This window comes from Neotamlana nanhaiensis (genome assembly GCF_000943555.1).
Classification (GTDB): domain Bacteria; phylum Bacteroidota; class Bacteroidia; order Flavobacteriales; family Flavobacteriaceae; genus Neotamlana; species Neotamlana nanhaiensis.
In genome coordinates this window covers 1-57,671 of record NZ_JTDV01000011.1, presented here as the reverse complement: position 1 = coordinate 57,671, position 57,671 = coordinate 1, and the positions used below count along the sequence as shown (strand labels likewise).

The 57,671-nt window shown below is 34.4% G+C and carries 51 protein-coding genes and 1 tRNA gene; 20 read left to right on the top strand and 32 right to left on the bottom strand.

Features of this window, described 5'->3' with window-relative positions; translation table 11 throughout:
• Positions 1-85 precede the first annotated feature (85 nt).
• Together PK35_RS12540 and PK35_RS12535 are read left to right on the top strand one after the other, a co-directional pair.
• Positions 86-457 carry a hypothetical protein gene (locus tag PK35_RS12540; RefSeq protein ID WP_044626909.1) on the top strand — a complete coding sequence of 124 codons (372 nt, stop codon included), beginning with the start codon at positions 86-88 and terminating at the stop codon, positions 455-457.
• 104 nt (positions 458-561) lie between these two features.
• Complete coding sequence (locus PK35_RS12535; RefSeq protein WP_044626908.1) at positions 562-2,223, top strand: SulP family inorganic anion transporter; 1,662 nt, start codon at positions 562-564, stop codon at positions 2,221-2,223.
• A gap of 6 nt (positions 2,224-2,229) precedes the next feature.
• On the opposite strand, the gene PK35_RS12530 is transcribed toward PK35_RS12535, so the two are convergent.
• The 3 genes from PK35_RS12530 to PK35_RS12520 form a co-directional block, all read right to left on the bottom strand.
• The gene (locus tag PK35_RS12530; RefSeq protein ID WP_044626907.1) at positions 2,230-2,739 is read right to left on the bottom strand and encodes a DUF6933 domain-containing protein; all 510 of its coding nucleotides are present in this window, start codon (positions 2,737-2,739) and stop codon (positions 2,230-2,232) included.
• A 15-nt stretch (positions 2,740-2,754) separates the two neighbouring features.
• Positions 2,755-3,210 carry a pantetheine-phosphate adenylyltransferase gene (gene coaD, locus PK35_RS12525; protein WP_044626906.1) on the bottom strand — a complete coding sequence of 152 codons (456 nt, stop codon included), beginning with the start codon at positions 3,208-3,210 and terminating at the stop codon, positions 2,755-2,757.
• Positions 3,211-3,281: 71 nt separating this feature from the next.
• Positions 3,282-4,256, bottom strand: coding sequence for a D-alanine--D-alanine ligase (locus tag PK35_RS12520; protein WP_044626905.1), 975 nt, complete (start codon positions 4,254-4,256; stop codon positions 3,282-3,284).
• 139 nt (positions 4,257-4,395) lie between these two features.
• Between PK35_RS12520 and PK35_RS12515 the strand changes: the two genes are divergently transcribed.
• Both PK35_RS12515 and PK35_RS12510 read left to right on the top strand, forming a co-directional pair.
• Positions 4,396-4,953, top strand: a complete 558-nt coding sequence (locus PK35_RS12515; RefSeq protein WP_044626904.1) for a PASTA domain-containing protein — start codon at positions 4,396-4,398, stop codon at positions 4,951-4,953.
• Positions 4,954-4,955: 2 nt separating this feature from the next.
• The gene (locus PK35_RS12510) at positions 4,956-6,005 is read left to right on the top strand and encodes an RluA family pseudouridine synthase (RefSeq protein WP_044626903.1); all 1,050 of its coding nucleotides are present in this window, start codon (positions 4,956-4,958) and stop codon (positions 6,003-6,005) included.
• On the opposite strand, the gene PK35_RS12505 is transcribed toward PK35_RS12510, so the two are convergent.
• From PK35_RS12505 to PK35_RS12465, 9 genes are all read right to left on the bottom strand, one after another.
• Positions 6,002-6,217, bottom strand: a complete 216-nt coding sequence (locus PK35_RS12505) for a hypothetical protein (RefSeq protein WP_238320913.1) — start codon at positions 6,215-6,217, stop codon at positions 6,002-6,004. The two genes, PK35_RS12510 and PK35_RS12505, sit on opposite strands and share 4 nt — an antisense overlap.
• A 62-nt stretch (positions 6,218-6,279) precedes the next feature.
• Positions 6,280-6,909: a peptide deformylase gene (gene def, locus PK35_RS12500; RefSeq protein WP_052825985.1), complete on the bottom strand. Its 630-nt coding sequence runs from the start codon at positions 6,907-6,909 to the stop codon at positions 6,280-6,282.
• A 97-nt stretch (positions 6,910-7,006) separates the two neighbouring features.
• A complete protein-coding gene (rodA, locus tag PK35_RS12495) occupies positions 7,007-8,284 on the bottom strand; it encodes a rod shape-determining protein RodA (protein WP_044626901.1) in 1,278 nt (425 codons plus the stop codon).
• A complete protein-coding gene (mrdA, locus tag PK35_RS12490; protein ID WP_044626900.1) occupies positions 8,284-10,221 on the bottom strand; it encodes a penicillin-binding protein 2 in 1,938 nt (645 codons plus the stop codon). The genes rodA and mrdA overlap by 1 nt, the downstream gene beginning before the upstream one ends.
• Positions 10,218-10,724, bottom strand: coding sequence for a hypothetical protein (locus tag PK35_RS12485; RefSeq protein WP_044626899.1), 507 nt, complete (start codon positions 10,722-10,724; stop codon positions 10,218-10,220). Before PK35_RS12485 ends, mrdA begins: the two co-directional genes overlap by 4 nt.
• Positions 10,717-11,529 (bottom strand): rod shape-determining protein MreC, encoded by an 813-nt coding sequence (gene mreC, locus PK35_RS12480; protein WP_044626898.1) that lies wholly within the window; start codon positions 11,527-11,529, stop codon positions 10,717-10,719. Before mreC ends, PK35_RS12485 begins: the two co-directional genes overlap by 8 nt.
• Before the next feature lie 24 nt (positions 11,530-11,553).
• Positions 11,554-12,582, bottom strand: a complete 1,029-nt coding sequence (locus tag PK35_RS12475; RefSeq protein WP_044626897.1) for a rod shape-determining protein — start codon at positions 12,580-12,582, stop codon at positions 11,554-11,556.
• Positions 12,583-12,741: 159 nt separating this feature from the next.
• On the bottom strand, positions 12,742-14,274 hold the full coding sequence (gene purH, locus PK35_RS12470) for a bifunctional phosphoribosylaminoimidazolecarboxamide formyltransferase/IMP cyclohydrolase (RefSeq protein WP_044626896.1): 1,533 nt from the start codon (positions 14,272-14,274) through the stop codon (positions 12,742-12,744).
• A 208-nt stretch (positions 14,275-14,482) separates the two neighbouring features.
• On the bottom strand, positions 14,483-14,938 hold the full coding sequence (locus PK35_RS12465; protein ID WP_044626895.1) for a GAF domain-containing protein: 456 nt from the start codon (positions 14,936-14,938) through the stop codon (positions 14,483-14,485).
• 114 nt (positions 14,939-15,052) lie between these two features.
• Here PK35_RS12465 and xrtF point away from each other — a divergent pair, with 114 nt between their 5' ends.
• The 4 genes from xrtF to PK35_RS12445 all read left to right on the top strand — a co-directional run bounded on the left by xrtF (position 15,053) and on the right by PK35_RS12445 (position 17,589).
• Entirely contained in the window at positions 15,053-15,604 is a 552-nt protein-coding gene (gene xrtF, locus PK35_RS12460) for an exosortase family protein XrtF (protein WP_044626894.1), read from the top strand.
• Complete coding sequence (locus PK35_RS12455) at positions 15,597-16,025, top strand: exosortase F system-associated membrane protein (protein WP_044626947.1); 429 nt, start codon at positions 15,597-15,599, stop codon at positions 16,023-16,025. Before xrtF ends, PK35_RS12455 begins: the two co-directional genes overlap by 8 nt.
• 41 nt (positions 16,026-16,066) lie before the next feature.
• Positions 16,067-17,116, top strand: coding sequence for a DUF6807 domain-containing protein (locus tag PK35_RS12450; RefSeq protein ID WP_082048582.1), 1,050 nt, complete (start codon positions 16,067-16,069; stop codon positions 17,114-17,116).
• 173 nt (positions 17,117-17,289) lie between these two features.
• Entirely contained in the window at positions 17,290-17,589 is a 300-nt protein-coding gene (locus PK35_RS12445) for an isoamylase early set domain-containing protein (protein ID WP_044626892.1), read from the top strand.
• 146 nt (positions 17,590-17,735) lie between these two features.
• On the opposite strand, the gene PK35_RS12440 is transcribed toward PK35_RS12445, so the two are convergent.
• From PK35_RS12440 to PK35_RS12420, 5 genes are all read right to left on the bottom strand, one after another.
• Positions 17,736-18,560 carry a thymidylate synthase gene (locus PK35_RS12440; protein WP_044626891.1) on the bottom strand — a complete coding sequence of 275 codons (825 nt, stop codon included), beginning with the start codon at positions 18,558-18,560 and terminating at the stop codon, positions 17,736-17,738.
• Positions 18,561-18,712: 152 nt separating this feature from the next.
• Positions 18,713-20,218 carry a NupC/NupG family nucleoside CNT transporter gene (locus PK35_RS12435; protein WP_044626890.1) on the bottom strand — a complete coding sequence of 502 codons (1,506 nt, stop codon included), beginning with the start codon at positions 20,216-20,218 and terminating at the stop codon, positions 18,713-18,715.
• 16 nt (positions 20,219-20,234) lie between these two features.
• Positions 20,235-20,855 (bottom strand): bifunctional nuclease family protein, encoded by a 621-nt coding sequence (locus PK35_RS12430; protein WP_044626889.1) that lies wholly within the window; start codon positions 20,853-20,855, stop codon positions 20,235-20,237.
• 120 nt (positions 20,856-20,975) lie between these two features.
• Positions 20,976-21,935, bottom strand: a complete 960-nt coding sequence (locus tag PK35_RS12425) for an electron transfer flavoprotein subunit alpha/FixB family protein (protein ID WP_044626888.1) — start codon at positions 21,933-21,935, stop codon at positions 20,976-20,978.
• A 104-nt stretch (positions 21,936-22,039) separates the two neighbouring features.
• Positions 22,040-22,786, bottom strand: a complete 747-nt coding sequence (locus PK35_RS12420; protein WP_044626887.1) for an electron transfer flavoprotein subunit beta/FixA family protein — start codon at positions 22,784-22,786, stop codon at positions 22,040-22,042.
• Positions 22,787-22,943: 157 nt separating this feature from the next.
• On the opposite strand from PK35_RS12420, the gene PK35_RS12415 reads away from it, so the two are divergent.
• Together PK35_RS12415 and PK35_RS12410 are read left to right on the top strand one after the other, a co-directional pair.
• A complete protein-coding gene (locus tag PK35_RS12415) occupies positions 22,944-23,921 on the top strand; it encodes a pyruvate dehydrogenase complex E1 component subunit beta (RefSeq protein ID WP_044626886.1) in 978 nt (325 codons plus the stop codon).
• A gap of 64 nt (positions 23,922-23,985) precedes the next feature.
• Positions 23,986-26,493: a DUF5686 and carboxypeptidase-like regulatory domain-containing protein gene (locus PK35_RS12410; protein ID WP_044626885.1), complete on the top strand. Its 2,508-nt coding sequence runs from the start codon at positions 23,986-23,988 to the stop codon at positions 26,491-26,493.
• 2 nt (positions 26,494-26,495) lie between these two features.
• Here PK35_RS12410 and PK35_RS12405 read toward each other — a convergent pair whose 3' ends face one another.
• Together PK35_RS12405 and PK35_RS12400 are read right to left on the bottom strand one after the other, a co-directional pair.
• Positions 26,496-27,125, bottom strand: coding sequence for a YiiX/YebB-like N1pC/P60 family cysteine hydrolase (locus PK35_RS12405; RefSeq protein ID WP_157841069.1), 630 nt, complete (start codon positions 27,123-27,125; stop codon positions 26,496-26,498).
• Between the two features lie 10 nt (positions 27,126-27,135).
• Positions 27,136-29,364 carry a M1 family metallopeptidase gene (locus PK35_RS12400; protein ID WP_044626884.1) on the bottom strand — a complete coding sequence of 743 codons (2,229 nt, stop codon included), beginning with the start codon at positions 29,362-29,364 and terminating at the stop codon, positions 27,136-27,138.
• 210 nt (positions 29,365-29,574) lie between these two features.
• Between PK35_RS12400 and PK35_RS12395 the strand changes: the two genes are divergently transcribed.
• The 3 genes from PK35_RS12395 (at position 29,575) to PK35_RS12385 (ending at position 33,837) form a co-directional block, all read left to right on the top strand.
• Complete coding sequence (locus tag PK35_RS12395; protein WP_044626883.1) at positions 29,575-30,102, top strand: inorganic diphosphatase; 528 nt, start codon at positions 29,575-29,577, stop codon at positions 30,100-30,102.
• Between the two features lie 282 nt (positions 30,103-30,384).
• Complete coding sequence (locus PK35_RS12390; protein WP_044626882.1) at positions 30,385-32,757, top strand: sodium-translocating pyrophosphatase; 2,373 nt, start codon at positions 30,385-30,387, stop codon at positions 32,755-32,757.
• Between the two features lie 81 nt (positions 32,758-32,838).
• Positions 32,839-33,837, top strand: a complete 999-nt coding sequence (locus PK35_RS12385; protein WP_044626881.1) for an App1 family protein — start codon at positions 32,839-32,841, stop codon at positions 33,835-33,837.
• Here PK35_RS12385 and PK35_RS12380 read toward each other — a convergent pair.
• From PK35_RS12380 to PK35_RS12370, 3 genes are read right to left on the bottom strand one after another with little or no spacing between them, the layout of a single operon-like run.
• Positions 33,834-36,365 carry a S9 family peptidase gene (locus PK35_RS12380; protein ID WP_044626880.1) on the bottom strand — a complete coding sequence of 844 codons (2,532 nt, stop codon included), beginning with the start codon at positions 36,363-36,365 and terminating at the stop codon, positions 33,834-33,836. The two genes, PK35_RS12385 and PK35_RS12380, sit on opposite strands and share 4 nt — an antisense overlap.
• 49 nt (positions 36,366-36,414) lie before the next feature.
• A complete protein-coding gene (locus PK35_RS12375; protein ID WP_044626879.1) occupies positions 36,415-37,029 on the bottom strand; it encodes a deoxynucleoside kinase in 615 nt (204 codons plus the stop codon).
• Positions 37,030-37,035: 6 nt separating this feature from the next.
• On the bottom strand, positions 37,036-37,809 hold the full coding sequence (locus tag PK35_RS12370; protein WP_044626878.1) for a hypothetical protein: 774 nt from the start codon (positions 37,807-37,809) through the stop codon (positions 37,036-37,038).
• 161 nt (positions 37,810-37,970) lie between these two features.
• Between PK35_RS12370 and PK35_RS12365 the strand changes: the two genes are divergently transcribed.
• The 3 genes from PK35_RS12365 to PK35_RS12355 all read left to right on the top strand — a co-directional run bounded on the left by PK35_RS12365 (position 37,971) and on the right by PK35_RS12355 (position 41,779).
• Positions 37,971-38,828 carry a GLPGLI family protein gene (locus PK35_RS12365; protein WP_044626877.1) on the top strand — a complete coding sequence of 286 codons (858 nt, stop codon included), beginning with the start codon at positions 37,971-37,973 and terminating at the stop codon, positions 38,826-38,828.
• Positions 38,829-38,857: 29 nt separating this feature from the next.
• Entirely contained in the window at positions 38,858-41,614 is a 2,757-nt protein-coding gene (locus PK35_RS12360) for a TonB-dependent receptor (RefSeq protein ID WP_044626876.1), read from the top strand.
• Positions 41,615-41,697: 83 nt separating this feature from the next.
• Positions 41,698-41,779: transfer RNA gene (locus tag PK35_RS12355), tRNA-Tyr, on the top strand.
• 240 nt (positions 41,780-42,019) lie between these two features.
• Here PK35_RS12355 and PK35_RS12350 read toward each other — a convergent pair.
• The 3 genes from PK35_RS12350 to PK35_RS12340 form a co-directional block, all read right to left on the bottom strand.
• The gene (locus PK35_RS12350) at positions 42,020-44,245 is read right to left on the bottom strand and encodes a hypothetical protein (RefSeq protein ID WP_044626875.1); all 2,226 of its coding nucleotides are present in this window, start codon (positions 44,243-44,245) and stop codon (positions 42,020-42,022) included.
• 97 nt (positions 44,246-44,342) lie between these two features.
• Positions 44,343-44,717, bottom strand: a complete 375-nt coding sequence (locus tag PK35_RS12345; RefSeq protein WP_044626874.1) for a hypothetical protein — start codon at positions 44,715-44,717, stop codon at positions 44,343-44,345.
• A 59-nt stretch (positions 44,718-44,776) separates the two neighbouring features.
• Entirely contained in the window at positions 44,777-46,012 is a 1,236-nt protein-coding gene (locus PK35_RS12340) for a 3-deoxy-D-manno-octulosonic acid transferase (protein ID WP_044626873.1), read from the bottom strand.
• Positions 46,013-46,160: 148 nt separating this feature from the next.
• Between PK35_RS12340 and PK35_RS12335 the strand changes: the two genes are divergently transcribed.
• Positions 46,161-47,288, top strand: a complete 1,128-nt coding sequence (locus tag PK35_RS12335) for a DegT/DnrJ/EryC1/StrS family aminotransferase (RefSeq protein ID WP_044626872.1) — start codon at positions 46,161-46,163, stop codon at positions 47,286-47,288.
• Entirely contained in the window at positions 47,281-48,303 is a 1,023-nt protein-coding gene (galE, locus tag PK35_RS12330) for a UDP-glucose 4-epimerase GalE (protein ID WP_044626871.1), read from the top strand. The genes PK35_RS12335 and galE overlap by 8 nt, the downstream gene beginning before the upstream one ends.
• Positions 48,304-48,341: 38 nt before the next feature.
• Here the strand turns inward: galE and lspA are convergent, their stop codons facing one another.
• The 6 genes from lspA to PK35_RS12300 are packed head-to-tail and all read right to left on the bottom strand — an operon-like array spanning position 48,342 to position 54,263.
• Positions 48,342-48,854: a signal peptidase II gene (lspA, locus tag PK35_RS12325; RefSeq protein ID WP_044626870.1), complete on the bottom strand. Its 513-nt coding sequence runs from the start codon at positions 48,852-48,854 to the stop codon at positions 48,342-48,344.
• Between the two features lie 3 nt (positions 48,855-48,857).
• Positions 48,858-49,751, bottom strand: coding sequence for an ACP S-malonyltransferase (gene fabD, locus PK35_RS12320; RefSeq protein WP_044626869.1), 894 nt, complete (start codon positions 49,749-49,751; stop codon positions 48,858-48,860).
• A gap of 47 nt (positions 49,752-49,798) precedes the next feature.
• Positions 49,799-50,359, bottom strand: a complete 561-nt coding sequence (locus PK35_RS12315; protein WP_044626868.1) for a sugar O-acetyltransferase — start codon at positions 50,357-50,359, stop codon at positions 49,799-49,801.
• An 11-nt stretch (positions 50,360-50,370) separates the two neighbouring features.
• Positions 50,371-51,927: an NAD(P)/FAD-dependent oxidoreductase gene (locus tag PK35_RS12310; protein WP_044626867.1), complete on the bottom strand. Its 1,557-nt coding sequence runs from the start codon at positions 51,925-51,927 to the stop codon at positions 50,371-50,373.
• Positions 51,928-51,960: 33 nt separating this feature from the next.
• Positions 51,961-53,343: an alpha/beta hydrolase family protein gene (locus tag PK35_RS12305; RefSeq protein WP_044626866.1), complete on the bottom strand. Its 1,383-nt coding sequence runs from the start codon at positions 53,341-53,343 to the stop codon at positions 51,961-51,963.
• Between the two features lie 14 nt (positions 53,344-53,357).
• A complete protein-coding gene (locus PK35_RS12300) occupies positions 53,358-54,263 on the bottom strand; it encodes a dihydrofolate reductase (protein WP_044626865.1) in 906 nt (301 codons plus the stop codon).
• Between the two features lie 264 nt (positions 54,264-54,527).
• Between PK35_RS12300 and PK35_RS12295 the strand changes: the two genes are divergently transcribed.
• Together PK35_RS12295 and PK35_RS12290 are read left to right on the top strand one after the other, a co-directional pair.
• Entirely contained in the window at positions 54,528-55,541 is a 1,014-nt protein-coding gene (locus PK35_RS12295) for a DUF4405 domain-containing protein (RefSeq protein ID WP_044626864.1), read from the top strand.
• Positions 55,542-55,798: 257 nt separating this feature from the next.
• Complete coding sequence (locus PK35_RS12290; RefSeq protein ID WP_157841068.1) at positions 55,799-56,143, top strand: T9SS type A sorting domain-containing protein; 345 nt, start codon at positions 55,799-55,801, stop codon at positions 56,141-56,143.
• Between the two features lie 238 nt (positions 56,144-56,381).
• Here PK35_RS12290 and PK35_RS12285 read toward each other — a convergent pair.
• Positions 56,382-57,671: tetratricopeptide repeat protein (locus PK35_RS12285; protein ID WP_082048580.1), on the bottom strand; the 1,290-nt coding region annotated here is incomplete at its 5' end.

Genomic DNA, 57,671 nt, shown 5'->3' with positions numbered 1-57,671 from the left:
AATATTTTGATTAAATTCGTTCGGTTCGATTAGTTTAAAACTAAGCAACAATTAAACTATTTAATATTCTCTCAATTAAATTTTAATGAAGAAAACTTTCAAGCTCTCATTTGGTGTTATTAAAATTTTATACCCTAATTTGGCTGAGGTGATTGTAAATGAAGGCATTATTATGAATGAAATTATGGTAGACGAATACCACGATTTTTTACTAACTAATTTAGAAACACCTTTTAATCTTATTATTAATAAACAAAATTCCTATTCTTATACCTATGGTGCTCAAAAATCTATTGCCGATTTAAAAGAAATTAATGCGATGGCAGTTGTGGTGGCAACCTCGGGAAGTTTACTCTCTACCGAAACGTTAATGGGTGTAAACGAACATAAAAAATGGAATCTTAAAATTTTTAGAACTAGGGAGGAAGCGCTTGAATGGTTGCTTAATTTGAATTAATATTCATTTTTCAAACGTTATAGTTTAAATCTTACTCAATTAACTTTTACTTGGTTTGCACGCCTGCATTTTAAACGTAAATTTGTAGCATCAAACCATGAGTTATGACAAATTTTTTCAGAAAGCAGCGTCCAAATGTTAAAAATGATATTTTAAGTGGTGTTACGGTTTCTTTAGCGATGATTCCAGAGGTTGTTGCCTTTGCTTTTGTAGCGCAAATCGATCCGTTAATGGCGTTATCTGGAGCATTTATTATTGGGTTAATAACTGCTATTTTTGGTGGGCGTCCTGGATTAATTTCAGGTGCAGCAGGAGCTGTGGCCGTTATTTTTGTACATATGATTGCCGAAGGACATACCAAAGGTATGCTCATGGATACACCCATAGAAAACATGGGTTTCTTCTATTTAATGGCCTGTGTTATTCTTATGGGAATCATTCAAATTTTGGCGGGTGTTTTAAAACTAGGGCGTTTTGTACGTTTAATTCCACATCCCGTAATGATGGGGTTTGTTAATGGCTTGTCTATCGTTATTTTTATGGCCCAGGTAAAAATGTTTTCGCATAAAACATTACAAGTATCTGATGCAGGTGTAAAAGAATATGCGAGTCATTATATGCAAGGCACCGAGTTATATACCATGATTGGTCTTGTGCTTTTAACGATGGGAATTATTTGGGGTTTACCAAAACTAACCAAGAAGTTACCTGCCGCCTTAACGGCAATAATTGTAACCTCGTTAGTTGTAGTTGGGTTTAATTTAGATGTATCTACTGTTGGTTCTTACATTATTGAAGGCGGCGGAACAGGTTTAAAAGGTGAATTCCCAACACCAAATATTGAGCTATGGCAGAATTTACCAATTAATTTAGATACGTTAAAGTTTATTGCGTTACCGGCATTTTTAGCCGCTTCGGTTGGACTTATTGAAACGTTAATGACCATGAATTTAGTGGATGAGATTACCGAAACCCGCGGAAACGGAAATCGCGAATGTGTCGCCCAAGGAGCAGGAAATATAGTGTCTGGTTTGTTTGGTGGAACTGGTGGTTGTGGTATGATTGGGCAAACTGTAATTAATATTAACGCAGGAGGCCGTGGCAGATTATCGGGTATTATGATGGCAGTTACGTTACTTTCATTTATTCTTTTTGCAGATAAACTTATCGAAATGGTGCCAATTGCTGCTTTAGTTGGTGTTATGTTTATGATGGTTATTGAAACCTTTGCGTGGTCTAGTTTTAGGATTTTAAAGAAAATACCAATTTCAGATGCTGTAGTTTTAATCACAGTATCTTTAGTTACTGTTTTTGTAGATTTAGCCGTAGCAGTTTTTGTTGGAGTTATTATTTCGGCTTTAGCATTTGCATGGGAAAATGCCAAACGTATTCGAGCACGAAAGCGTATGCGAGAAGATGGTACTAAAGTTTACGAAATTTGGGGGCCATTATTCTTCGGATCAATTCAAGCATTTAACGAAAAGTTTGATGTAAAAAATGATCCTGATAAAGTTGAAATCGATTTTGTTGAATCGCGTGTAAGTGATCATTCAGCTATTGAAGCCATTTTTAATTTAGTTGAAAAATACGAAGCTGCTGGTAAAAAAATTAAGCTGAAGCATTTAAGTGAAGACTGTAAAGTACTACTGTATAAATCAAGTCCAAAATTTAAGGAGGTTATAATAGAAGATGTAGACGATCCTCGCTACCACTTAGCGGCAAACCCAGAGCGTTTCCCTAAACCTTTATCGCATTACGAGTTGTAATCGGTTTTATTGAATGCTAATTAATAGTGCTTTCATCGCTTCTTGAGGCGTTTTCCAATGTAATTGTTTAAACGGTTCTAAGTTTAATTTTTGAGCCATTTCATGAATAACTATATTATTGAACGTGGCGTAATCATATTTTAGGTAGTTCAATTTTCCAATGTAATGATTTAATATTCCTATAAGCCTTCGATTATTATTTGTAGGGTGAAAATGTGTTTTACCAACAAGATCAATAACGGTATCTAAATCTATATCGTAGCCTTCAATAAGAAATTGGTTATACAAATTTTGAATTAACAAAGCATTTAAATTATTTCTGTCTTTGACTAAAAACTTGGGTATAATTACAGTGTAAAACGTTTTAGAATTTACAAAGACAAGACATTTTTTCTTCGCTATACTTAAATAAGAAGCGTACCAATCTCCGAAATCACGCTCGATGTGTAAGCTGTTTTCTGTAATTATGGGTTGTAGAAGTTTTTCTAGCTTTTTACTCGCGAAAATATGTGTCATTAAGAAATGTATAAACTACTTTACTCTTACACTATCAGGAACCAACAATGTGTAATCACCATTATTTCTAATAACATCGCGTACAATGGAAGATGAAATATAAGATGTGCGTGAGGCAGTTAATAAAAACACTGTTTCAATTTCCGAAAGGCTTCGGTTGGTGTGTGCAATGGCTTTTTCAAACTCAAAATCCGCAGGATTACGTAAACCACGTAAAATAAATTCGGCTTCCATTTCTTTACAATAATCAACAGTTAAGCCTTTATATGTGGTGACTTTTATTTTGGGTTCATCTTTAAAAGCCTCTTCAATAAAGCGTTTACGTTCTTCTAAAGAAAACATATATTTTTTATCGGCATTTATGCCAATAGCAACAATAACTTCATCAAAAAGGGTAACACCTCGCGTTATAATATCGTGGTGTCCTAAAGTTAGTGGATCGAAGGATCCTGGGAAAATGGCTCGTTTCATATTTCTGCGAATTTCTAACTTAATAGAAATGTTAGTTTTTCAATGTGTTATTTTTCTAAACTCTAAGTCTCTTATTTAAGCGCTTCTTCAATAGCATTATTAAATAAATCACACATACTTATGCCTGCTGCAGCTGCTTGTTGCGGTAAAATGCTAGCTTTTGTTAATCCAGGAATAGTGTTCATTTCTAGCAAATAAGGCTCATCACCTTTAAAAATATATTCGCTTCGGCTGAAACCTTTCATTTTTAACACTTCATATACTTTTTTGGCAACGGCAGTTACATTGTTCTCCTGTGTTTTTGTTAAGCGTGCAGGCGTTATCTCCTGTGATTTCCCCAAATATTTGGCTTCATAATCAAAGAAATCATTTTCACTAACAATTTCTGTAATAGGTAGTACTTTAGTTTCACCTTTATACGTAATCACGCCAATGGAAACTTCGGTGCCATCTAAAAACGATTCAATTATAATTTCATCATCTTCTTTAAAAGCGAAATCAATAGCATGTTGTAAGTCTTCTTGTTTGTGCACTTTTGTAACACCAAAACTGCTTCCTGCTTTGTTCGCCTTTACAAAACAAGGCAAACCTACTTTGTTTATAATAGCATTTTCATTAACAGTATCGCCAAGATTTAAGTAAAACGATTCGGCTGTTTTTATACCATAAGGTTTTAAAATACTTAAAAAATCACGTTTATTAAAGGTAATTCCGGCTTGGTACATGTTGCAACTAGTATGCGGAATACCTAACAATTCGAAGTAGCCTTGCATGTAGCCATCTTCACCTGGTGCACCATGAATGGCGTTAAAAACACAATCGAAGTTTATCTTGTTATCATCAACAGTAACCGAAAAATCGTGCTTATTTACAGGGTGTTCGTTATCTTCATCATCAACATAAACCCATTTGTCTTTAAAAATGTGAATGCGATAGGCGTTGTACTTTGCGTTATCTAAAACTTCGTAAACTACATTTCCACTTGTTAAAGAAATTTGATATTCACTGGAATATCCACCCATTATTATGGCTATATTTTTTTTCATTTAAGCATTTATAGTTAAGTATTGGTCTAAAACTTATAATAAAACGTATGTAATATTAGTTATAGCTAAAATATCATATAAATTGCAAAAGAAAAAACAGTTCTGTTTTTATATATTTGCCTAACAGAAAATTCTATAAATGAGCCTTGTAAAATTCCTTTTCAGTAAAACTTTTTTAAAGCAAATAGCACTAGCAATACTTGTAATTGTGGTGCTTTGTTTTATTTTATTAAAGTGGTTAAATGTATCTACAAATCACGGTAATTTTGAAACGGTTCCCGATTTAAAAGGAAAATCAATAAGTGTGGCTCAAGTGGAATTAGAAGATAATAATTTGGTGATGCAAATTCAAGATTCGGCCAATTACAATCCAGATTACCCGAAGTTTTCAGTCATTGAGCAAGACCCAATCGCTGGGGCAAAAGTTAAAGAAGATCGTAAAATTTACATCACATTAAATCCGTCAGGATACCGAAAAATAAGAGTTCCAGATGGATTAATCGATAAAACATTCCGACAAGTAAAACCAACACTTGAAGCTTTAGGTTTTAAAATTGGAGACATTAGTTATGTAGATAATTTAGGAAAGGATATGGTTTTAAAATTATCGCATAAAGGAAAACCTTTGGAAGCTGGTGAAAAGCTTGCGAAAACTTCGGTGATAGACCTAGTACTTGGTAACGGAAACAGACCATAATAATGGAGCATACTGTTGAAAATTTTTCTGAAGAAGACGATAACGATTTATACGAACACCACGCTTTTGTGGTGGAAAAGGGGCAAAAACCACTTCGAATTGATAAGTATTTAATGAATTTTGTTGAAAACGCTACACGCAATAAAATTCAGAATGCTGCCAAAAATGGAAGCATTTACGTAAACGGAACACCTGTAAAACAGAACTACAAAGTAAAACCGTTGGATAATATTCGGGTGTTATTTACACATCCGCCGCACGAACAATTATTGGTTGGTGAAGCTATTGATATTGATGTGGTTTATGAAGATGATAGCTTGCTTGTAGTGAATAAACCTGCGGGTATGGTGGTGCATCCTGGTCATGGAAATTACTCAGGAACACTTATAAATGCCTTAATTTATCGTTTTGATAATTTGCCTAATAATTCCAGTGATCGTCCTGGTTTGGTACACCGAATTGATAAAGATACAAGCGGACTTCTAGTAGTTGCCAAAACCGAACAAGCTATGGCGCATTTATCGCTGCAGTTTGCTGAAAAGACGAGTGAACGCGAATATGTGGCTTTAGTTTGGGGTAATGTTGAAGAAGATGAAGGTACTGTTGAAGGTAATATTGGTAGACACCCGAAAAACCGATTACAAAACACCGTTTTTTTTGGTGAAGAAGCCGATAAAGGCAAACCTGCCGTAACGCATTATAAAGTTTTAGAGCGTTTAGGATATGTTACTTTAGTGTCTTGTAAACTTGAAACAGGGCGTACGCATCAAATTCGTGTGCACATGAAGCATATTGGGCACACGCTATTTAATGACGAACGATATGGTGGCGAAAAAATACTTAAAGGCACTACGTTTACTAAATACAAACAGTTTGTAGAAAATTGTTTTAAAGTATTGCCAAGGCAAGCGCTACACGCCAAAACCTTAGGGTTTGAGCATCCAAAAACAGGCGAATTTTTACGTTTTAATACCGAAATACCTGAAGATATTGCTAATTGTATCGAGAAATGGCGTGGTTACGCCAAACATCAAGAGTTGAGTGAGGATTAACTTCCTGCGAGTGGCGACCCAAAAATTCCAACAGCAAGTTCTATCCAAATCAAGATTATAGCGCTTATAATAATGACACTTAAAAGAAGGCGTTGTGTTTTACTTTTAAAGGTGTTTAGTATAAAACTAATGGTAAAAACGGTTCCGTAAAGTAAAACGGCAGCTACTAAAAAATCAAAAAAACTCCAGTTTACTTCTCTTGAAAATAACATTGTAATTAATGGTATCAACAAAATGCATGTTGCAATGGGTAATCCTATTTTTAGAGTTTTTTTTATGGATTTTTATCGTTTTTAAAATCTTTTTCTAAATGATCCAAATATAGAATACCGTTTAAATGATCGATTTCATGCTGAAAAATTACGGCGGTAAAATCTTTTATAGTTTCAGCTTTATGTTCACCTTCCATGGTGTCGTATTCAATATCTATAATTTGTGATCTGCTGTTTAAAGTTTCACGGCGATCGGGTATAGATAAACAACCTTCGGTAACGGTTTGTTTTTCCTTAGAATAACCAACAATTTTAGGGTTTAAATATACTTCAAAAGGTAAATTTTCTTTATCTAATCGTTGTACCCAAATAATATTTTTTAACACACCTACTTGCGGTGCGGCAATACCAACACCCAATGAAGCACTATCTGTAACAGTAGCATAAAGACGTTTTACAAAAAGTTGTAAGGCTGCATTTTTAGGTTCGGGATTAATGTATTTACTTTTTTTACGAAGAGGTAGCGAATCAGATTTTTCGGTTATTTTATATACGCGCATTGGCGTCCTGCTGTCGCCAGCATTAATCAGTTTTAACTCTTTGTTAGTAAAGGCATTTTTAACAGAGCTTTTAGCAATAGAGCAGGATGCCAAAAGAAATATTAAAAATATAGACGCATAAGTAGTTTTCATAAATAGGGACATTAAGCAATTAATCCTCAAATTGAATTCAAGAGGTATTAAAAGGAATTTTTTAAAATTAATCTTGATTATCGAGTAAATAGTATTTTTACCATTCGTTTATTCTATTAGAATCTAATTTAATAAAAATAAACAACAAAATGGTAAAAGCCCAAAGCCCAGAACCACCATAGCTAAACATAGGCAACGGAATACCAATGGTTGGAATAAGTCCCATAACCATGCCAATATTTACAAAAAAGTGAATAAAAATAATGGCAGCAACACTATAACCATATACGCGACTAAATTGCGATTTTTGAAGTTCGGCGAGGTGTAAAATTCTAAGTAATAGTAATACAAAGGTAATTACCACAAAGGCGCAACCTATAAAACCCCATTCTTCGCCAACGGTACTAAAAATATAATCGGTGTGCTGTTCGGGTACAAACTTTCCTGTGGTTCGTGTGCCTTCTAAAAAGCCTTTTCCTGTAAAACCTCCAGAGCTAATAGCTTTTTCCGATTCGTTGAGGTTGTAAGCGAAAGTTTTTTTCATGGCTTCAAGTTTGGCAGGATCTTTTTCCAATCGAAGCCATAAACTAATGCGATCTTGTTGGTGTGGTTGTAAAATACTTTGGTAGAAGAATTTTACAACAAACGAAATGGCAATAGCTGCAATAACTATAAAAACAGATTGATAAATTCTGAAGGGTTTTTTTCTGAAATAATGCATTGCAACTACAACAACTAAAGCTACCATTGAGGCTGCAATAAATCCGAATTTTAATGATAAAATAGCTAAAATTATTGCAGAAAATGCGGTAATTAAATACGCTTTTGGTAAGCCTTCGCGAAATAAAACATAAATAAACGCACCATAAACAATGGTACTTCCCGTATCGTTTTGAAGTAATACCAAAACTGCTGGAATACCAATAATAGCGAAGGTGCGTAGTTGGTCTTTAAAGGTTTTTATATTGGTGTTTAAATCACTTAAATGTTTAGCCACAGCTAAAGCCGCTGCACTTTTGGCAAATTCGCTAGGTTGAATAGTAAAACTACCAATGCCATACCACGATGTAGCACCATTTACGTTTTTACCAAAAATAAAAAGGCCAACTAAACTTAGCATAGAAATGATGTAAATAATACTAGCAAAACGCTCATAAAATTTAGCATCGATTGCTAAAACTAGAACAATGAGTATGAGGTTTAGAAAAATAAAAACAAGTTGTTTACCGTAGGGTTGACTTAAATCGAAATAATTTATATCTGTACCAACATGAGAAGCCGATAAAATATTTAGCCAACCAAAACCAACTAAAAGAAAGAAAAGAAAAATAGTAATCCAATCGAATTTAAAATGCCTGTTAGTATCTCTAACCATTAATCTTCTGTGTTATTTAATTGATTTAGTTTTTGTTTTAGTAGCGAATAGGTTTTTTCATCGACGGTTTGCAAGGTCGTGTAACCATTAATTTTAAAAGGCTCGCCCGAATATGGTTTTGCGTATTCATCCTCAAGGGTGTGGCGTAGTAGCCAATCTTCTAAATCGGTTCTAGTGATTTCACCTTTAATATGTTTTTCAATCATTAAACTGGCTACTTTACCTGCAAAGCGGCTTCCCCAATAACCATTTTCAACAAAAACAGCAATGGCAATTTTAGGGTTTTCTTTTGGTGCAAAAGCCACAAAAATGGAGTGATCAGTAAGCTGTGTTTTTACACTGTCTATTTTTATAAAATTTTCAACTGTACCTGTTTTTCCACAAATATCAATATCTTTTACACGTAATGATGATGCTGTTCCTTTCTCGTATACCGCAAGCATACCATCAATTACGGGTTCAAAATGTTCTCGATTTATGGTTGTAAACTTTGGTTTTGCGAAATTTTCAGGAAGCGTTTCTCCTTCAATATGTTTTATAATATGTGGCGTATAAAAGTAACCTCGATTTGCAATTGCTGCAGCCATATTTGCTAGCTGAATAGGAGTAGTAGCAACTTCGCCTTGGCCTATGGCATTTGAAATAGTGTAAGTGGAGTAGAAGGTTTTTGGATAAATGTGTTTGTAGTAATCGCGGTCTGGAATACGTCCTTTTTGCCCAACAAATAAATCGTTATTTAAAAAATTACCTAATCCAAAACTTTTTGCATGTTTGCTCCAAACATCAATACCGTCGGAAGCACTACCGTTTTTATCTAAAATTTTACGGTAAGCTGTAGCAAAATAAGCGTTGCATGAACGTTGTATGCCTGAAACCATATCATTTCGCGTGCCATAATTACAATGGCATTTCATAAAACGGTTGCCGTACTTGTAACCACGATAACAGGTAACGTGTTCGTTTTCGTCCATGACGCCTTCTTGAAGAGCGATTAAAGCGTTCATTAATTTAAACGGAGAACCTGGTTCATATACACCTTGTAAGCTTCGGTTAAAAAGTGGTTTTGCAATAGTATCGTTGTATAGTTTTGTAAAGTTTTTAGAACGGTTTCGGCCAACTAAAATATTAGGATCGTAGGTTGGCGCTGCTACCATGGCCAGAATTTCTCCTGTTTTAGGTTCTAAAGCAATAACGCCACCGCGTTTGTTTTTCATTAATAATTCACCATAGGCTTGTAAATGGGCATCAATGGTTATGGTAATGTCTTTGCCTTGTTCGGGGATGGTATCAAATTTTCCATCTTTATAAGGGCCAATATTGCGGTTAAATCTGTCTTTTTGTATAAATTTAATACCCTTAACGCCTCTTAAAATATCTTCATAAGAAGCTTCAACACCTTGTTTACCTATTAAATCGCCCATTCTGTAATATGGGTTTTTATTTATGGTGGCGTAGTTTACTTCGCCAATATCGCCTAAAACGTTAGCGCCAATTGTGGTTTGGTAATCACGTAGGGAGCGTTTTTGAATATAAAAACCTTCAAATTTTCGCATTTTTTCCTGTAAAACCGCATAATCTTCTTTAGATAGCTGAGGTACAAAAGGCGATGGTAATCGAGGAGAATAATGATAAGCTTTATCGTATTTTTTTACGAAGTCTTCTTTAGTAATTTTTAAAAGCTTACAAAATTCTAAAGTATCTAATGGTTTTACTTCACGCGGAATAACCATAACATCATAAGTGGGTTGGTTGGCAACAAGTAGTTTGCCATTGCGGTCGTAAACAAAGCCTCGTTTTGGGTAATCGTAAACTTTTCTAATGGCATTGTCTTCAAATAAATTATTCGCATCGGTTTTATAAATTTGAAGATAAAAAAGCCTAGAAATGAATAAGATGCCAACGCTAATTACAGAAATAAAAAGTAATAGTTGTCTCATCGCGTTTTTCTGCTAAAAACTATAGTTATTGATAAGCTAATTAATATAGTAAATATACTAGAGAATAACGTTTTTTGAAGGATTAAAATTATTTTACTCATGTTAAAAACTTCTAAACTAAACAGAATAAGATGATGTATCGCCGTTAAAATGGTGAAATACATGAGTTTTGAGCCAAAATCGACAGCGTTAAATTTAACCGTTTGGTGTTCATAAATGGTTCCGAAAGCGAATTTTAAAATTACAGGGCGTGCATATGCAATACAAACCGATGCACCAGCATGAATGCCTCCTGTGTCTAAAAATAAATCGATACTTAAACCGAGCAGAAAACTTATAAAAATTAATACTAAGCGATTATTTTTTACAGGAAATAAGGCAATAAATAGGATATATGGATATGGGTTAATATATCCTAAAAAATTAACATGATTAAATATTAGAACTTGTACAAGAACCAAAGCGAAAAAATGAACGGTATATATTGAGAATAAGTTATTCATCTTCTAGGTTAGTAATTTCTTGTTTATTTACGTTTTCTATGATGTAAACATGCTCTAAATTGGTCATGTCGTTAAATAGTTTTACATCAATTTCATAATAATTTTCGGCGGCGTCAAGCTGAAAACTTTTTATAATACCAACACCTATATTTTTAGGAAAAATTGAAGATCGTCCAGAGGTAATTATGGTGTCTCCAACTTTAACTTTGGCTACTTTTGGAATATCGGTAAGTTGAACGAAATCAGGAGACTTAGCATTCCAGGAAAGCGTTCCAAAATGATTCGATTTTTTTAACTGCGCACTAATTCTGCTTGTAGTATTTAAAACCGATAAAACCGTGGCGAAGTTGTTGCTTGTTTTGTCGATAATACCAATTATTCCTTTTGATGAAATAACCCCAAAATCTTGTTTTATGCTATCGTTTTTACCTTTGTTAATGGTTAGGATATTATCTGATAGCGAGTAACTGTTTTTGATAATATTAGCATTGTAAAAGGTATACGATTTGTTAAACGATGTAGAATCGATATAAACAGAATCGGTAGAAATTCTTGCATTACTAAGAAGCGAACGCAAACGACGATTTTCTTCGGCAAGTAATTGGTTTTGCGATTTTAAATTAAAATAGCGGCTAATGTTGTTAGCAGAATTGTAAACGCCACCAGTTAAAAAATTAGCCGAATTTATAAACTTACTTTTATGGTAAGAGTGCGATTGAATAGTAAAAACTAGCGAGATACAAAACAACAAAAAGAACAGCAAAAAGTTTTTGTTCCTAATTATGAAATTAATTATTTGTTGCATGAACTACCTGCGTATTTTTCAGTTTTACTTAATCAATACACTTTTATATTTAGCTAAGTTTTTAAGCGTGATACCAGTACCACGTACAACGGCTCTTAATGGGTCTTCGGCAATATAAACTGGTAAGTCTGTTTTTTGCGACAAACGTTTATCTAAACCGCGAAGCATAGAACCACCACCCGCTAAATAAATACCAGTGTTGTAAATATCGGCGGCTAATTCTGGAGGTGTTTGCCCAAGTGTTTCCATTACAGCATCTTCTATACGAAGAATTGACTTATCGAGTGCTTTAGCAATTTCACGATACGAAATAGAAACTTGTTTAGGTTTTCCTGTTAATAAATCGCGCCCTTGCACGCTCATATCTTCTGGCGGAACTTCTAAATCTTCGGTAGCTGCACCAATTTGAATTTTTATTTTTTCGGCAGTACGTTCACCTACATATAAGTTATGTTGCGTACGCATGTAGTATACAATGTCGTTTGTAAACACATCGCCTGCAATTTTAACCGATTTATCGCAAACAATACCACCAAGTGCAATAACCGCGATTTCGGTAGTACCACCACCTATATCAACAACCATATTACCTTTTGGTTGCATAATATCGACACCAATACCAATGGCCGCCGCCATAGGTTCGTGTATTAGGTAAACTTCTTTACCGTTAACACGTTCGGCACTTTCTTTTACCGCACGCATTTCAACCTCTGTAATTCCTGAAGGAATACAAATTACCATACGTAAAGCCGGTGTAAAAAACTTCTTTTTTAAAGCTGGTATGTTTTTAATAAACATACTAATCATTTGCTCCGAAGCATCAAAATCGGCAATTACGCCATCCTTTAAAGGACGAATGGTTTTTATGTTTTCATGGGTTTTTCCTTGCATTAAACTAGCTTCGTGACCTACCGCAATTATTTTGTTATTTACACGATCGCGAGCCACTATAGATGGCGAATCTACAACAACCTTATCGTTATGGATAATTAGTGTATTTGCCGTACCTAAGTCTATTGCTATTTCTTCAGTTAGGAAGTCAAAAAATCCCATGCGTATTTAGTAATTTTTAAGGGTTTAAAAAACGAATTTCGTAAAAGTAATAAAAGTTAATAAATTAATTTGGTATTAACCTATTCAAAATTTATTAAAATATTTTATTGAACACTTATACGCTTTTTGTCGGTTTTTAGATGCCTAAAATGAAAATTTTTAGTGTTTAAAATGACGCATTCCAGTCATAACCATAGCCAAGTCGTTTTCGTTACAAAAATCGATACTCAATTGGTCTTTTATAGAACCACCTGGTTGAATAACCGATGCTATTCCGGCATTTTTAGCAATTTCTACACAATCTGGAAATGGGAAAAAAGCATCACTTGCCATTGCAGCACCATTTAAATCGAATTTAAAAGTGCCTGCTTTGTGTATGGCTTGCTCTAGCGCGTCCACACGACTGGTTTGTCCTGTTCCGCTTGCGCAAAGTTGTTTGTTTTTTGCTAAAACAATAGTATTTGATTTGGTATGCTTACAAATTTTTGAAGCGAATAATAAATCTTCAATTTGAGCCTCGGTTGGCGCTAAATTGGTGACAGTTTTTAAATCTTCAGCTTTATCGGTAATTTCATTTCTATCTTGTACTAAAATACCATTTAAACAACTTCTAACATTTGTTTTTGGCATGTCGATATCGTGAATTACTAATAGAATTCTGTTCTTTTTACCTTTTAAAATTTCTAACGCTTCCGCGGAAAAAGACGGCGCGATAACCACTTCGCAAAATAGTTTGTGAATTTCTTCGGCTGTAGCCAAATCGATTTCCGTATTACTAATTAAAACACCACCAAAAGCCGAAACTGGGTCGCCCGCTAAAGCATCAACATAGGCTTGTTTAATGGTGTCGCGTTGCGCTAAACCACAAGCGTTGTTATGCTTTAAAATTGCAAAAGTTGGTGCTTCGTTTTTAAACTCTAACATTAAGTTTACAGCAGCATCAACATCTAATAAGTTGTTGTAGCTTAATTCTTTACCGTGAAGTTTTGTGAATAACTCATCAAAATTTCCGAAGAAAAACCCTTTTTGGTGTGGGTTTTCTCCGTAGCGCAATGTTTTACCGTTAGTTTCACTAATTTTTAAAACAGTTTCTTCGTTGTCTTGGTTGAAGTAATTGAAGATTGCCGAATCGTAATGCGACGATACGTTAAAGGCTTTAGTTGCAAAACGCTTTCTGTCTGCTTCGGTAATGGAACCATTATTGGCTGAAATTAACTCTAAAAATTCAGCGTAATCATCAACAGAAGAGACACAGATTACATCGGCATAATTTTTTGCAGCGGCACGAATTAACGAAATACCACCGATGTCAATTTTTTCAATAATATCTTGATTGCTTGCCCCTGAAGCTACTGTTTTTTCGAATGGATATAAATCAACAATAACCACATCGATTTGCGGAATTTCGTATTCTGATAATTCTTTAACATCACCTTCGTGGTTTTGTCGGTTTAAAATACCACCAAAAACTTTTGGATGTAAAGTTTTTACACGACCACCAAGAATTGAAGGGTACGAAGTAACATCTTCAACAGGAACAACGTTTATGCCTAAATCGTTAATAAATTTTTCTGTGCCACCAGTAGAATAAATAGTTACACCTTGTTTGTCTAGTTCTTTAACAATAGGTTCTAATCCGTCTTTGCTAAATACCGAAATTAATGCCGATTTAATAGTTTTTGCGTTGCTCATTAGTGTTGTGTTGTTTAAAAAATTGAGAGTTTTTTGTTAGTTTTAGTAATAAAATGCAAAAGTACTCAAAATGATTAAATATAAAACTAATGCAGCGCTTAAAATGAAGTGATTTCTTAACGAAATAAGGAAGTTGTTAACAGCTAAAATTCAAAGTTTAAGATTTAGGGTTCAAAATTAGCATAACAACAAAATTCAGAATTTTAAACTAAAGCATCTCAGATACTTTTTTACAAACAAATTCCAAAAAGCGTTCATCGGCTTCGGTAAAAGGATCTGGAGTGTTCGAATCGATATCTATTTGTCCAATATTTTCGCCATTAACAAAAATAGGAATAACAATTTCAGCTTTAACTGTAATACTGCATGCTATGTAATTATCTTGAGCCGCAACATCTGGCACCACAAAATTTTGATTACTTACAGCTACTTGCCCACAAATACCTTTACCAAATGGAATTATAGTATGGTCTGTAGGCGCACCAACATAAGGGCCTAGTTTTAACTCTTCTTTATCGCCATTTTTAAAATAAAAACCCACCCAATTGTAATAGTTAATGCTTGCTTCTAGCAGCTCACATATTTTAAGTAGGCGTTCGTCTATGGTTTTCTTTTTATTTAAAATTATGCTTTCAACTTTGGGTTTTAGGCTGTTAAAATCCATATACAAATTGGTTTATTTTATACTTAAAATCAATCGATTTATAATTAAGTTTCGATTATCGAGCAAAAATATTTAAAAAGCTGTAATTTCGGTTTTGGTTTAAGAAATATTTAATTGAAAACACTGTTTTTAAAATACAAAGGCGTCGTAAAGTTTATACTTACTTTTTTAGTGGTTTATACTGTTTTGTCGTTTACTTATAAATTTTACTTGCAGTATAGCGATGGTAGTAAATTTTACCCAGATTATTTAACCCATTTGGTGGCTAAGCAATCTGAAATTTTATTAAACGATTTTGGCTATAAAGTGTTTATGCAACCGCATCCTAACGAGCCTTCAATGAAACTTATTTTTAATGGTAAATATTTGGCTCGAATTGTAGAGGGTTGTAATTCGGTAAGTGTTATTATTTTATTTGTATCGTTTATTGTTGCTTTTTCGGGTAGTTTAAAAAGCACCATTTTTTATGTTGTTTTTGGTAGTGTTTTAATTTATATAGTCAACTTATTACGCATAGTTGTTTTAAGTATTGGACTGTATAAATATCCAGAACACGATCATGTTTTGCATAATGTAATTTTTCCAGCAATAATTTACGGGATGCTATTTTTGTTATGGGTAATTTGGGTAAATCAATTTTCTAAATTTGAAAATAAAAATGAATAGAGCAGGGCGTTACATAATGATTTCTATGCTTTTTATGCTTTTGATTTTTGTCAGGTTTTTTGAAGATGATTTGTTTTACGACCCGTATTTAACCTTTTTTCAAAACGACTATTTGTATATTGATAGTCCGCGTCGCGAAGTAGCGAAATTAGTATTAAACACCACATTTAGGTTTTTACTAAATACAATTATTAGCCTAGGTATTATTTTTCTTTTTTTTAAAGATAAAGGCATTGTGAAATTTTCTGCAATCGTTTATAGCCTTGCATTTGTGGTTTTAATGTTGTTGTATTTATATTTTGTGGTAAACCCTAAACAGGAAGATTATTATTTGTTTTTTAATATCCGACGGTTTTTAATTCAACCCATTATTTTATTGTTGTTATTACCTGCGTTTTATTATCAGAAGTTAAAAAGTTAAGGTATATGTTGTATATTTCATAAGTCACTAATAAAAAGATCATGTATATTCGATTGTTAACCCTAATTTGTTGGTTTTGTTTGTGTTTTTCTTGTAAACAAGGCAACGAATCTTCAGCAATTTCTACCAAAAATTATGTAAATATTGTGAAGAATGATGCGCAAAATCGTATTGATATTTTTGTCGATTCGGTTTATTTTACTTCATATTTATATGCCGATAGTATGTTGCGAAAACCCGTACTTTTTCCTTTAAAAACTGCAAATGGTAAGCGCATAACTCGCGGATTTCCTTTTAAACCCATTGTAGGAGAACGCATGGATCATCCGCACCATTATGGATTGTGGCTTAATCATGGTGATGTAAATGGTGTTGATTATTGGAATAGTGCCGTGGTTCCTAAAAATGAGAATGCACGTTACGGACGCATCAATCATGTGGAGTTTTTAAAAATGAAATCTGGTGGAGTTGGCGAATTAAGCGTAAAGAAAAATTGGGTGAATGATAAACAGGAGATTGTTATTGAGGAAGTAACAACTTATCGTTTTAAAGGCGATAAAAACGTTAGAAGTATAACCTGTAATTCTACATTAAAAGCTGTTAGTAAAAATGTGATTTTTACCGATTCTAAAGAGGGCATGTTCGCCATACGTGTGCGTACAGAATTGGAAATGCCGTCGGAAAGAATTGACAAGCGTTTTGGTGTAGAAGTTGATAGCTTAGTTAATATTAAACCTACCGGATTTTATAAAAATAGTAATGGTATTCAAGGTTACCCAGAAGTTTGGGGTAAGCGCGCAAAATGGATGCAGTTAGTAGGTGTGGTCGATGATGATAGCGTTGCGGTTAGTATTTTATCGCATCCCAAAAACCCAAATCACGAACCACATTGGATGGCACGCGATTATGGTTTGTTTGCTGTAAACCCGTTAGGGTCTAAAACCTATACCAATGGAGAAGAAGAACTGAATTTTAGTTTGAAAAAGGATGAAAGTATAACGTTTTGTTATCGGGTTTTAATTGAAAATGGAGTGGTTTCATCGGTAAGGGATATTGAAACACAGTTTTTGAAATTTGCTGAAAATCAGTAAAAAAGCTGATTTTTAACTTGAAGAAATGGTAAAAAAGATGTGATTTTTTTAAAATGTAATAAAATTTTTACTTCAAATTGATAAATTAATAATTCTTAGTCTTATAGTGTTACTTGTAATAAATTTGTCGTAACTTATTTTATAAATTTGTTTAAACCTAAAAATAAAAAATTATGTCTATTAAAAAACAGTATTTAAAATCTAAGCCAATTTGTAAGGTAACTTTCGAGATTACTCCAGATGAAGCAAAAAAGGTATCTGTAGTAGGGAGTTTTAATAAATGGAGTGCTAAGGCTAATCCTTTAAAAAAATTAAAAAGTGGTACATTTAAAGGTACAATAGATTTAGAAAAAGATAGTTCATACGAATTTAAATATTTAATCGACGAAACCGTTTACACTAATGATGAGGCTGCAGATGCTTATGCTTGGAATGATTTTGCAGGTGCCGAAAATAGTGTTGTAACTGTTTAATTAAATAATAAAAAAGTACATTATAAAAAGGCTGTCTAGTAAGTCTGGTTAAAAATATATGCTTTTTTTAAATTTTAAAAATCAATTTAACAAGCTTTTTTAGTTAGCTAGAATTAATAACTTTTTAGTAGACAGCCTTGGAGATTTTATATGGCAACTACACCTTTTATATGTGGGTACGGGTTGTAATTTTCTAAGGTAAAATCGTTAAAAGTAAACTCAAAGATATCATTTATTTTTGGGTTTAGAATCATTTTTGGAAGAGGTCTAGGTTCTCTAGATAATTGTAACTCCAATTGCTCAAAATGATTGTTGTAAATATGGGCATCACCAAAGGTGTGAATAAATTCACCAGGTTGATAACCACAAACTTGTGCCATCATCATTGTAAACAGGGCATATGATGCTATGTTAAAAGGTACGCCTAAAAATATATCGGCACTACGTTGGTATAGTTGACACGATAGCTTTCCATCGGCTACATAAAATTGAAAAAAGGCATGACACGGTGGTAAAGCAGCTTTACCATTGGCTACATTTTCACTAAAACTCTTTGATGTATCTGGTAACACCGAAGGATTCCAAGCCGAAACCAACATTCTACGGCTATTAGGATTTTGTTTTAAGGTTTCAATAACTTCTTTTATTTGGTCTATTTCATCGCTATTCCAGTTACGCCATTGGTGGCCATAAACAGGACCTAAATCGCCATTTTCGTCAGCCCATTCATTCCAAATTCTAACACCATTTTCGGTTAAATAATTTATGTTGGTATCACCTTTTAAAAACCAAAGTAATTCATGGATTATCGATTTTAAGTGTAATTTTTTGGTGGTTACCATAGGGAAACCTTCGCTTAAATCGAAACGCATTTGGTAGCCAAAAACACTTTTGGTACCCGTTCCTGTGCGGTCTCCTTTTTCGTTTCCATGTTCTAAAACGTGTTTAACTAAATCGTGATATTGTTTCATATTTATTATCCACAACTGTGGAAATCTTATTTAATTCAACTCAATTTTTAATGGTTAAAAATATAAAAAAGCATCAAAACTTAATTTGATGCTTTATATATCTTATCATAAAGTTATTAACTTAAAACTTGTCTTTTTAAGCAAGAAGATATTTACCCAATAATCATTCCAGCAATTGTAGCTGAAATTAACGAGGCAATAGTACCTCCAATTAAGGCTTTCATTCCGAATTGCGATAATACTTTGCGTTGTCCAGGAGCTAATGAGCCAATACCACCAATTTGAATACCTATGGATGCAAAATTAGCAAAGCCACAAAGCATGTAGGTCGCCATTATTACCGATTTTTCATAATTTAAATGAATACTGTTTGTAACATCTTTTAAATCGCGCAATTGAATGTAGCCAATAAATTCGCTTGCGGCAAGTTTAATACCTAGGAGTTGTCCCATAAGCGCCATATCTTCTTGAGCAACACCAATAAGCCACATTAAAGGCGCAAAAATATAGCCCAAAATAAGTTCTAAAGATAGGCTTTCGTAAGAGGTGTTGTTTGCAACCCAAGTGTTGAACGACGTTATATCTCCAACCCAACCTAAAAGGCCATTAAACATTGCAATAAAAGCAACGAATACTAATAGCATAGCGCCAACATTAACGGCTAATTTTAAACCTTCGGTAGTTCCGTTAGCAATAGCATCTAAAAAGTTTGAACCTATTTTTTCTTGTGATACACTAACATCGGTATTTACATCTTCGGTTTGCGGATATAGTATTTTAGAAATAACAATAGCACCTGGAGCTGCCATTACAGAAGCTGCTAGTAAGTGCTTTGCATAAAATAAACGTAATGCTGGATCGTCACCACCTAAAAAGCCAATATAAGCCGCTAATACAGCACCAGCAACGGTTGCCATACCGCCAATCATTACTAACAGCATTTCAGACTTATTCATTTTTTCTAAATAAGCTTTTATAAGTAGCGGTGCTTCGGTTTGACCTAAAAAGATGTTACCAGCAACGCTTAAACTTTCAGCCCCAGAAATTTTTAAGGCTTTTGATAGCAACCAAGCCATTCCTTTAACTACTTTTTGAATAACACCAAGATAAAATAATACCGATGTTAAAGCTGAAAAGAAAATAATGGTTGGTAGTACTTGAAAGGCAAAAATATAGCCAAAGGTATCCATGTCAACTACTAAACCTTCAAATAAAAATTTGCTTCCTGCTCTTGTAAATTCTAACACACTTACAAATAAGCTACCAACAAATTCAAAAATATTTTTTACGAAGTCTACTTTTAAAACCCCGACTGCAATTATGAGTTGAAAGGCTAAACCAAGGCCTACAATTTTCCAATTAATTGCTTTTTTATTACTGCTGAATAGAAAAGCAATAAATACCAAAGTAATCATACCTAAAGCACCGCGCCATAAACTGTTTACAGTAAAACCTTGACTAGGAATAATACTGTTTTCAGATGGATTATTGTTTGAGGCTTCCGTGATAGTTTCAACTGTAGCTTGTAAAGTATCGCTAGCTACAGAAGCAGTAGTTTCTATAGCTTCGAGTTGTGGAATGGTATCTAAATCTTGAGAAAATGTTAATGTTGAAAAGAGAAGAAATAATGGAAGTAAGTACAAAAACGGCTTGCTCATAATTAAATTTTGGGTGTTATTCTCGTTTAGATATTTCGTCGCGAATATGTGCTGCTTTTTCGTAATCTTCGTTTGCAACTGCTTCGTCTAATAATTTATGAAGTTCTTCTAAAGTTTTAGATATAAGGCTTTCGCTTGGTTGAGAAGGTTCTAATTCGTTGGCCACTAATTCGTCCATTAAAACGCTGTCCTGTTCTTCGTTTTCATCTTCTTTTTTAGGGTTTACTTTTAGGTAAATACCCGCTTTATCAAGAATGTTTTTATAGGTAAAAATTGGCGCTTGAAAACGTAGTGCTAATGCAATTGCATCACTAGTTCTGGCATCAATAATTTCTTCAATTTTATCGCGTTCGCAAATTAAACTAGAGTAAAATACACCATCAACTAGTTTATGAATAATAACTTGTTTTACAACAATATCGAATCTGTCGGCGAAATTTTTAAATAAATCGTGGGTTAATGGTCGTGGTGGGCTAATTTCTTTTTCAAGAGCGATGGCGATAGATTGTGCCTCGAAAGCACCAATTACAATAGGAAGTTTACGATCTCCTTCTACTTCATTTAAAATTAAGGCATAAGCACCGTTTTGGGTTTGGCTGTACGATATACCTTTTATATTTAATCTTACTAAACTCATAATTTATTAAAACGCAAAGAACTGTTTAAATTAGGACTTTACCAACTACAAATCGTAGTTTTATGATAAAATGCTAATTTAATCAGTTCTTTCGAACAATACAATTTATAAAAATTATATTTATTGTTGAGCTTTAAACGCTTTTAATTTTTCAATTAAGGCAGGAACCACCTCAAAAGCATCTCCAACAACGCCATAATCGGCAGCCTTAAAGAAAGGAGCTTCTGGATCGGTATTAATTACAACTTTTACTTTTGATGCGTTTATACCTGCTAAATGCTGAATAGCTCCAGAAATACCAATGGCTATATAAAGGTTTGATGCTACTGGTTTACCAGTTTGCCCAACGTGTTCGCTATGAGGGCGCCATCCTAAATCTGATACTGGTTTTGAGCATGCTGTGGCAGCACCTAAAACATCTGCTAATTCTTCAACCATACCCCAGTTTTCAGGGCCTTTTAATCCGCGACCACCCGAAACTACTATTTCGGCATCGGCAATACTTACTTTGTCTGTGGCTTTATCAACCGATTCTACGCTTACTCCTAACTCAGGAATGGCAGGCGAGAAGTCTTCCGCGGAAGCGCTACCACTAGATTCAACTAAACCAAAGGCATTATTGGAAACACCAACAATTTTTATTTCTGAATTAATTTCGGTAATCTCGAAAGCTTTGTTTGTAAAGGCGGTTCGTTTTACTTTAAACGGACTCGTGCTTTCTGGTTTTGCAATAACGTTTGAAGCGTAACCAGCATTTAAACTAACCGATAACAATGGTGCTAAATACTTGCTGTCTGCCGAAGAACTTACTACAACCACTTGTGCATTTTCTTGTTCGGCAGCTTGTTTAATAACTTGCGCAAAGGCATTGGCATTAAAACTGTTTAAAGCATCGTTTTTTACGTTTAAAACTTTATCTACACCATAAGCCGCTAGAGCGCTGGTATCATTGGCATTTATTGAAACGGCTGTAACTGTGGTTCCTAAATCGGATGCTACGGCCTTGGCGTAACTTGCAACCTCGAAAGCTGCTTTTTTAAATACACCTTGTTCTGATTCTGTATATACTAAAACTGACATAATAATTTTTCTAAATTTTTTCCTGATTATTTTTCAGGAACTTATTAATACTCATAAAGTGTTTAAAAAGATTCCGTAGTTAAATTCGGAATGATTTAATAGCACTAAATCACCTTAGCTTCGTTATGAAGTAAATTCACTAATTCATCTAAATTATCTGGAGCAACTAAAGTTACGGCGCCTTTTGGAGCTGGTTTTTCAAAAGTTACCGATGTGGTTTGCGCTATCGCATCAACAGGCTCAGCAACCGTTAATGGCTTTTTTCTAGCCATCATAATACCGCGCATGTTTGGTATGCGTAAATCGCTTTCTTCAACCAAACCTTTTTGTCCCCCAATTACTAGTGGTAATGTTGTAGAAATGGTTTCTTTACCACCATCAATTTCGCGTATTGCTTTTGCTGAAGAGCCATCAACCTCAAGCCCAATACAATTATTCACAAAGTTAGCTTGGGTTAAACCAGCAATCATACCTGGAACCATACCTCCGTTATAGTCAATAGATTCTCTACCAGCTATAACTAAATCGTAACCACCGTTTTCAATAACGCTTGCCAATTGTTTTGCAACCGTAAAACCGTCTGTGGCAGCAGTATTTACGCGAATAGCTTCATCGGCACCAATAGCTAATGCTTTTCGTAAAGTTGGTTCTGTTTCTGGTCCGCCAACGTTAACAACCGTTACACTAGCGCCTTGTTTTTCTTTAAACCACATGGCTCTTGTAAGGCCAAACTCGTCATTTGGGTTAATTACAAACTGTACACCGTTGGTATCGAATTTGGTGTCGCCATCGGTGAAATTTATTTTAGAAGTCGTGTCTGGAACATGACTAATACAAACTAATATTTTCATAATATTTAGTAATTTTAAGTCTTATTTTTTATTGTGGCTACGAAGTTAATTATTTATTTTGAAAAATACTATGCGCGCATAATAAATTTTAGTTAAAATCTTGCTAGAGAGTTTATCATTTATTGTTATTTTTGCTACTCGATAAAAAAAACTATTAATGAAAACAATTCAATTTAGAGAAGCTATTGCCGAAGCCATGAGCGAAGAAATGCGTCGCGACGAGAGCATTTACTTAATGGGTGAAGAGGTTGCAGAATATAATGGTGCCTACAAAGCATCAAAAGGAATGTTAGACGAATTTGGTCCAAAACGTGTTATCGATACGCCAATTGCCGAACTTGGTTTTGCAGGTGTTGCCATTGGTTCTACCATGACAGGTAACCGACCAATAGTTGAATACATGACTTTTAACTTCTCTTTAGTTGGTATTGATCAAATTATAAACAATGCTGCGAAAATCAGACAAATGTCTGGCGGACAATTTAACTGTCCGATTGTATTTCGTGGGCCAACAGCTTCTGCGGGTCAATTAGGAGCTACGCACTCGCAAGCTTTTGAAAACTGGTTTGCAAATACACCTGGTTTAAAAGTAGTTGTGCCATCAAACCCTTACGATGCTAAAGGTTTATTAAAAGCAGCTATACGCGACGACGACCCAGTTATTTTTATGGAAAGTGAGCAAATGTATGGTGATAAAGGTGAAGTGCCAGAAGGTGAGTATATTTTACCTTTAGGAGTTGCTGATATTAAACGCGAAGGAACCGATGTTACTATTGTATCGTTTGGTAAAATTATTAAGGAAGCTTACAAAGCTGCTGATGAATTAGAGAAAGAAGGTATTTCGTGTGAAATTATCGATTTACGTACCGTGCGCCCAATGGATAGAAAAGCGATTGTTGAGTCTGTTAAGAAAACAAATCGTTTAGTAATTTTAGAAGAAGCATGGCCTTTTGGTAATGTTGCAACAGAAATTACCTATTTAGTGCAAAGCGAAGCTTTCGATTATTTAGATGCACCTATTGTAAAAATTAATACAGCCGATACACCAGCGCCATACTCGCCAGTATTGTTAGAAGAATGGTTGCCAAACAGCAACGACGTTGTTAAGGCTGTTAAAAAAGTATTATATAAATAATTTGTATTTTTTTACGTTATATAAACTTCATCGGCATTATTGTTGATGAAGTTTTTTTTGTATTATGAATTTTAAGTTACTATTTCTTCTTTTCTTTATAGGAATTTTTTCCGCACAATCTCAAACCAAAGTAAGTGGTTACGTGTTCGACGAATTCGAGCAACCCGTATCGTTTGCTAATGTTATTTTTGAAGGCTCTACCCAAGGTACTATTACCGACGAGAATGGGAAGTTTTATTTAGAGTCCGATGAAACTTGGGGAGCTTTAACCGTATCGTTTATTGGGTATGAAACTTTAAATATTCCATTAGACAAAAAAGTAAATTACAATTTAAAGTTTGTTTTAAAAGAAGAAACTAGTCAGCTCGATCAAGTTGTTATTTTTACGGGAAAGCAATCTAAAAAAAATAACCCAGCAATCGATTTACTTCGGAAAATTTGGGAACACAAACGCAGCAATGGTTTAAAACAATTTAAACAATACGAATACGATAAATACGAAAAAGTAGAATTCGACATTAATTCTATTGATAGTGCCTTAATGAAGAGTAACTTGTTTAAAGGCATGGAATTTGTTTTTAATCATGTAGATACTTCTAACGTAACAGGTAAGGCTTATTTGCCCATGTTTATTAATGAAGCTGTATCGAAAGTATATGGTGATAACGTAATAAATAAAACCAAAGAAGTGCTTGAAGGCAATAAAAATTCTGGTTTTAGCGATAACCAAATCATAATCGATTTTGTAAACGATTTATACAACGATTTTAGCGTTTACGATAATTATCTTAAGTTTTTCGATAAGAGTTTTGTAAGTCCCTTGTCTAGAACAGGAATTAGTACATACAACTATGTGTTAACCGATAGTGCTTATATTGATAATAAATGGTGTTACAACATTGTGTATTATCCGCGTCGTAAAAACGAACTTACCTTTAAAGGCGATTTTTGGGTAGCCGACACCACTTATGCTATAAAAGAAATCAACCTTCAAGCATCAAAAAGTGCTAATATAAACTGGGTAAAAGATATTTATATTGAGCAGGAGTTTGATGTATTAACCGATTCGCTTTTTCTGGTAAAACGCGATTATATGATGAGTGATTTTTCATTCAGTAAAAAAGATAAAGCTCGCGGTATATACGGAAAACGCACAACCATTTATAATAATTATAAATTCGATATCGCCAAGGATAAAAAATTCTACGATACCGAAGTGTATAATTATGATAAAGATGTATATAATCGAGACGATGCGTTTTGGGCAAACAATCGTTTGGAAGAATTAAATAAAGACGAAAAGGGCGTTTACAAAATGTTAGACACCTTAAAAACCGTAAAAAAGTTTCAGCGTTTATATAATTTAGGAAGTATTTTAGCTTCGGGCTATATTGAGTTTAATACACTTCCGTTAGATTATGGACCCATATTTTCAACCTTTGGATTTAACGAAGTAGAAGGATTACGTTTACGTACCGGTGGTCGAACTTACTTTGGGCCAAACGATTTGTGGCGATTAGAAGGTTTTACAGCTTACGGATTTCGTGACGATAAATTTAAATACGGTATTTCGGGTAAATGGTTGCTCGATAAAAAAAGCCGATTAATAATATCGGGAGGAAATCGGCGCGATGTAGAACAAATAGGAGCAAGTTTAACAACGAGTACCGATGTTTTAGGCCGCAGTTTAGCATCATCGTCGGTAGTTGGTACCAGTACCAACGATAAATTAACCTCTATAAATTTAAGTAGTTTAGCCATTGAAGCCGAACCTTGGCGAAATGTTATTTTTAGAGTAACAGGAAATTACCGAACCTTAGAATCTGCTTCATCAACATTTAGTTTAGATTATAATACGCCAGATGGTATTGCTTCAGAAATTAAACAGTTCGAAAGCTCATTTTCATTGTCCTACTATCCAAAACGAAAAATGACAGGTTTTGGGGTAGAGCGAAGAGTGGCAAACGACGATTTTCCAAGTTTATTTGCGCAAGTGTCTCGAGGCGATAAAGGTGTTTTTGATAGCGATTTCGATTATACAAAGCTGCAATTTTCATATATTCAGCCTTGGCAAGTTGGAGGTTTTGGGCGTTTAACAACAACTATTGAAGCTGGTAAAACTTTTGGCGAAGTACCACTGGGTTTATTAAGTGTTATTCCAGGTAATCAATCGTACTTTTCAATATACAATACCTTTTCGCAATTAGATTTTTATGAGTTTGTAACCGATACTTACGCATCTTTTCATATTCAGCATAATTTTAACGGACGCTTATTTTCTAGAATACCACTTTTACGAAAACTTAATTTAAGAGAAATTGTTAGTATTCGTGGTGCTTGGGGCGACATTTCGCAGGAAAACATCGATTTAAATAATGTGCCTTCTAACCCCAACAATATTCAGCTTATTGCACCAAATAATGAACCGTATTACGAGTACAGTTTTGGTATAGGAAATATTTTTAAAGTATTTAGGTTAGATTTTAATTTTAGAGGAAATTATAAAGATGAATTAGCATATCCAAACGCTCGAAAATTTGGTATAACTGGTAGTTTTGGTTTCGATTTTTAAAATTAGTTAATCTTACCAATAAATTCTAAATTTTCACTGCTAGCCATCCCGTTAGGGTTACAACCTAATTTTCCTTCGGGAATAGCAATGCCTAAGTTGTTATAGTGTTTAACCCAACCATCATGAAAGGTTTTGGTTTTAGGGTTTTTAAAAGTCATAGGCTCTAATTTAAAAACACTATCATTTTTAAACAGTTCATAAATATATTCTGAACAATAAAAACCTTCGTCTTCTAAAATATAAGTGACATTATAAGGTTTGTTAATTAAAGCTCTCGCTTTAGTAATAGCTGATGCAATTTGTTTATTGCTTATGGTCTTTATACGATATAAATCTACACTATAATCAGTAGCTTCATCAGGTTTATAAAAATCTTCAAGCGATTCTCTTACAACACCTTTTCCTAAATCGGAATGATACACAAAAATTTTATCGTTAATTACCTCGCAAATGCCCATGTGCGTATAAGTGTTTTTTTTGGCAGTTTGAGTAACGTCGTTAATTGCCGAAGATAATTCACTTTTAGAAGCACCTCTAAAAACAATGTCGCCCGTTTTAATATTTTCAGAAGAATTACAGCTTAAAAAGACGATACTAGAAAACAGTAAGCATAATGTTTTAAAATATTTCAAACCGAATAATTTATTTCTTTTTAGCCTTAAAATCATCAAACTCCGATTCATTTTCTTCCTTAGGGAAACTGTTGTTTTGAGTGTTGGTATCGGCAAGTTCTAAGTTCGGATCTAAATTTACTTTAGCAACTTCTTTATCTTTAATAAAAGTGTGCTGAATTTCGTATTCATTTCTACGCCAAACTTCTGCAGGTAGTTGATCAATTTCGGTAGTGCCATCGGTAAAAACCCATTCAATAATAACCGGCATTACTAGTCCGCCACGATTTTTTACGGTAATTTCATAAATATTTTTTCCCGAAAGTTGTTTTCTAACTTCGGCGTCATCTAAACGCGATAAAAATTGTCCATAATCTTTATCAGGAGTATCAACCATATTTATAAATTCGGGACCGTTACTAAAATCATCTATTTCAGCATTAGCATTAGCGCCGCTAGCAGTAATTTTAGCTTTCGACGATTTCTTTTTATCTTCAATATTTGCAGTGTCTTCATAAACCTTAAACCACTTTACGTTGCTTAATTCCATATCTACGTTATCGGTGGTAAAAAACCAGCCTCTAAAAAACCAATCTAAATCGGTAGCCGTAGCATCTTCAAGAGTTCTAAATAGATCACTTGGGTTAGGATGTTTGTATTTCCAACGGTTTGCGTATTCTTTAAAAGCTTCGTCGAACAATTCTTTTCCAATAATAGTGTTTCTTAACATTTGCAGTCCAACGGTGGGTTTTAAATAAAAATTAGCTCCAAACTGGTTAAAAAGCTCATTGTCGGAAGTCGTCATTATTGGGCGCAAAATATTTTTATCGCCGCTCATAAATGGCGCAATTACTTTTGGTGTTACATGATTAAAATCTGGATAACGTTCGGCTAAAGTGCGTTGGTGTAAAAAGGTGTTTAGGCCTTCGTCCATCCACATCCACTTGCGTTCGTCGGAACTCACAATCATTGGAAACCAGTTGTGCCCAACTTCATGTACAATAGTACTTAACATGCCTTGTTTGGCACGTTCGCTAATATTACCGTCTTTATCTGGTCTGCCTCCATTAAAGCTAATCATTGGGAATTCCATACCAATGTTGGATGTATTTACCGAAATACACACCGGATAAGGATAATCGAAGGTCGCTTCAGAATACACTTCTAAGGCGTGTTTTACGGCTTCGGTAGAGTTGTATTGCCATACCGGTAATCCTTCTTTTGGATATAACGACATGGCCAAAACCGTGTTAGTTGGCAGTTTTACGGCTTGCGCATCCCATAAAAATTTTCTCGAAGATGCGAATGCAAAATCACGCACATTTTCGGCTTTAAATTTCCAGGTTTTTTGTTTGGTAGATTTTGTCGATTCGTTAGTAATAGCTTCTTCTTTAGTAATAATCATTACTGGCTTATCGAAGGTGCTTTTTGCTTTTTCAATTCGTTTTCGTTGTGTTTTACTAAGTACAGATTCACTGTTTTGTAAGGTTCCAGTTGCTGCGATAATATGGTCGGCGGGTACGGTTATTTCAACGTCGTAATCGCCAAACTCTAAGGCAAATTCACCCAGTTTTTGAAACTGTTGGTTTTGCCAACCTTCGGTATCGTTATAAACGGCCATTCTAGGAAACCAGTGCGCCATTAGGTAAGTGGTGTTATCATCTTCTGGGAAATATTCGTAACCTTCACGCGACAGACGATACATGCTTCTGTCGGTAATTGGGTACGACCATGAAATTGATATGGTGGTTGATGCTCCAGCGTTTAAAGTGGTGTTTAATTTCACCTTCATCATGGTGTTGTTAATGGTTGTTTTTAAAGTATTACCATGGCCATCTTTTACAGATTTAATTGTGTAACCCGCTGGAAAATCAATGGCTCGTGTTAAACGTTGCATGTTTTGGGTGGTAATAGAATCTTTTATATTATTGTTTATCGATCCAAAATCTTCGTTCCCTTTTTTATTTACATTTTGCTCTAATTGCATCCAAACGTAGCTTAAGTTATCGGGTGAGTTGTTAAAATAGGTAATAACCGCTTCACCAGAAAGTACGTTTGTTTTTTCGTTTATTTGCGCTTTAATTTTATAATTGGCACGTTGTTGCCAATAGTCTTTTCCAGGAGCACCACTTGCATTTCTGTAATTGTTTGGTGGTGCAATAATATTATCTATGGGTTCAAATTTACCTTGCCAAGGTTGGGTTTGTGCCTGTAAAAACGGACTTAAAGCAAAAAATATAATTAGAAGATAATTACGCATTATTTTTTCTTTAAAAATTCGTTACAATATAATGAATAGTTAAGTATTTAAAAGATAATTTTTTTAGGATGTTTAAAACTACATCGTTATAGTACTTAAATAACATATAAAAAACAGGCATTAGTTGTTAAATGCTAAAGGGTTGTTTACATTTGCTCTTGAAACTAAACTGAGCAAATCACGAATCTAGAACAGAATATTATTTAAGTTATGAGTAAAAAAAAATCTACAACTTTTGATGTTTTAATTGAAATACCAAAAGGCAGCCGAAATAAATATGAATACGATTTTACGCTGCATAAAATTCGTTTCGATAGAACCCTTTTTTCTTCAATGATGTACCCAGGAGATTATGGTTTTATTCCTGAAACTTTAGCTTTAGATCAAGATCCATTAGATGTTTTAGTATTATCTACAGAGCCATCGTACCCTATGGTGGTTATGGAAGTACGCCCAATAGGTGTATTTCATATGACTGATGAAAAAGGTCCTGATGAAAAAATTATTTGTGTACCAGTTTCAGATCCTGTTTGGAATAAGCGTGCCGATATAGGTGATTTAAACCCGCACCGTTTAAAAGAAATTGAACACTTTTTTCAAGTGTATAAAGATTTAGAAAAGAAAAAAGTAGATGTTGGTGGTTGGGGAAATGCCGAAGAAGCGATTAAAATTTACAACGAGTGTGTGCAACGTTACGACGATAGTGAACACAAGAAAAAGAGAACGTTTACCATTTAGTTCTTTTTTTAAAAAATATTTTCAAAAACCACCTTACTCATTAAGGTGGTTTTTTTGTAACTATATTACAGTACGAGTTAAATAGTTTAAAATTATTGTAATGTTGTTTTTGTATTTAAAATATCAATTGTTTGACTGATATCTGTCATAAAAATATTGATTTTTTAATTTAAGTAATTGTTTAGTGATAAATACTTAATTAATTATAGCTTTTTTTTATAATTTTTATTTTCCTATTTTAGTCCAGCAAAAAAATAAGTTTTAATTAAACCAACTAACCATATGGAAAATATTCTAAATTTTTTACCTCTTTTTGGGGTGTTAGCCTTAGTATTTGTATTTGTTAAAAGTGCTTGGGTAGGCAAACAAGATCAAGGCGATGAGAAAATGAAACGCATTGCAAAAAACATTGCCGATGGCGCCATGTCTTTCTTAAAAGCCGAATATAAAATATTATCAATTTTTGTAATAGCCGTTGCCATTTTATTGTTTTTTAAAGGAAGTAACGAAGCAGGCTCCAACGGTATGGTAGCTGTATCGTTTGTGGTGGGCGCAATATGTTCTGCCTTGGCAGGATTTATTGGTATGAAGGTGGCTACAAAAGCCAATGTACGTACCACAAGTGCTGCACGAACCTCGTTGGGTAAAGCACTGGAGGTCGCATTTGCTGGAGGCGCTGTAATGGGCTTAGGTGTTGTAGGCTTAGGTGTTTTAGGTTTAAGCGGGTTGTTTATGATTTATAGCGAAATGGGCTGGGGATTAAACGAAGTGCTTAACGTACTTTCTGGATTTTCTCTTGGAGCTTCGTCTATTGCATTGTTTGCACGTGTAGGAGGCGGAATTTATACCAAAGCAGCCGATGTTGGTGCCGATTTAGTAGGAAAAGTAGAAGCGGGTATCCCAGAGGATCATCCGTTAAATCCAGCAACTATTGCCGATAACGTAGGTGATAACGTAGGTGATGTGGCAGGAATGGGAGCCGATTTATTCGAATCGTACGTAGGTTCAATTATTGGTACAATGGTTTTAGGCGCCTTTATAATTACTCCAAACGTCGCCAATGGTATTGGTGCGGTGTATTTGCCTTTGGTACTTGCAGCAGTAGGAATTGTTATGTCGATTATCGGAACATTTTTTGTGAAAGTTAAAGATGGTGGTAACCCGCAAACTGCTTTAAATATTGGCGAATTTGGTTCGGCAGGTCTTATGCTTATAGCGTCATACTTTATTATTAAAGCCTTTATTCCTGAAGCTACCGAAGGATTAGCCCATGGCTCAACAGGAGTTTTTATGGCTGTTTTAGCTGGTTTAGTAGCTGGTTTAGCAGTAGGGAAAATTACCGAATACTATACTGGTACAGGTACAAAGCCTGTAAATTCTATCGTAAAACAAAGTGAAACAGGTTCTGCAACAAACATAATAGCGGGCTTAGGTATCGGTATGATGTCAACAGCAATTCCTATTATTTTAATTGCAGCTGCAATTTTGGTGTCGCATTATTACGCTGGTTTATATGGTATCGCTATTGCGGCAGTTGGTATGTTGGCCAATACAGGCATTCAATTGGCTGTTGATGCTTATGGTCCAATTTCTGATAATGCAGGAGGTATCGCAGAAATGGCCGAATTACCAAGCGAAGTTCGTGAGCGTACCGATAAGTTAGATGCGGTTGGTAATACTACAGCAGCTATTGGTAAAGGTTTTGCTATTGCTTCGGCGGCTTTAACCGCTTTAGCATTATTTGCGGCATTTATGAAAACTGCTGGAATCACATCAATCGATGTGTCGCAACCTAATATAATGGCTGGATTATTAGTAGGAGGTATGTTGCCATTTGTATTTTCAGCTTTATCAATGAATGCGGTTGGTCGTGCAGCTATGGCGATGATTGAAGAAGTGCGTCGTCAATTTAGAGATATTCCTCAGTTAAAGGCAGCTTTAGAAATTATGCGTAAATACGATTCAGATATGTCTAAAGCATCAGAAGCTGATAGAAAAATTTTCGATGCGGCTGATGGTGTAGCAGAATACGATAAATGTGTAGCTATTTCAACGCAAGCCTCAATTAAAGAAATGGTGTTACCGGGCTTGTTAGCTATTGCGGTGCCTGTAGCTATTGGATTTATTGGTGGTGCCGAAATGTTAGGAGGTACATTAGCAGGAGTAACTACATGTGGCGTTTTAATGGCCATTTTCCAATCGAATGCTGGTGGCGCTTGGGATAACGCAAAAAAAACTATTGAAGAACAAGGTAGAAAAGGTACCGATGCTCATAAAGCTGCTGTAGTAGGTGATACTGTAGGTGATCCGTTTAAAGACACATCGGGACCGTCGTTAAATATTTTATTAAAATTGATGTCGGTTGTGGCCTTAGTTATTGCACCAAGTTTGGTGAGTGAAGCCTCTGTTTCAGCTTATGCTTCAGATCAAATTGAAATTAAAAAGGAAGTTAAAGTTGAAATGACCAAAATTGATGACCATTCGGTTAAAGCAGTGGTAACAACAATTACAACTAAAAATGGTGTTGAAACTACCGATTATGAAACATTTGAAGGAGCAGAAGATGAGGTTATAGCAAACGTTGAAGCCTTAAAAGGAAATGCTAAAGATGTAAGTGTAGCGGTTAAAAAAGTGATAAAAAAAACAACAGAATAACTGTTTTTAAAAGCGAAATTAATAAAAAGACCACGTAACCTGCGTGGTTTTTTTTATTTTTAGTTGCCATATTATTGTTTTATGTTTAAAAAAGACCCGCTTCAAATAATAGCATTTCAAACCTATGGAACCTCAAAACGCTTGTATTTGCGTGGTCGAGCGCTTGAAGACGAAAGTATAAATTTAGAACAACGCGGTGCTTTTAAACTTCTTTTTAATGCATGGAAACGTTTTGAAACCGATGAAATTAAGCATGCCAAAATTAGAGTTAAAGTTGGCGATGATAATTTTTTTTATACCAAAACAAATCATCGTGGGTATTTTTTATTAGATGAAACAGTTGCAGACTTAAAACCTTACGTTAATTCGGAAGGTTGGCTGCAATTAGAGTTTGCATACGAAATGGCTAATAAGCGTCGTGTTATTCAATTAAACAATAAATTTCCTGGTGAAATGTTAATTCCGTCGCCAAATGCTTCCTATGGTGTTATTAGCGATATTGACGATACTATTTTGCATACTGGTTTAGTTTCTGTTTTAAAATGGCGGGTAGTTATTAATACGTTTTTAACTTCAGCAGGAAAGCGTATGCCACTTGATGGCGCTCCTAAATTTTATAATTTATTGCATCGCGGAAAATCGGGTAAAGAGGCTAATCCTATATTTTATGTAAGTCATAGTCCGTGGAATTTATATCGTTATTTAAACTACTTTTTGTACAAAAATAATTTTCCAAAAGGGCCTATTGTTTTACGAAATTTCCCGAAGCCTTTCAGTAAAAAGAAGAAAGGTTATATGCCTCAAAAACAAAAGGAAATAATAAATCTTTTAGAAACATATCCCAACTTAAAGTTTGTTTTAATAGGTGATAGTGGTGAGCACGACCCGTATATTTATAAACAATTAGCACACGATTATCCTAAGCGTATTTTGGCTATTTATTTAATGAATGTAGACCATAAACGCAAAATGCATCGCGTAAAATTACTATATAATAATTATGTAGATGTGCCTGTGCTTTTGGTGGCTTCAACAGCAGAAGCTATAAATCATGCTCGTAAAAATGGCTTTATAGTTTAATTATTTCGAGGCATATCTCTGTTAATTTCGGTAATATTAACGTTAGTTGCTTCCACGCCTAATAAGTGTTTACTAAAATAATCGGCTTTTAGCCAAAAGAAATATTCTGTCATTTTTCCAAAACCATGACGTTGTCCAGGTAATAACATAAAATCGAAACGTTTATTAGCATTAATTAAAGCATTTGCCATACGAATGGTGCTTCCTGGGTGTACGTTGTTATCCACATCGCCAGTTACTAACATTAATTTACCTTTTAGATTTTTTGCTAAAGTTTGATTTTTATCGATGTTGTATTTAAATGAAATATTACCATCGGCATCTTTTTCTTCCTTAATTCCATGATGCGTTTCACTCCACCAACTATTATAGATGGAATTGTCGTGGTTTCCTGCTGAAGACACAGCAACTTTGAAAAAATCTGGATATACCAACATAGCAGCAGTAGACATAAAGCCTCCACCAGAATGACCAAAAATGCCTACTTTTTCAATATCGATAAAGGCATGTTTGTTTGCCAGTTGTTCAGCTACATATTTTTTGTCTGCAAGACCATAGTCGCGTAAATTACCATAACCATAGGTGTGATACCATTTTGAGCGTGCTGGATGACCACCTCGATTTCCTAAAGTTATTACAATAAAACCTACTTGCGCCATTCTATCGGTACGGTTCATGCTTACCGAAAATGATTTGTTTACAGCCTCGGTTTGTGGTCCTGGATATACATATTCTATTAATGGATATTTTTTTGTTTCATCAAAATTAAAAGGTTTATACATAACACCGTATAAATCGGTTATACCATCATCGGCTTTTACCTTAAAAGGCTCAGGAAACTGGTATCCAGAAGCCATAAGTTGCGATAAATCGGCTTCTTCTAAATCTAAAATTTTTGAACCTGTAGTGCTTCTTAATTCCGATTTTGGTACGGTGTTAACTCTAGAATAGTTACTCACAAAATAGTTGTTTGATGCCGATAAATTATTATTAAAATTATAATCGCCAGGACTTAAGTTTTTAAAACCAGAACCATTTAAATTAACCTTATAAAGATGCGCATAGTAAGGGTCTTGTTCTTTACTTACTCCGTTTGCAGTAAAGTAAATGGTTCGTGTTTTTTCGTTTATACCTTCAAAACTATCAATATGGTATTCGCCCGATGTTACTTGCTTTTTTAGGTTTCCGCTAGCGTCATAAAGGTAAAAATGCCCCCAACCATCACGCTCACTCCAATGTAGAATTTCGGTTTCGTTGTTAAAAAGTACAATTTTTTTTCCACGGTTTTCAATATAGGTATTAAAGTGCTCGTTTATTAACGTTTTTACTTCACCTGTTTTAATATCGGCCACATGAATGTCAAGCTTTTTACGGTCTCTACTTGTGGTGTTAAAATATATTTTTCCTTTTTTTGAAAGTAAAAGTGTTGGTTTGTGCTTACGGTTGTTGTTTTTTTCGTATTGATGTCTATAAACCGAAATGGTTTGCTGTATCGTTGTGTCTAATTTTATTTTTAAAATTTCTTTAGAAGGAATGTTAAAGCTTAGTAATTCATTTTTATAAAATTCTTGTTCGCCAGCCATATGGTATTTGTAGGTTTCTAAAGTAGGACGCTTTTTTGCAACCGAATTTATAACCCATAAATCTTTAATATGGCGCGAATCGGTACGTTGGTAAACAAAGGTTTTAGAATCGTGTGCCCAAAATCCACTAATACGTTGACGCTCGTTTTTTTCTTTAGCTTTTTCAAGGTCTTCGTTATTTTTACCACGTTCACTACCACCATAGGTGTAGTATTGTTCACCGTCTTTTGTCCATTGATGTTCTACGATGGTTGAATCTTTTTCATCTTTTACAGCCTTTAAAAAGTTTTCTTTATCCATCCAGTATAAATTGTAGTTTTTAGAAAACAAGACAATAGTACTGTCGGGCGAAACGTTAGCCCATTTTTTCCAAGGTTCTTCTTTTTTCTTTTTGTTGTTAATAATAGTTAGGTTGCTGCTTCCTAATTTATATTCAAAGAAATACACCTTTTTTTCCATTTTTGGAGCTTTCTTTTTAGTTTTTTTTGTTGAAGTAGAATCGGTAGTTTCCAAAGATTCTTTTTCATCTGATTCAGCTTCAACTTCTTCGTTTGCTGTCACTCTAAAACGAATAGCTGTTTCATTCTTTACAAATTCAAAATTAAATTTAGGTAAGTGTTGTGCATCGTAGGGATCTTTGGTTATTTCGGTTAACCATTTAGCCATTTTTGCATTGTCGAAAAGTTTGTTTTTTGTGCCTTTAGCGGCATCAACAATATAATAATTTGATCCTGTTGTAGTTTTGTATTGGTACCAAAATTTATCTCCATTTTCTAACCAATGTGGTTGTACAGTTGTAGAATGTACTAGCTTTGCGAGATTTTTTGGAGAAAATTTTGCGGCTAATCTATAATTAGGTGTTGGTGTGTTTGTATTAGCAGTTTCTTGCGAAAATAGATGATTACTTATACAAAATAATGTGAATAAAAGTATATACTTTCTCATGAAAAAAGTTATAAAATATGATACAAATATGTAGTGATTGCCTATAACGTTAAAATAACCCGTTTATTTCTGCATCAATGCGGTTTATAATGCTTCCTAAATCTTCTGGGTTGGCAACAAAATCAAGGTTGTCAACGTCAATAATTAGTAGTTTGCCTTTGTCGTAACCATGAATCCATGCTTCGTAACGTTCGTTAAGTCGGCTTAAGTAATCAATACTTATACTGTTTTCATAATCGCGCCCGCGTTTATGAATTTGAGATACCAAATTTGATATTGAGCTGCGTAAATAAATTAATAAATCAGGACCTTGAACCAAAGATTCCATTAAATCGAAAAGTGATTTGTAGTTTTCAAAATCTCTATTTGTCATTAATCCCATAGCATGTAGGTTGGGGGCGAAAATATGCGCATCTTCATAAATGGTACGGTCTTGAATTATGTCTTTTCCGCTTTGTCGAATTTGTAAAATTTGACGAAATCTGCTATTTAAAAAATACACTTGCAAATTAAAACTCCAACGCTCCATTTGGTTGTAAAAATCATCTAAATAAGGGTTGTCTACAACATCTTCAAGCTGTGGTTCCCATTTAAAATGTTTTGCTAGTAGTTTGGTAAGGGTTGTTTTTCCTGCGCCAATATTTCCGGCAATAGCAATGTGCATAGTAAGTTATATTTTTAATTGGAATTTTTGCAAGCTTTCGTTATTGTAAATATACAAGGTTTCGTTGGTTACAAAAAACTGTTTTACTGTTAAAGTTGAGGTTTGTATTGGTTGTGCAAAAGTGCCGTTTTCTTCTAAATAAAACAACTTATTGTCTTTTTTTAAAATAATGTTTTCGTTGCTTTGAGCTATTTTTGTATAACCTTGATTGTTGATTTTTTTTACTAAGCTTCCAAAATAATTATAAACATATAAGTGGTTTTTTGTTAGTAACCAGCAATAGTTGTAATTACTTTTAAGGTCTAAAACGTCACTTTGTACAGGTCTTGTTTGCGCCTTTACAGTGTTAGTTTTGTAGTTATAGAGTTCAAGTTTTTGCTGGTCTTGGTTAAAAATCCAAAGGGCGTTGTCGAAGGCAGTTGTAATATGGCTTACGGTACGGTAAGGGTTTAACGTGTTAAAATCAATTTTAAAAACTTCGGCTAACCTATTGTCTAAAATAACAACCGTATTAAAATCTTTATAAAATAGATTTATTTTTAATGGGTTAAAAGCATTGGCGCTATGTAAAATGCCTAGTTGAATATTGTTATACGATGTTTTCCGGTGTTGGCCATCCATAAAGAAAATGTTATCCTTTTTATAGAAAACAGTTTCAAAATTATCGATACTAAAAATTGCATCTGCTTCAAACTGAAATTCATTAATAAGTGAGGTTTCAATATGCTGAGCAAATAATGAAAGAGATAAAAGAAAAGTGATGTAAATTGAGTATTTCATTTTATGTGTTGAAAAATACAAAATGAATTTCTTTTTATAAAAATTGTACAAGTAAACTTTTTTAAGAATCATTTAACGTTTCACGATTAAACTTATCTAGTATAACGCAGTCTAAGGGAAATAAAATATTTTACATTTACGCCCTATTAAAATGCGATTTTATGAAATTTAAATTCTTAAAACCTATAGTTATTTGCACTGTTTTGCTTATTTCTATCGTTTCAAATGCTCAAGCTAATTTCCAAGGAAAGGCCTATTACATGTCTAAAACATCGATTGATACCGAAAATTTTGGGCCGCCAAACATGAATGAAGAACAGAAAAAGCGAATGGCAGAACGTATGAAAAGTATGTTTGAAAAAGAGTACGAACTAACTTTTAATCAAACCGAATCGTTATATAAAGAAGAAGAAATACTTGATGCGCCGGGGCAAAACCAACGAGGCGGCTTTGGTGCTATGATGAGTAGTAGCTTTACTGGTGGACCAGAATATAAAAATATAAAAACGAAAGATTTATTACAGGAAATGGAGTTTTTTGGTAAACAATTTTTGGTTAAAGATCAATTACCAACTTACCAATGGCAAATGACGGGCGATACAAAGCAAATAGGTCAGTACACATGCTTTAAAGCAACAGCTACAGTACAGTCTACCTCGGTAAGTTTTGAAGATTTTAGACCTCCAAGAAGAAATGAAGATAAAGAAGAAGAAACAAAACCTAAAGAACCTAAAACTATAAATGTAGTAGCTTGGTATACCATGCAAATTCCAGTTAATCAAGGTCCTGCCGATTATTGGGGGCTTCCTGGGCTGATTTTAGAAGTTAACGCAGGTAAAACTACCATTTTGTGTACAAAAATTGTTGTAAATCCAGAAGATAAAACAACTATTAAGGTGCCAAAAAAAGGCAAAGAAGTAACGCGCGAAGAGTACAACGAAATTGTGCAAAAGAAAACCGAAGAAATGCGAAATAATTTTAGAAACCGTAGAGGCGGTGGCCCAGGCGGAAGACGCTAATTTTGGTGTAATTTTTTCAAACTAAACTTATGAAATTAAAAATATCGCTTTGGCTTGTTATGCTAACAGGCTTAGCAAACTATGCTCAAATAAAACTTGAAGGAGTTGTTAAAGATAGCATTGGAAACCCTTTAGAATTAGCAAATATTGTAGCTATAAATCAGGCAACAAATGTTTTAGATGGTTACAGTATAACCACCGATACAGGTTTTTTTAGATTAACTTTAAAGGAAAACACAGCTTATAAATTACAGATAACTTATATTGGCATGAAACCTGGCGAAAAATTTATAGAAACGGCTACAAGCAACATTACAGAGGATTTTGTGTTGCATTACGATAATGCTCTTGATGCTGTGGAGTTAGTTTATGAAATGCCTGTAACTGTTAAAGGCGATACCATTATTTATAATGCCGATTCGTTTAAAAATGGCTCAGAACGTAAACTTGAAGATGTTTTAGAAAAGCTTCCCGGTGTCGAGATAAACGATAGCGGACAAATAGAGGTTGAAGGAACTGTTGTTAAAAAGTTAACTGTAAATGGTAAAGATTTTTTTGACGGCGACTCCAAATTAGCCACAGAAAATATTCCATCGAATGCAGTTGATAAAATTGAAGTGCTTCGTAATTTTTCCGAAGTAAGTCAATTAAAAAGCGTTGAAAATAATAGTAATAACTATGCTATAAATGTTAAATTAAAAGAAGGTAAAGAAAACTTTTGGTTTGGCGATGTTACCGTTGGGGGAGGTGTAGCGCCTTCACCAAACGATGCCTTATACTTAGTACAACCCAAACTATTTTATTACACGCCTAAATACAGTGTAAATGTAATTGGTGACCTTAATAATATTGGCGAACCAGCGCTGACAAATCGCGATTTGCGTAGTTTTGGCGGTGGGTTTAATGCCCCAAGTCGCGATAGTGGTACGAGTTTAAGTTTAGGTGATAATGGGTTAAGCGGACTTACAAGTGTTGCAAATTCGCAACAGGTTGAAGCTAAATTAGCGGCTACCAATTTTAGTTATGCGCCAAATGATGCCCTCGATTTAAGCGGATTTTTAATTTTTAATTCTACAAGATTAAATACGCGCCAAGAAAGTTTTATTCGATATACCGATGCAGAATTGGGGATTCCAGATGAAGAAACTATTAGTACAGGTCGCGAAGCTTCCGATCAAGGTTTAGTAAAATTAAGTGCTTTGTATAAGCCAAATGTTAACAATCAATTGGAGTACGATATTTTGGGACGTCTTTCAAAAGATTCCGAAATTCAAAATGAAGAATCTTCAATTATTGGAATTACAAACCAAGTAGATGAAGTTACACCTTTTAGTTTAAGTCAAAATTTAAAGTATTACTACACTTTAAACGAATCAAATATTTTTGCTTTTGAAGCTTTGCATGTTTTAAAAGATGAAGATCCTTTTTATGAAGCATATTTAAATAACGACCCAACTAATAATGATGCCGGTGAGGATGATGAGGACGCCTACGATGAAACCGCCGAACAATTAGGCTTAGATAGAAGTTTAGATTACTATAATTTAGGGCAAAACCAAAATGTAAAGTCAAATCAATTTGATGCTAAATTAGATTATTATAATATTTTAAACTCTAAAAGTAACTTAAGTTTTACTCTAGGAACCATTTTAAGCAGACAGGACTATAACTCCAATATTTTTCAGTTTTTAAATAACAATGAAACTCAAAATGCAAACCCAAATATTGTTGATTCTGAAGGAAATTTATTAACCGCCCAAAACGATACGCAGTATAATTTTAGCGATATTTATTTAGGTACGCGTTATAACCTGCGTTTGGGGAAATTTACATTTCGTCCTGGAGTTTCTGTGCATGCTTATGGTAATCAAAATATTCAGTTTGGAGAAACATACGACGATAATTTCTTTAGAATTTTACCCGAATTCGAAACTCGAGTTCAGTTTAAAAAATCTGAAAGTCTTCAGTTTAATTATCGCATGACCAATCAATTTACCGATGTTACAAATATTGCTCGCGGTTTGGTGTTGAATAGTTTCGATAATTTATCATACGGTAATCCAACTTTACAAAATGGTTTAGCGCATAATCTTACATTGCGTTATCACAGTTTTAATTTGTTTAATTACACCAATGTATTTGCTACTGTAAATTACTCAAAAAACATCGATCAAATTAGGTCGTTGGCAAATTTCGAGAATGTAATTAGTACAAGTACCTTTTTTAATTCGCAGTTTGCAGACGAGTCGTTAAGTGCCTTTGGGCGTTGGCAACGTACTTTTGGTAAAATCCGTACGGGTGTAAATGCGAATTTTAATTACAGTTTACGCAATCAGTTTATACAAGGCGTTCAATCGGAAAACAAGAGTTTTACACAAACTTACAGACCCGAAATCCGAACAAATTTTAAAACGGCGCCAAATGTTAGTTTCCGCTATAGTTATTCAGTTACTAATGCCGATCAAGGTACCAGAAATACCAAAATTATACGCAATGCACCTTCGGTTAGTTTCGATGCTTACCTTTGGGATGCTTTTACGCTGTCATCCGATTATGCATACACCAATCAAGATGTCGATGGTGAATCACAGTCGTTTCAAACTTGGGATGCTCGTTTAGCTTACAGAAACAACGAGGACTCTCATTGGGAGTTCGAAGTTAAGGCAAGTAACTTACTAAATATAGATGCGAACATTAATAATAATGTAGGTACATTTTCGGTATCGAACTCATCTACATTTATTTTGCCACGTTTTGTAACTTTTAGAGTTATTTATAGTTTGTAGATTTTAAGAAAATTTATTGAAAAGATTTTGAAAATAAAATTTTGTAGATACAAAGAACCGTAATATATTTGCGCTCGGTTTTTGGGAAGATACTCAAGCGGCCAACGAGGGCAGACTGTAAATCTGCTGACTATGTCTTCGCAGGTTCGAATCCTGCTCTTCCCACATTAAAGTGAAAAGTCTGTACTTTCGTGCAGACTTTTTTTGTTTTGAAATGATAAATATTAACTACGAAAGTAGCCAGTATATTAATGTAAGGATAGGTTGTGTAGCGTGTTTAATGGTTTGGTTTTAAGGTGAATATGAGGTTTTGAGTACGGAAAAATGGAATTTTAAATGCAAGGTTTAATAAATTAGCAGTGTTTAGTTAATTACCTTTTTTAACCAATAGATAAACTTTAATGATTATTCAATACACTTCAACTTATCAATAAAAAACGATTTGTAGCTAAAACTGCTTAATGTTACTTCGCCATTAGTCCCCTTCAGAATAATTTTAGAAATAGGTGATTTTTTTAACTGATAGATATCACCTTGCGAAAGGTTAGCTTTTAAACTAAACAAATTGCAGTCTAAACTTCCAGAATGATAGAATACCACGGTACGTCCGTTTTCAAGAGTAACACGAACACTCGATCGACGACTCGGAACATAATCGGCACAACCTAAATTTTCATCTAAATTAAAATGAATTTTACTAGCATTCCCTTCTCGTAATAGTTCAATACTAAGCATATCGTTAATAAAATACTTTTCAGTTATTATTAATTGCTGATTATTGAAGTTGTCGTATTCATTTATATAGTAAAGACAAGTGTTACGGCGTTCCTCGGATGCTTTGATTTCTAGATTAGATTGGGCATTAGAAATAGAGTCGGCAATACGTTGTTTTTCTAAAATTTCTAAACGTTGTTTTTCTGCGGCAGCGGCAATAAGCTGTTTGCGTTTTTCTATTTGTTCTGCTCGGTTTATGGCATCTTGTTGTTGAGCTTGATTAGCGGTCGCTTGTTTTGCTTTAGTAATCGAATCTGCAATACGCTTTTGTTTTAGTTGTTCAAGTCGAAGTTTTTCAGCCTTAGCAGCTTCCGCCTTCACTTTAGCAATGGAATCTTTTTGACGTTGAATTTTTAAGTTTTCTAAACGAATTTTTTCAAGGCGTTTTTCCTCGGCTCTTACTTTTGCAATCGAATCTGCAATACGCTTTTGTTTTAGTTGTTCAAGTCGAAGTTTTTCAGCCTTAGCAGCTTTCGCTTTAACTTTAGCAATAGAATCTTTTTGACGTTGAATTTTTAAGTTTTCTAAACGAATTTTTTCAAGACGTTTTTCTTCGGCTCTTACTTTTGCAATCGAATCTGCAATACACTTTTGTTTTAGTTGTTCAAGTCGAAGTTTTTCAGCCTTAGCAGCTTCTGCCTTCACTTTAGTAATGGAATCTTTTTGACGTTGAATTTTTAAGTTTTCTAAACGAATTTTTTCAAGGCGTTTTTCTTCGGCTCTTACTTTTGCAATCGAATCTGCAATACGCTTTTGTTTTAGTTGTTCAAGTCGTAGCTTTTCAGCTTTAGAAGCTTCCGCTTTAACTTTAGCAATAGAATCTTTTTGACGTTGAATTTTTAAGTTTTCTAAACGAATTTTTTCAAGGCGTTTTTCCTCGGCTCTTACTTTTGCAATCGAATCTGCAATACGCTTTTGTTTTAGTTGTTCAAGTCGAAGTTTTTCAGCCTTAGCAGCTTCTGCTTTAACTTTAGAAATAGAGTCTTTTTGACGTTGAATTTTTAAGTTTTCTAAACGAATTTTTTCAAGGCGTTTTTCCTCGGCTCTTACTTTTGCAATCGAATCTGCAATACGCTTTTGTTTTAGTTGTTCAAGTCGTAGCTTTTCAGCTTTAGCAGCTTCTGCCTTCACTTTAGTAATGGAATCTTTTTGACGTTGAATTTTTAAGTTTTCTAAACGAATTTTTTCAAGGCGTTTTTCTTCGGCTCTTACTTTTGCAATCGAATCTGCAATTCGTTTTTGTTTTAGTTGTTCAAGTCGAAGTTTTTCAGCTTTAGCAGCTTCCGCTTTAACTTTAGCAATAGAATCTTGCTGACGTTGAATTTTTAAGTTTTCTAAACGAATTTTCTCTAACTGTTTTTCTTCGGCATTTATTTTGGCAAGTGAATCTTGCTTTTTTTGAAGTTTTATATTGGTTAAACGCAATTGTTCTGCTTTTAAAGCCTCCTCTTGTTTACGCTTCTCATTAGCTTCATTTATAGAATCTTGTTTAAGTTGTTCTATAATTTCGAGGTCTTTTTCGCTTTTGCCTCGCGATTTTATGGCTTTTAGCTTTTGGGCTTCTTCATAATCAAAATATAAATCCATCATCGCCTCGTTAACTAATAAAAATCGGTCGCGTACATAGCCTTCAACACCATTAAATTTAACTTTATAGGTGTATTTTCCAACAAAGCTGGTTACAACACATTTATCATACTCTTCAAATTGAATTATAGGATTTGTATGGTTAGGATTTTTGTAAACACTACCATTATCTACAAATTCGGTTTTTATGGCAATTTTTTGAGCCGAAGCAAAAAACATAGCCAAAAAAAATAGAAGTAAAAAGCAGGTTGGTTTAAAGCGTTTATACATCGTTTCTTTAAAAAGTTGGGGTTTTAGGACTCAAATTTAATAAAAAAAACCGCCAAATAGCGGTTTTTAGTGTTTATTGATAAAAGTGAGTAGCGTATTAAAGTTCTTTTAAGTCGTTAACTTTTTTATCTACAGCATCACCTGCTTTTTTAAGCGATTCTTTTGAAGTCTCAACAGCTTTATTAGCGGCGTCTTTAGTGTTTTCAACTGCGCTATCAATAGTTTCACCGGCTTTGGCAGCAGCATCTTTTGCAGAATCTACGGCACCTTCAACTGCATCATCAACAGCTTTGTCGGCGGTATCTACTGCATTGTCAACAGCATCACCAGCTTTTTCTAAAGCGTTTTCAGTGGCATCCGCAGCTTCTTCTAAGGCTTCTTTAGCAGAATCGGCATTTTTTGAGTCTCTACAAGAAGTAAATGTTAAACTTAACGCTAAAATAAAAACTGAACTTAAAATTAATTTTTTCATTGGTTTTTGTTGTTTGTTTAATAAAATTTAAATGGGTTGAACCATATTTGTGTTCGCTATTATATACGAAGATAATTTAGTATCTGGATTACCGCACCCATATTTTCTTTAACATACTGTGAGTTTTTATTGCCAGCTTGTAAGCGCTTTACTTCGTTATTAATAAGTTGATTTAAGCAGCTATTAAATGCATTTTGGTTAGAAACCGAGAACATTCCACCACGCGAAATCATAGCTTCTGCTTCTGGAAATTTTGAATACTGATTGCCAATTATAATAGGAATTCCAAAAACTGCAGGTTCTAACGTATTATGCAAGCCAGTGTTACCTAAAGCACCACCAACATAAGCGATATCGGCGTAATTGTAAATTTTCGATAAAATACCAATTGTATTTACAATAAAAACCTTAGCGTCTTTTAGATTTGAGTTTTCCTTTTCGGAAAAAAGTACCGTTTTACATTGTAAATTATCCTTTAAATGATGAATTTGAGTGTCCTTTATATTGTGTGGCGCAATAATAAATTTAACATCTAAATTTTGATACGTATTTATAAAATTTGTTAAAAATGCTTCGCCTTCTGGCCAAGTACTACCTGCAACAATACATAATTTATTGTCTTTAAAAGTTTCAATAAAAGGTAGATTGTTATCTAAGTCTAACTGACTTGAAACTCTATCAAAACGGGTGTCGCCCGAAACCGAAGTGTTGTTGTAATTAATAGTTTTTAATAGGGCTTGAGAATTTTCATTTTGAGTAAAAATATATTCAAAAGCAAATAAAGCGTTTCGTAAGTGCGATCCGTAGAATTTAAAATAAGATTGATTTTTTCTAAAAACAGCCGAAATTAAAATAGCTCTTAAACCGCGTTGTTTTAGTTCGTTTAAAATATTTGGCCAAATATCATATTTTATAAAAACAGTAAGTTCTGGATTTACAATATCTAAAAAGGTTCTAGCATTTTGCTTTGTATCTAGTGGTAAATACACAACAACATCGGCAATTGGCGAGTTTTTACGAATTTCGTATCCAGAAGGCGAGAAAAAGCTTAGTATAATTTTGTGGTTTTTATAATGCGTTCGTAATGCTTTAAAAACGGGTAAGCCTTGTTCGTATTCGCCTAACGAAGCACAATGAAACCATAACGTTTTATCGGTGTTATTTATGTTTTCTTTTAAAATAGAAAACGTTTCATGACGCCCAAAAACGCCTTTTTTAAGTTTTTCATTAAAAGGGGCAAGACCTTTTAAAACTAATCCAGTTATTTGTATTGCAATGCTATATAAAAAACTCAAATCTTTTTTGTGCTAAAATACATTTCTTTGAAATAATATTATTGGTAAGAAACACGAATTTTGTAATTTCGTAACCAACAACGCTAAGTATAGTGTTACAAATAAGTCTGTCTTATTAACTTACACAGAAGACTTTAATTATTTTTAGATGAAGAAAATACAAATGGTAGACCTTAAAGGTCAATACAATGATATAAAAACTACGGTAAATACTTCCATTCAAGAGGTTATAGAAAATACAGCATTTATAAACGGACCAAAAGTTCATGAATTTCAAAAGCATTTAGAAAGCTATTTAGGGGTGAAGCACGTTATTCCTTGTGCTAATGGTACCGATGCGTTACAAATTGCAATGATGGGATTAGGTTTAAAACCAGGTGACGAAGTTATTACTGCCGATTTTACTTTTGCAGCAACCGTTGAGGTGATTGCGCTTTTACAATTAACACCTGTTTTGGTTGATGTTAACGAAGACGATTTTAACATTAATATCGAGGCGGTTAAAAAAGCGATTACGCCAAAAACTAAAGCCATTGTTCCTGTGCATTTATTTGGACAATGTGCCAATATGGATGCTATTATGGACATTGCCAAAGAACATAATTTGTTTGTTATTGAAGATAATGCGCAAGCCATTGGAGCTAATTACCAAAGTAAAAATGGTTCACAGGTTAAAGCAGGAACCATTGGCGATGTTGGGGCGACCTCATTTTTTCCATCAAAAAATTTAGGATGTTATGGCGATGGTGGTGCTATTTTTACCAACAACGACGAGTTAGCACATACCATTCGTGGTATTGTAAACCATGGGATGTACGAGCGTTATCATCATGATGTTGTTGGCGTTAATTCGCGTTTAGATAGTATTCAAGCAGCAGTTCTGGATGCAAAATTACCAAAGTTAGATGCATACAATGCGGCACGACAACAAGCAGCTAAAAAATACGATGAGGCTCTAAAAAATACAGATGCAGTAGTGACGCCTTTTAGAAACGAACACGAACATGTATTTCATCAATATACGTTAAGAATTAAATCGGGAAATCGTGATGCTTTGGTTAAGCATTTAAACGAAAAAGGTATTCCATGTGGCGTTTATTATCCAATACCGTTACATAAGCAAAAAGCTTATGCCGATGCTAGATATAACGAAGCCGATTTTACAGTAACCAATAAATTGGTGCAAGAAGTTATATCGTTACCTATGCATACCGAGTTAGATGACGAACAAATTGCGTTTATAACATCAACCATAATAAATTTTTTAAATGAGTAAAATATTAGTAACTGGCGGATTAGGATTTATTGGATCGCATACCGTTGTAGAATTACAAAATGAAGGATTTGACGTTGTAATTATCGACGATTTATCCAATTCCTCTGAAGCTGTTTTAGAAGGCATTACTGCAATTACCGGTAAAACACCCGTTTTTGAAAAATTAGATTTAAGAGAAAAGGCTTCAGTTGAAGCTTTTTTTACAAAGCATAACGACGTAAAAGGTGTTATTCATTTTGCAGCTAGTAAAGCGGTTGGTGAAAGTGTAAAAGAACCTTTGTTATATTACGAAAATAATATTAGCGCTTTGGTTTATATTTTAAAAGAATTGAAAAAATTACCAGAAGCGAATTTTATATTTAGTTCGTCGTGTACCGTTTATGGTCAAGCCGATACGTTACCAATTACTGAAGATGCCCCCGTTAAACAAGCCGAATCGCCATACGGAAACACCAAACAAATTGGAGAAGAAGTTATACAGCATACCTGTAATGCTGTTAGCAGTATAAAAGCCATTGCGTTGCGATATTTTAATCCTATTGGAGCTCATGAAACCGCAAACATAGGCGAACTACCGCTAGGTGTTCCTCAAAATTTAGTGCCATTTATTACGCAGACAGCGGTTGGATTAAGAGAGCAATTGTCGGTTTTTGGTGATGATTACCCAACATCTGATGGAACTTGTGTTCGCGATTACATTCATGTAGTCGATTTAGCAAAAGCACATGTTGTAGCCTTACAGCGCTTGTTACAAGGTAAAAACAAATCGCAATACGAAACCTTTAATTTAGGAACAGGAACTGGAAGCTCTGTTTTAGAAGTTATTAAATCTTTTGAAAAAGTGTCTGGAGAAAAATTAAACTATAAAATAGTAGATAGAAGAGCTGGAGATGTTGTTGCAGCTTATGCCGATACTAATCATGCTAAAAATGAATTAGGTTGGGAAACCCAATTAACATTAGATGATGCTATGGCTTCTGCTTGGAAATGGGAAAAAAAGGTGAGAGGTAAATAGTTTAAATCTTACCATATATAAAAAAGAAAAGGTTGCTTTTAATTGGCAACCTTTTTCTTTTTAAAGTTTGTAATTACAAGAATTATCATTCCTGTGGTAACTGACACATCGGCCATATTAAAAATACCTGTTTTAAATACACCTCCGAAATCTATAAACAGAAAGTCGGTAACAGAGCCTAGAAATAGTCTGTCATAAATATTAGCAATACCACCACCAATAATACTGGCGTAGGCAAAAAGCGATAATTTATCTAAGCTTTTGTCTTTTATTATATAGTGTAAAACAAATGCTAAAACCAAAATGGGTAAAATAAGTAATAAAATTAACCTTAAAGTAGGGTTTAAATTGCTACCCATTCCTAAAAAAGCACCTTCATTTTCAACATTCATTAACCAAAAAACATCACCAATTATTGGGATGCGTTCACTTGGTTGTGTGCTGGTTTGCCCAATTATGTTGGCTCGAACAATAATTTTAGATATTTGATCTACTGCAATTGTTAAAATAATAACAACGGAAATAAAAACCGATCGTTTGGTAAACTTCATGTTTTAGCTAATAGTTTCTAATGCGGCTGAGGTTACTTCCGATGGTCTGTTTATTTTTTTAACTAAACCTTGAAGCACTTTTCCAGGGCCAACTTCGGTAAATAATGTGGCGCCGTCAGCAATCATTTGCTGTACAGATTGCGTCCATTTTACAGGAGCTGTAAGTTGTTCAATTAAATTTGCCTTTAATTCATCTTCTTTAATAACCGCATTTGCAGTTACGTTTTGGTAAATTGGGCAATTGGGTTTATTAAAAGTAGTTGCTTCAATAGCCGCCGCCGAAGCTTCTCTTGCAGGTCCCATTAGAGGCGAGTGAAAAGCACCTCCAACTTTTAAAATTAAGGCACGACGCGCCCCTTTTTCGGTTAAAGTTTCACAAGCCGATTGTACCGCTTTAATTTCGCCCGAAATAACTAATTGCCCTGGGCAATTGTAATTTGCGGCTACAACAACACCTTCGGTATTGGCACAAACGTCTTCAACTATTTTGTCTTCTAATCCTAAAACAGCTGCCATAGTTCCGGGAACAACATCGCATGCTTTTTGCATAGCCATGGCACGTTGCGAAACTAGTTTTAGGCCATCTTCAAAATTTAAAACACCAGCAGCAACCAATGCCGAATATTCACCTAAAGAATGACCTGCAACCATGTCTGGTTTAAAGCTTTCACCTAAGGTTTTGGCTAAAATAACCGAGTGTAAAAATATAGACGGTTGCGCTACTTTTGTGGCTTTAAAGTCTTCATCGGTACCTTCAAACATTATGTCGGTAATATTGAAACCTAAAATGCTGTTGGCTTGTTCAAATAAATCTTGAGCTAAAGGTGAGTTTTCGTAAAGGTCTAAACCCATACCCGAAAATTGGGCACCTTGTCCTGGGAAAATATATGCGTGCATATTGAAAATTTAGTTTTGCAAAAGTAATAATAATATTAAATATGTAATTAGTTGTTATCTATGGTTTTAATAATTTTGGCTGGATTTCCTGCAATAACAACATTATCGGGGAAACTTTTTGTTACCACGGCACCCGAACCAACCACAACATTATGGCCAAGTGTAACACCAGGGCAAATGGTTGCATTTCCGCCAATCCATACGTTATTACCAATGGCTATAGGTTTTGCGTATTCTTTACCGCTATTTCTGGCTTTAAACTCCAATGGATGTGTTGCAGTGTATATTTGAACATGAGGACCAAACATGCAATTATCACCTATGGTTATCTGGGCAACATCCAAAATACAGCAATTAAAATTCATAAAAAGATTTTTACCTGCTATGATGTTGCTACCGTAATCGCAATGAAAAGGCGGTTCTACATAAAGGTTTTCGCCAGCGTTTATAAATATTTTATAAAGTACTTTTTTACGTTCCTCGAAATGGTTTTCATCTAAACTGTTAAATTCTTGAAACAGCAATCTAACGGCATGTCTTTCTTTCATTAATTCTGGATCCGACGGATTGTACATCTCGCCAGCAAGCATTTTTTGCTTTTCAGTCATAAAAATAAAATTTATAGGGTTTCACAGGCTGCTTCAGCACAACGTTCGCCATCCATAGCGGCCGAAATAATTCCACCAGCATAACCAGCGCCTTCACCACATGGGAATAAGTTAGTGATTTCAGGGTGCTCTAAAGTATCTGTTCTAGGAATTGAAACAGGTGATGAGGTTCTCGATTCTACACCAACAATATTAGCTTCTTGAGTGTAATAGCCTTTCATTTTTTCACCAAAAGCAGCAAAGCCTTTTCGTAATCGGCTACCAATTAATTTCGGTAACAATGAATGCAATGGCGCCGAATTTAAACCAGGTTGGTACGATGATTCGTTTAAGGTATTTGAAAGTTTGCCATCGACAAAATCGGTAAGTCGTTGTGCGGGAGCTACCTGACTTCGACCACCAGAGGTAAAAGCTAATTTCTCTAAATTCTTCTGGTATTCTAATCCTTTAAGTGCGCCAAACTGTTCGTATTTGGGTAAGTCGTTATTCACATCAATCTCCACCACAATTCCAGAATTAGCATATAGGTTGTTACGTTTAGAAGGCGACATACCATTAACCACAACCTCGCCATTTGCGGTGGCTGCAGGCACAATAAATCCGCCAGGGCACATGCAAAAACTGTACACCCCACGACCGTTTACTTGTTGTACCAAACTGTACGAAGCCGCTGGTAACAACTCATGTCTGTCGCCAGAACAGTGGTATTGAATGCTATCAATGATGTGTTGCGGATGCTCTATGCGAACCCCCATCGCAAACGATTTTGCTTCAATAGCAATGTGTTTTTTATGTAATAAATAAAAGATATCGCGAGCAGAATGTCCTGTTGCTAAAATGACTTTTTCTACTGAGATTTCTTCAGCATCATTTAAAACTAAAGCGTTTATCGTGTTGCTTTTAATTATAAAATCAGTAACGCGGGTATTGAAGTGAATTTCGCCGCCATAATTCAATATAGTTTCACGAATATTTTGAACCACTTTAGGTAGTTTATTCGTACCGATATGGGGATGTGCATCTACCAAAATTTGATCGGTAGCGCCATGATATACCAAGTTCTCGAAAATGCGTCGTACATCGCCACGTTTTAGGCTACGCGTGTAGAGTTTGCCATCGCTGTATGTGCCTGCACCACCTTCACCAAAGCAGTAGTTAGAATTTTCATTAACATCGTGGTACTGGTTAATGGCTCTTAAATCGCGACGGCGGTCTTGCACATTTTTACCGCGTTCTAAAACAATGGGTTTAAAACCTAGTTCTATACAGCGCAATGCAGCGTACATACCGGCAGGACCAAAGCCGATAATATGAACGGGTTTAGCGTTAGAAACGTCGCTGTAATTAAAGGTGTATTCCGATGATTCTGGAACAGGTTCATTAATAAAAACAGCAACTTTGTAATTGAAAATTATTTTGGGTTTTCGTGCGTCGATAGATTTTCGTAAAACCTTAACACCAGAAATATCATCTTGATTAATAGCTAATTTTATAGCCGATTTTACCACGAGAATATTGCTGATTTCTTCTTCTTTAAGAGAAACACGAAGTTGAATTTCTTTTACCATGAGGCAAAATTAATGAAATTAGACGTGGCTTTGTTATTTTGAAGCTTGTAATTGTGGCGGATGCAAATACAATTTGAAAAAGTTATAAAGAACCAGTAGTGAAGCTTCATCTTGAGGAACGGCATGTCCAGAACTGTAGTTGATAAGTGTTTTGGTGGGAACGTTGAAGCTTTCTAATTTCGTTTTAAAAATGTTTATTTGATCGCTGTAATAAGCGTCATCATCGGTGTTGAAAAAGAATAGTGTAGGTGCTGTTTTGTTTGATGTTACCAAGTAGCTACTTCCCATTTTCTGCCAATGCTCGTAATTGGACTCTAAATCGCCCCAAGCCCATGGGCAACGCGTTTCTAAATTGTTGTCGCCATCGTTTAGCGTATTGTAAATTTGGGTATAATCGAAAACACCAGGACCGAGTGCTGCCACTTGAACATCATCTGATGCGTTTTGATGAAAGCCTGCATTTTCAAATTCTAGAACGGTTTTGTCGCCAATAGCCATCGATCCAGCTGATGAACCGCGAGAAAATCCGTAAATACCGATGTCGCCAGAAAGATTAAAATCGTTGCCTAAAGCGCGTAAAGTTCGCACTGCAGATTTTACCTTTTGTGCGGTATCAGGATTTGTTTGATAGGATTTATACGTATCTCGTTTTCCGTTTTCTGGTGTGCCACTTCCCCAAGGACAATATTTAGGATGATCTGCAATAGCCCAAGCCATACCATGCGCTGGTGCGCCAGTTAAAAACGTATCGTTAAAACCTGTAAAGGTATAAGGTAAAAAGGTTCTAAAATTAGTATGAGCATCTGTAAGTTGTTGCAAATCGTCATTAAAAGTAGCGTAGCTATTGCTGTATGAAAAGGATAAAACAACAGGTGTTTTATGTTTAGGGCTAACAGGATAAATAATATCCATATTCAACATATCACCCGAAGAGTACGCCTTTGGAGTATTGTAAATTTTCGGATTATCTTTAAAATAGGGAACATCTCTTTCAATGCGATAGCCTTCAAAAAGAATATAGGATTTGTAATTTGAGCAATTTGGTAATCCGCAAAAGATATTTGAGGCCAAGGCTTTGTTGATAGCAATAATATCTTTGTTTATTTTAGTAGCTGAAGCTTTGGGGTTTTTATTGTAATCCAACTGAATAACGCGATAGCCTTCATTGACTAACCAAGCAATATTTTTAGAATTGCTAATGGTTCCAATTTTTTCAAATGGTAAATTTTCAAGATAAACAATGGTCAAGTAATTTCCGTAAAAATCGGTTTTAGGTTTTTTAGCTTCAGATATTTTAAACTTGATTTTGCTGTTTGTAACACCACTAAACCAAGTTCCTGTTGAAGCACAAGCGTTTAAATTAATAATTAGTAAACAGGTTATTATTGTTTTAATTGAAATGATTTTGGCAGACATTATTTTAACTTAATCTACTTCCTTTCGTAAGTAATAAAGGAAAATTCATAGTCATGGTCAGCATCTTTGGTATGGAATATGTTAGCCGTTTCTTTCCATATGGTTTCATCGATTTCAGGGAAAAAAGTATCGGCTTCAAAATTATGGTGCACCCGAGTTAATTCAATTTTACTAGCAAAAGTTAAGGCTTGTTTATAAATTTCGCCACCACCAATTATAAAGGGTTGCTTGTCGGTTTTAGCGGCATCAATAGCATCTTTTAAATTATTTACAACGATTACGCCACTTGGAGCGTTGTAGTTTGTTTGTCGCGTAATAACAACATGGGTACGGTTTGGGAGCGGTTTTGGAAAACTTTCGAAGGTTTTTCTGCCCATTATTATATGGTGCTCGCTTGTTAAGGCCTTAAAACGTTTTAGGTCGTCGCTTAAATGCCATATAAGTTGGTTGCCCTTGCCAATGGCATTATTTTCGGCGGCGGCTACAATTATAGTAAGATTAGAATTTTTTATGTTGGTTTCTTTAAAAGCTTCGGTTTTTGCAATTAACGTTTCTTCTTTTAAAAAGCCTTCTTTTAATTTTTCTATACGATTTTGTTGCTTAGCAACCAGTTTTTCTAGCTGTTGTTGTTCCCAAGCTTTACCCATGAATTTGTTTGTGATAAACACATTAAAAACATGGTACACAAACAGGAAAAGCCAAATTAAAATAGCATATAAAAACCATTCTTTACCAAAAAATGTTAGGTCTTTCCCAATGCCTAAAACGGTGTTCGCAACAATTAAAAATATGGCGCCAATTAAAAAAATAACGAAGTGAACATATAACCGTTTTTTTTGTTTAATACGTTTTTGCGCGTTTTCAATAAGTTCTAATTGGTCTTTGTCTATTTGTGGTTTAGTGCTTTTTTTTCCAAACATAAAAATCAAAAAAATAAATGTAAAGGTAATGCTTTTTTAATGTTATTAGCGTAATTACTTACTACATAATTTAGTGTCTGTTAAATACTTTTAAATTTTAATTATACTGAAAATCAGTAAAAAAAGCTGTTTTTTGTCTTGAAGAAATGGTAAAAAAGATGTGATTTTTTTTAAATGTAATAAAATATTAAAAAAACTAAAGCACAAATATTGTGATGTTAATCCTTTTAATATTTTTGTGTGTAACCATAAACAAAGTAAAAAATGAATAGACGATTATTAGGAAACATTTTAATTATTTCAATTATAATACTTTCTTTTTCGGGGGTGTTTATGTATTTAAAGCCTTATAGTAAAAATATGGCGTCTGTTCATACTTTTTTTGGTTTAGCCTTTATTTTATTGATTGTTTTTCACATCATTAATAATAAAAAACCATTGTTTAACTATATATCGGGTAAAAATAAATCTGTTTTTAAAAAGTTGCAAGCTCCTTTTATATTTGGTGCCATCATTATAGTTGCCATAGGGTTGTTTTTAAACTTACCAGGATTACGTAAAGTTTACAATTTCGGGAATGCTTTTAGAAATAGCCAAATAGGGAAGTTTGAGGAGACTTTTGATTATGATATAATTAAATTAGAAAATGCCATAGGTGATATAAGTATAGATGTCGAAATTAAAAGAGGTGAATCATTTAAATATCCGTTATTAGCAATTTGGGCAGAAGATTCTTTAGGAAACTATATTGAAACTTTATACGTATCAAAAGTAATAGCGACAAGTAATTATAGTAAAGAAAAAGAACCTGAAATTATTAGACGCCCAGAAGCTTTACCATATTGGTCTCATAAAAGAGGTATAAAGGCATCAGATGGGTTATTTGTGCCGTTGGGAGATGCACCTGATTTAGATGCCGTTTCTGGTGCTACGCCTACTTCAAATTTCATCGTAAAATCTAAAGCATCAATTAGAGATTATGGGAATGTACGAGTTTTAATGGAAATTAATCAGTCCTTCGATTGGAATGAGTATTATTCGCAAAACAGATTTCCAGATGATAAAGTTTATTCTGGAAATGGTTATGTTGGGCAGCCTTCGTTAGTTTATGCTGCATCTATTGATGCAACATCATTAACAGGTGAAGCTAATTATAAAATTATGGAAGTAATTGGCCATGGACACCATTCAGGTCAAAACGGACAATTGTATCCGGATGTTTCTAATATTACATCTGCAAAACATATTGCCGAACGTGTTATATTAACCGTAAAATAGTATCCTTAATTTTAGTTAAATTTTTGCCAACAAAATTATCACGAACTTAACTTCTCACTATTTTTATAGTGTTCTTTTAAACAAGAAAATTATGAAACAAGATAAAGCAAAAGGAAAGGCTTTTTTACCAAAACAAGCGGTAAAAAAGGCACCACAAGCTCCTGCTAAAAAGAAGTAGTTTGTGTACTGGGTTATTATGTATAACCCTTTTTAAATTTAGTAAATACATTTTTAGACCACCTTTTTAGGTGGTTTTTTTGTTTGTAAATATAGCTGATGAAGGTGGAATTGTTTTAGACAATCTAAGTGTTTCGAGAACAGTGCTAAGTATTGAGGATTTGTTGTTAGAGCAATCGAAGTTTTTGGTATATGCGAATCCAATAACTGAAGGAAAAATTAATGTGGTTTTGCCAAATAACAATATAATAAATGAGAATGTTGAAGTTAAATTATTCAGTTTAAGAGGTGAGTTAATTTATACAGAAAAAACATTGGCTCAAAAAGAAATGACTTTAGCATTACCAAAACAAAACCTATCTGGAGTTTATTTTTTAATTATTAAAGGAGAAAGATTTAATTCTACCCAAAAAGTAGTGTTTTAAAATTAGTATATAATTTCTTGTTGACAAGAATGTATTAAAACTAAAAAAAACGCTTCCCAAAAAATGAGAGGCGTTTTTTATTCAAATCATCCGGTATCTTTTTCATACCGAATAAGACTAATGCCAATTTAACATAAGAGTGCTACATTTTGCCTTGTGAGGCTCAACTTTATTTACTTGAGCTATTTTAGTTAGTAAATATTTTCATCGATTTTAAAAAAATAAGGGTTTTTATATTTTAATTATTTTCCCAATAAGTTATTGTTGCATCTGCTTTTGATTGCAGCTGTTGCACCCAGACAACGGTTTTTAAGTAAGGCGCAATATGATTTATGGCTTTGTTTACATATTGCAATGATTTTTCTTTATTTGGAATATCTTTTAAGTAAAAATCAGAAAAATTAATTAAAGTATCGGCATAATCTAAATCAAAGCGTTTTGGTTTCTCCTCAGCAAGTTTTCTTAAGATATCCAAAGCTTCGTGGTAATTTTTTTCGGCGTTGGTTAAATCCTTGTTGTCGCTTTGCAGGATTGCCAGATTGTTCAATGTCATGGCCACGTCAGCCAAAAAGGCATTTGGGTTCTCCTCGGCGAGTTTTCTACAGATGTCCAAAGCTTCGCGGTAATTTTTTTCGGCGTTTTGGAAATCGTTGTTATTTTTTTGCAGGATTGCCAGATTGTTCAATGTCATGGCGACGTCAGCCAAAAAGGCATTTGGGTTCTCCTCGGCGAGTTTTCTACAGATGTCCAAAGCTTCGCGGTAATTTTTTTCGGCGTTTTGGAAATCGTTGTTATTTTTTTGCAGGATTGCCAGATTGTTCAATGTCATGGCGACGTTAGCCAAAAAGGCATTTGGGTTCTCCTCGGCGAGTTTTCTACAGATGTCCAAAGCTTCGCGGTAATTTTTTTCGGCGTTTTGGAAATCGTTGTTATTTTTTTGCAGGATTGCCAGATTGTTCAATGTCATGGCGACGTCAGCCAAAAAGGCATTTGGGTTCTCCTCGGCGAGTTTTCTTCTGATGTCCAAAGCTTCGCGGTAATTTTTTTCGGCGTTTTGGAAATCGTTGTTATTTTGTTGTAGACTTGCTAGATTGTTCAATGTCATGGCCACATAAGCCAAAAAGGTATTTGGGTTCTCCTCGGCGAGTTTTCTTCTGATGTCCAAAGCTTCGCGGTAATTTTTTTCGGCGTTTTGGAAATCGTTGTTATTTTGTTGTAGACTTGCCAGATTGTTCAATGTTGATGCTACATAAGCCAAAAAGGCATTTGGGTTCTCCTCGGCGAGTTTTCTTCTGATGTCCAAAGCTTCGCGGTAATTTTTTTCGGCGTTTTGGAAATCGTTGTTATTTTGTTGTAGACTTGCTAGATTGTTCAATGTCATGGCCACATAAGCCAAAAAGGCATTTGGGTTCTCCTCGGTGAGTTTTCTTCTGATGTCCAAAGCTTCGCGGTAATTTTTTTCGGCGTTTTGGAAATCCTTGTTGTCGCTTTGCAGGAGTGCCAGATTGTTCAATGTCATGGCCACGCG

Bases quoted from the DNA above. Each gene is read 5' to 3' on its own strand.
- PK35_RS12540 (WP_044626909.1), top strand. From the start codon at position 86: ATGAAGAAAACTTTCAAGCTCTCATTTGGTGTTATTAAAATTTTATAC.
- PK35_RS12535 (WP_044626908.1), top strand. From the start codon at position 562: ATGACAAATTTTTTCAGAAAGCAGCGTCCAAATGTTAAAAATGATATT.
- PK35_RS12530 (WP_044626907.1), bottom strand. From the start codon at position 2,739: ATGACACATATTTTCGCGAGTAAAAAGCTAGAAAAACTTCTACAACCC.
- coaD (WP_044626906.1), bottom strand. From the start codon at position 3,210: ATGAAACGAGCCATTTTCCCAGGATCCTTCGATCCACTAACTTTAGGA.
- PK35_RS12520 (WP_044626905.1), bottom strand. From the start codon at position 4,256: ATGAAAAAAAATATAGCCATAATAATGGGTGGATATTCCAGTGAATAT.
- PK35_RS12515 (WP_044626904.1), top strand. From the start codon at position 4,396: ATGAGCCTTGTAAAATTCCTTTTCAGTAAAACTTTTTTAAAGCAAATA.
- PK35_RS12510 (WP_044626903.1), top strand. From the start codon at position 4,956: ATGGAGCATACTGTTGAAAATTTTTCTGAAGAAGACGATAACGATTTA.
- PK35_RS12505 (WP_238320913.1), bottom strand. From the start codon at position 6,217: ATGTTATTTTCAAGAGAAGTAAACTGGAGTTTTTTTGATTTTTTAGTA.
- def (WP_052825985.1), bottom strand. From the start codon at position 6,909: ATGAAAACTACTTATGCGTCTATATTTTTAATATTTCTTTTGGCATCC.
- rodA (WP_044626901.1), bottom strand. From the start codon at position 8,284: ATGGTTAGAGATACTAACAGGCATTTTAAATTCGATTGGATTACTATT.
- mrdA (WP_044626900.1), bottom strand. From the start codon at position 10,221: ATGAGACAACTATTACTTTTTATTTCTGTAATTAGCGTTGGCATCTTA.
- PK35_RS12485 (WP_044626899.1), bottom strand. From the start codon at position 10,724: ATGAATAACTTATTCTCAATATATACCGTTCATTTTTTCGCTTTGGTT.
- mreC (WP_044626898.1), bottom strand. From the start codon at position 11,529: ATGCAACAAATAATTAATTTCATAATTAGGAACAAAAACTTTTTGCTG.
- PK35_RS12475 (WP_044626897.1), bottom strand. From the start codon at position 12,582: ATGGGATTTTTTGACTTCCTAACTGAAGAAATAGCAATAGACTTAGGT.
- purH (WP_044626896.1), bottom strand. From the start codon at position 14,274: ATGAGCAACGCAAAAACTATTAAATCGGCATTAATTTCGGTATTTAGC.
- PK35_RS12465 (WP_044626895.1), bottom strand. From the start codon at position 14,938: ATGGATTTTAACAGCCTAAAACCCAAAGTTGAAAGCATAATTTTAAAT.
- PK35_RS12455 (WP_044626947.1), top strand. From the start codon at position 15,597: ATGAATAGAGCAGGGCGTTACATAATGATTTCTATGCTTTTTATGCTT.
- PK35_RS12450 (WP_082048582.1), top strand. From the start codon at position 16,067: ATGTATATTCGATTGTTAACCCTAATTTGTTGGTTTTGTTTGTGTTTT.
- PK35_RS12445 (WP_044626892.1), top strand. From the start codon at position 17,290: ATGTCTATTAAAAAACAGTATTTAAAATCTAAGCCAATTTGTAAGGTA.
- PK35_RS12440 (WP_044626891.1), bottom strand. From the start codon at position 18,560: ATGAAACAATATCACGATTTAGTTAAACACGTTTTAGAACATGGAAAC.
- PK35_RS12435 (WP_044626890.1), bottom strand. From the start codon at position 20,218: ATGAGCAAGCCGTTTTTGTACTTACTTCCATTATTTCTTCTCTTTTCA.
- PK35_RS12430 (WP_044626889.1), bottom strand. From the start codon at position 20,855: ATGAGTTTAGTAAGATTAAATATAAAAGGTATATCGTACAGCCAAACC.
- PK35_RS12425 (WP_044626888.1), bottom strand. From the start codon at position 21,935: ATGTCAGTTTTAGTATATACAGAATCAGAACAAGGTGTATTTAAAAAA.
- PK35_RS12420 (WP_044626887.1), bottom strand. From the start codon at position 22,786: ATGAAAATATTAGTTTGTATTAGTCATGTTCCAGACACGACTTCTAAA.
- PK35_RS12415 (WP_044626886.1), top strand. From the start codon at position 22,944: ATGAAAACAATTCAATTTAGAGAAGCTATTGCCGAAGCCATGAGCGAA.
- PK35_RS12410 (WP_044626885.1), top strand. From the start codon at position 23,986: ATGAATTTTAAGTTACTATTTCTTCTTTTCTTTATAGGAATTTTTTCC.
- PK35_RS12400 (WP_044626884.1), bottom strand. From the start codon at position 29,364: ATGCGTAATTATCTTCTAATTATATTTTTTGCTTTAAGTCCGTTTTTA.
- PK35_RS12395 (WP_044626883.1), top strand. From the start codon at position 29,575: ATGAGTAAAAAAAAATCTACAACTTTTGATGTTTTAATTGAAATACCA.
- PK35_RS12390 (WP_044626882.1), top strand. From the start codon at position 30,385: ATGGAAAATATTCTAAATTTTTTACCTCTTTTTGGGGTGTTAGCCTTA.
- PK35_RS12385 (WP_044626881.1), top strand. From the start codon at position 32,839: ATGTTTAAAAAAGACCCGCTTCAAATAATAGCATTTCAAACCTATGGA.
- PK35_RS12380 (WP_044626880.1), bottom strand. From the start codon at position 36,365: ATGAGAAAGTATATACTTTTATTCACATTATTTTGTATAAGTAATCAT.
- PK35_RS12375 (WP_044626879.1), bottom strand. From the start codon at position 37,029: ATGCACATTGCTATTGCCGGAAATATTGGCGCAGGAAAAACAACCCTT.
- PK35_RS12370 (WP_044626878.1), bottom strand. From the start codon at position 37,809: ATGAAATACTCAATTTACATCACTTTTCTTTTATCTCTTTCATTATTT.
- PK35_RS12365 (WP_044626877.1), top strand. From the start codon at position 37,971: ATGAAATTTAAATTCTTAAAACCTATAGTTATTTGCACTGTTTTGCTT.
- PK35_RS12360 (WP_044626876.1), top strand. From the start codon at position 38,858: ATGAAATTAAAAATATCGCTTTGGCTTGTTATGCTAACAGGCTTAGCA.
- PK35_RS12350 (WP_044626875.1), bottom strand. From the start codon at position 44,245: ATGTATAAACGCTTTAAACCAACCTGCTTTTTACTTCTATTTTTTTTG.
- PK35_RS12345 (WP_044626874.1), bottom strand. From the start codon at position 44,717: ATGAAAAAATTAATTTTAAGTTCAGTTTTTATTTTAGCGTTAAGTTTA.
- PK35_RS12335 (WP_044626872.1), top strand. From the start codon at position 46,161: ATGAAGAAAATACAAATGGTAGACCTTAAAGGTCAATACAATGATATA.
- galE (WP_044626871.1), top strand. From the start codon at position 47,281: ATGAGTAAAATATTAGTAACTGGCGGATTAGGATTTATTGGATCGCAT.
- lspA (WP_044626870.1), bottom strand. From the start codon at position 48,854: ATGAAGTTTACCAAACGATCGGTTTTTATTTCCGTTGTTATTATTTTA.
- fabD (WP_044626869.1), bottom strand. From the start codon at position 49,751: ATGCACGCATATATTTTCCCAGGACAAGGTGCCCAATTTTCGGGTATG.
- PK35_RS12315 (WP_044626868.1), bottom strand. From the start codon at position 50,359: ATGACTGAAAAGCAAAAAATGCTTGCTGGCGAGATGTACAATCCGTCG.
- PK35_RS12310 (WP_044626867.1), bottom strand. From the start codon at position 51,927: ATGGTAAAAGAAATTCAACTTCGTGTTTCTCTTAAAGAAGAAGAAATC.
- PK35_RS12305 (WP_044626866.1), bottom strand. From the start codon at position 53,343: ATGTCTGCCAAAATCATTTCAATTAAAACAATAATAACCTGTTTACTA.
- PK35_RS12300 (WP_044626865.1), bottom strand. From the start codon at position 54,263: ATGTTTGGAAAAAAAAGCACTAAACCACAAATAGACAAAGACCAATTA.
- PK35_RS12295 (WP_044626864.1), top strand. From the start codon at position 54,528: ATGAATAGACGATTATTAGGAAACATTTTAATTATTTCAATTATAATA.